53 protein-coding genes (1 of these 53 only partly in view) are annotated in these 56,907 nt (G+C 68.4%); 25 read left to right on the forward strand and 28 right to left on the reverse strand.

All coding sequences use genetic code 11. The annotated features are described in order from the left end of the window. The first annotated feature begins 376 nt into the window (after positions 1 to 376). Positions 377 to 1,894, forward strand: coding sequence for an ATP-dependent DNA ligase (locus ACZ7KI_RS21945; RefSeq protein ID WP_470274966.1), 1,518 nt, complete (start codon positions 377 to 379; stop codon positions 1,892 to 1,894). A 60-nt stretch (positions 1,895 to 1,954) separates the two neighbouring features. Here ACZ7KI_RS21945 and ACZ7KI_RS21950 read toward each other — a convergent pair whose 3' ends face one another. From ACZ7KI_RS21950 to ACZ7KI_RS21960, 3 genes are all read right to left on the reverse strand, one after another. After that, positions 1,955 to 2,332: a hypothetical protein gene (locus ACZ7KI_RS21950; protein WP_470274967.1), complete on the reverse strand. Its 378-nt coding sequence runs from the start codon at positions 2,330 to 2,332 to the stop codon at positions 1,955 to 1,957. Further along, positions 2,329 to 2,670: a hypothetical protein gene (locus ACZ7KI_RS21955; protein ID WP_470274968.1), complete on the reverse strand. Its 342-nt coding sequence runs from the start codon at positions 2,668 to 2,670 to the stop codon at positions 2,329 to 2,331. The genes ACZ7KI_RS21950 and ACZ7KI_RS21955 overlap by 4 nt, the downstream gene beginning before the upstream one ends. Before the next feature lie 179 nt (positions 2,671 to 2,849). Beyond that, a complete protein-coding gene (locus ACZ7KI_RS21960) occupies positions 2,850 to 3,668 on the reverse strand; it encodes an NBR1-Ig-like domain-containing protein (protein ID WP_470274969.1) in 819 nt (272 codons plus the stop codon). Between the two features lie 116 nt (positions 3,669 to 3,784). Between ACZ7KI_RS21960 and ACZ7KI_RS21965 the strand changes: the two genes are divergently transcribed. Continuing rightward, positions 3,785 to 4,501, forward strand: coding sequence for a Pr6Pr family membrane protein (locus ACZ7KI_RS21965; RefSeq protein WP_470274970.1), 717 nt, complete (start codon positions 3,785 to 3,787; stop codon positions 4,499 to 4,501). On the opposite strand, the gene ACZ7KI_RS21970 is transcribed toward ACZ7KI_RS21965, so the two are convergent. Beyond that, on the reverse strand, positions 4,445 to 5,674 hold the full coding sequence (locus ACZ7KI_RS21970; RefSeq protein WP_470274971.1) for an NADH:flavin oxidoreductase/NADH oxidase family protein: 1,230 nt from the start codon (positions 5,672 to 5,674) through the stop codon (positions 4,445 to 4,447). The two genes, ACZ7KI_RS21965 and ACZ7KI_RS21970, sit on opposite strands and share 57 nt — an antisense overlap. Before the next feature lie 74 nt (positions 5,675 to 5,748). Further along, positions 5,749 to 6,222, reverse strand: a complete 474-nt coding sequence (locus tag ACZ7KI_RS21975; RefSeq protein WP_470274972.1) for a DUF309 domain-containing protein — start codon at positions 6,220 to 6,222, stop codon at positions 5,749 to 5,751. A 35-nt stretch (positions 6,223 to 6,257) separates the two neighbouring features. Between ACZ7KI_RS21975 and guaB1 the strand changes: the two genes are divergently transcribed. The 3 genes from guaB1 to ACZ7KI_RS21990 are packed head-to-tail and all read left to right on the forward strand — an operon-like array spanning position 6,258 to position 10,365. Next, positions 6,258 to 7,697 carry a GMP reductase gene (guaB1, locus tag ACZ7KI_RS21980; protein WP_470274973.1) on the forward strand — a complete coding sequence of 480 codons (1,440 nt, stop codon included), beginning with the start codon at positions 6,258 to 6,260 and terminating at the stop codon, positions 7,695 to 7,697. Between the two features lie 32 nt (positions 7,698 to 7,729). Continuing rightward, positions 7,730 to 8,770: a glycosyltransferase family 2 protein gene (locus tag ACZ7KI_RS21985; RefSeq protein WP_470274974.1), complete on the forward strand. Its 1,041-nt coding sequence runs from the start codon at positions 7,730 to 7,732 to the stop codon at positions 8,768 to 8,770. Continuing rightward, entirely contained in the window at positions 8,767 to 10,365 is a 1,599-nt protein-coding gene (locus ACZ7KI_RS21990; RefSeq protein WP_470274975.1) for an alkaline phosphatase family protein, read from the forward strand. The genes ACZ7KI_RS21985 and ACZ7KI_RS21990 overlap by 4 nt, the downstream gene beginning before the upstream one ends. Before the next feature lie 61 nt (positions 10,366 to 10,426). Here the strand turns inward: ACZ7KI_RS21990 and ACZ7KI_RS21995 are convergent, their stop codons facing one another. After that, positions 10,427 to 11,719, reverse strand: coding sequence for a PhoH family protein (locus ACZ7KI_RS21995; RefSeq protein WP_470275122.1), 1,293 nt, complete (start codon positions 11,717 to 11,719; stop codon positions 10,427 to 10,429). A gap of 731 nt (positions 11,720 to 12,450) precedes the next feature. Between ACZ7KI_RS21995 and ACZ7KI_RS22000 the strand changes: the two genes are divergently transcribed. After that, complete coding sequence (locus ACZ7KI_RS22000; RefSeq protein WP_410580447.1) at positions 12,451 to 12,699, forward strand: hypothetical protein; 249 nt, start codon at positions 12,451 to 12,453, stop codon at positions 12,697 to 12,699. A gap of 60 nt (positions 12,700 to 12,759) precedes the next feature. Here the strand turns inward: ACZ7KI_RS22000 and ACZ7KI_RS22005 are convergent, their stop codons facing one another. Next, positions 12,760 to 13,536, reverse strand: a complete 777-nt coding sequence (locus ACZ7KI_RS22005; protein ID WP_470274976.1) for an isoprenyl transferase — start codon at positions 13,534 to 13,536, stop codon at positions 12,760 to 12,762. A gap of 132 nt (positions 13,537 to 13,668) precedes the next feature. Here ACZ7KI_RS22005 and trhA point away from each other — a divergent pair, with 132 nt between their 5' ends. After that, positions 13,669 to 14,310, forward strand: coding sequence for a PAQR family membrane homeostasis protein TrhA (gene trhA / locus ACZ7KI_RS22010; protein WP_470275123.1), 642 nt, complete (start codon positions 13,669 to 13,671; stop codon positions 14,308 to 14,310). Positions 14,311 to 14,318: 8 nt separating this feature from the next. Here trhA and ACZ7KI_RS22015 read toward each other — a convergent pair whose 3' ends face one another. Both ACZ7KI_RS22015 and ACZ7KI_RS22020 read right to left on the reverse strand, forming a co-directional pair. After that, positions 14,319 to 14,744 carry a cytotoxic translational repressor of toxin-antitoxin stability system gene (locus ACZ7KI_RS22015; protein WP_470274977.1) on the reverse strand — a complete coding sequence of 142 codons (426 nt, stop codon included), beginning with the start codon at positions 14,742 to 14,744 and terminating at the stop codon, positions 14,319 to 14,321. Then, complete coding sequence (locus ACZ7KI_RS22020; RefSeq protein ID WP_470274978.1) at positions 14,741 to 15,157, reverse strand: prevent-host-death protein; 417 nt, start codon at positions 15,155 to 15,157, stop codon at positions 14,741 to 14,743. The genes ACZ7KI_RS22015 and ACZ7KI_RS22020 overlap by 4 nt, the downstream gene beginning before the upstream one ends. A 219-nt stretch (positions 15,158 to 15,376) precedes the next feature. Between ACZ7KI_RS22020 and ACZ7KI_RS22025 the strand changes: the two genes are divergently transcribed. Next, a complete protein-coding gene (locus ACZ7KI_RS22025; protein ID WP_470274979.1) occupies positions 15,377 to 15,748 on the forward strand; it encodes a pyridoxamine 5'-phosphate oxidase family protein in 372 nt (123 codons plus the stop codon). 36 nt (positions 15,749 to 15,784) lie between these two features. After that, positions 15,785 to 16,531 (forward strand): potassium channel family protein, encoded by a 747-nt coding sequence (locus ACZ7KI_RS22030; protein WP_470274980.1) that lies wholly within the window; start codon positions 15,785 to 15,787, stop codon positions 16,529 to 16,531. Here ACZ7KI_RS22030 and ACZ7KI_RS22035 read toward each other — a convergent pair. The 3 genes from ACZ7KI_RS22035 to ACZ7KI_RS22045 all read right to left on the reverse strand — a co-directional run bounded on the left by ACZ7KI_RS22035 (position 16,488) and on the right by ACZ7KI_RS22045 (position 20,444). Continuing rightward, complete coding sequence (locus ACZ7KI_RS22035) at positions 16,488 to 18,374, reverse strand: acyl-CoA dehydrogenase family protein (RefSeq protein ID WP_470274981.1); 1,887 nt, start codon at positions 18,372 to 18,374, stop codon at positions 16,488 to 16,490. The genes ACZ7KI_RS22030 and ACZ7KI_RS22035 overlap by 44 nt on opposite strands. A 65-nt stretch (positions 18,375 to 18,439) precedes the next feature. Further along, positions 18,440 to 19,813 carry a glycoside hydrolase family 28 protein gene (locus tag ACZ7KI_RS22040; protein ID WP_470274982.1) on the reverse strand — a complete coding sequence of 458 codons (1,374 nt, stop codon included), beginning with the start codon at positions 19,811 to 19,813 and terminating at the stop codon, positions 18,440 to 18,442. A 70-nt stretch (positions 19,814 to 19,883) separates the two neighbouring features. Next, positions 19,884 to 20,444: a hypothetical protein gene (locus tag ACZ7KI_RS22045; RefSeq protein WP_470275124.1), complete on the reverse strand. Its 561-nt coding sequence runs from the start codon at positions 20,442 to 20,444 to the stop codon at positions 19,884 to 19,886. A gap of 183 nt (positions 20,445 to 20,627) precedes the next feature. Between ACZ7KI_RS22045 and ACZ7KI_RS22050 the strand changes: the two genes are divergently transcribed. Continuing rightward, positions 20,628 to 21,143, forward strand: coding sequence for a hypothetical protein (locus ACZ7KI_RS22050; RefSeq protein ID WP_470274983.1), 516 nt, complete (start codon positions 20,628 to 20,630; stop codon positions 21,141 to 21,143). Here the strand turns inward: ACZ7KI_RS22050 and ACZ7KI_RS22055 are convergent. Continuing rightward, positions 21,124 to 23,142, reverse strand: coding sequence for a thioredoxin domain-containing protein (locus ACZ7KI_RS22055; RefSeq protein WP_470274984.1), 2,019 nt, complete (start codon positions 23,140 to 23,142; stop codon positions 21,124 to 21,126). The two genes, ACZ7KI_RS22050 and ACZ7KI_RS22055, sit on opposite strands and share 20 nt — an antisense overlap. 63 nt (positions 23,143 to 23,205) lie before the next feature. On the opposite strand from ACZ7KI_RS22055, the gene ACZ7KI_RS22060 reads away from it, so the two are divergent. Both ACZ7KI_RS22060 and ACZ7KI_RS22065 read left to right on the forward strand, forming a co-directional pair. Continuing rightward, complete coding sequence (locus tag ACZ7KI_RS22060) at positions 23,206 to 24,573, forward strand: 3' terminal RNA ribose 2'-O-methyltransferase Hen1 (protein WP_470274985.1); 1,368 nt, start codon at positions 23,206 to 23,208, stop codon at positions 24,571 to 24,573. Next, entirely contained in the window at positions 24,570 to 27,062 is a 2,493-nt protein-coding gene (locus tag ACZ7KI_RS22065) for a polynucleotide kinase-phosphatase (RefSeq protein ID WP_470274986.1), read from the forward strand. The genes ACZ7KI_RS22060 and ACZ7KI_RS22065 overlap by 4 nt, the downstream gene beginning before the upstream one ends. 72 nt (positions 27,063 to 27,134) lie before the next feature. On the opposite strand, the gene ACZ7KI_RS22070 is transcribed toward ACZ7KI_RS22065, so the two are convergent. Both ACZ7KI_RS22070 and mca read right to left on the reverse strand, forming a co-directional pair. Then, entirely contained in the window at positions 27,135 to 27,479 is a 345-nt protein-coding gene (locus ACZ7KI_RS22070) for a hypothetical protein (RefSeq protein WP_470275125.1), read from the reverse strand. 38 nt (positions 27,480 to 27,517) lie between these two features. Further along, positions 27,518 to 28,417, reverse strand: coding sequence for a mycothiol conjugate amidase Mca (gene mca, locus ACZ7KI_RS22075; protein ID WP_470274987.1), 900 nt, complete (start codon positions 28,415 to 28,417; stop codon positions 27,518 to 27,520). Between the two features lie 145 nt (positions 28,418 to 28,562). On the opposite strand from mca, the gene ACZ7KI_RS22080 reads away from it, so the two are divergent. From ACZ7KI_RS22080 to ACZ7KI_RS22090, 3 genes are all read left to right on the forward strand, one after another. Next, positions 28,563 to 29,018, forward strand: a complete 456-nt coding sequence (locus ACZ7KI_RS22080) for a DUF4307 domain-containing protein (protein WP_470274988.1) — start codon at positions 28,563 to 28,565, stop codon at positions 29,016 to 29,018. 199 nt (positions 29,019 to 29,217) lie between these two features. Continuing rightward, a complete protein-coding gene (greA, locus tag ACZ7KI_RS22085; protein WP_470274989.1) occupies positions 29,218 to 29,718 on the forward strand; it encodes a transcription elongation factor GreA in 501 nt (166 codons plus the stop codon). An 82-nt stretch (positions 29,719 to 29,800) separates the two neighbouring features. Then, the gene (locus ACZ7KI_RS22090; protein ID WP_470274990.1) at positions 29,801 to 30,604 is read left to right on the forward strand and encodes an MBL fold metallo-hydrolase; all 804 of its coding nucleotides are present in this window, start codon (positions 29,801 to 29,803) and stop codon (positions 30,602 to 30,604) included. 726 nt (positions 30,605 to 31,330) lie between these two features. Here the strand turns inward: ACZ7KI_RS22090 and ACZ7KI_RS22095 are convergent. Continuing rightward, positions 31,331 to 31,804, reverse strand: coding sequence for an Lrp/AsnC family transcriptional regulator (locus ACZ7KI_RS22095; protein ID WP_470274991.1), 474 nt, complete (start codon positions 31,802 to 31,804; stop codon positions 31,331 to 31,333). Between the two features lie 122 nt (positions 31,805 to 31,926). On the opposite strand from ACZ7KI_RS22095, the gene hppD reads away from it, so the two are divergent. From hppD to ACZ7KI_RS22125, 6 genes are all read left to right on the forward strand, one after another. Beyond that, the gene (hppD, locus tag ACZ7KI_RS22100) at positions 31,927 to 33,126 is read left to right on the forward strand and encodes a 4-hydroxyphenylpyruvate dioxygenase (protein ID WP_470274992.1); all 1,200 of its coding nucleotides are present in this window, start codon (positions 31,927 to 31,929) and stop codon (positions 33,124 to 33,126) included. Between the two features lie 202 nt (positions 33,127 to 33,328). After that, positions 33,329 to 33,871 (forward strand): YbaB/EbfC family nucleoid-associated protein, encoded by a 543-nt coding sequence (locus tag ACZ7KI_RS22105; RefSeq protein ID WP_470274993.1) that lies wholly within the window; start codon positions 33,329 to 33,331, stop codon positions 33,869 to 33,871. A gap of 33 nt (positions 33,872 to 33,904) precedes the next feature. Beyond that, positions 33,905 to 34,219: a type VII secretion target gene (locus tag ACZ7KI_RS22110; RefSeq protein ID WP_470274994.1), complete on the forward strand. Its 315-nt coding sequence runs from the start codon at positions 33,905 to 33,907 to the stop codon at positions 34,217 to 34,219. After that, positions 34,219 to 38,355 carry a hypothetical protein gene (locus ACZ7KI_RS22115; RefSeq protein WP_470274995.1) on the forward strand — a complete coding sequence of 1,379 codons (4,137 nt, stop codon included), beginning with the start codon at positions 34,219 to 34,221 and terminating at the stop codon, positions 38,353 to 38,355. Before ACZ7KI_RS22110 ends, ACZ7KI_RS22115 begins: the two co-directional genes overlap by 1 nt. Before the next feature lie 5 nt (positions 38,356 to 38,360). Beyond that, positions 38,361 to 39,206, forward strand: coding sequence for an immunity 49 family protein (locus ACZ7KI_RS22120; protein WP_470274996.1), 846 nt, complete (start codon positions 38,361 to 38,363; stop codon positions 39,204 to 39,206). A 28-nt stretch (positions 39,207 to 39,234) separates the two neighbouring features. Next, on the forward strand, positions 39,235 to 40,101 hold the full coding sequence (locus ACZ7KI_RS22125; RefSeq protein WP_470274997.1) for a ferredoxin: 867 nt from the start codon (positions 39,235 to 39,237) through the stop codon (positions 40,099 to 40,101). A 92-nt stretch (positions 40,102 to 40,193) separates the two neighbouring features. Here ACZ7KI_RS22125 and ilvA read toward each other — a convergent pair whose 3' ends face one another. Further along, positions 40,194 to 41,396: a threonine ammonia-lyase gene (gene ilvA / locus ACZ7KI_RS22130; protein WP_470274998.1), complete on the reverse strand. Its 1,203-nt coding sequence runs from the start codon at positions 41,394 to 41,396 to the stop codon at positions 40,194 to 40,196. Between the two features lie 93 nt (positions 41,397 to 41,489). Between ilvA and ACZ7KI_RS22135 the strand changes: the two genes are divergently transcribed. Next, positions 41,490 to 41,771: a hypothetical protein gene (locus ACZ7KI_RS22135; RefSeq protein WP_470274999.1), complete on the forward strand. Its 282-nt coding sequence runs from the start codon at positions 41,490 to 41,492 to the stop codon at positions 41,769 to 41,771. 131 nt (positions 41,772 to 41,902) lie between these two features. Here the strand turns inward: ACZ7KI_RS22135 and ACZ7KI_RS22140 are convergent, their stop codons facing one another. The 6 genes from ACZ7KI_RS22140 to ACZ7KI_RS22165 all read right to left on the reverse strand — a co-directional run bounded on the left by ACZ7KI_RS22140 (position 41,903) and on the right by ACZ7KI_RS22165 (position 47,893). Further along, a complete protein-coding gene (locus ACZ7KI_RS22140) occupies positions 41,903 to 43,060 on the reverse strand; it encodes a cystathionine gamma-synthase (protein ID WP_470275000.1) in 1,158 nt (385 codons plus the stop codon). Positions 43,061 to 43,111: 51 nt separating this feature from the next. Continuing rightward, entirely contained in the window at positions 43,112 to 43,723 is a 612-nt protein-coding gene (locus ACZ7KI_RS22145; RefSeq protein ID WP_470275001.1) for a hypothetical protein, read from the reverse strand. 42 nt (positions 43,724 to 43,765) lie between these two features. Then, positions 43,766 to 44,086, reverse strand: a complete 321-nt coding sequence (locus ACZ7KI_RS22150; RefSeq protein WP_470275002.1) for a hypothetical protein — start codon at positions 44,084 to 44,086, stop codon at positions 43,766 to 43,768. Between the two features lie 37 nt (positions 44,087 to 44,123). Further along, positions 44,124 to 44,684 carry a hypothetical protein gene (locus ACZ7KI_RS22155; protein WP_470275003.1) on the reverse strand — a complete coding sequence of 187 codons (561 nt, stop codon included), beginning with the start codon at positions 44,682 to 44,684 and terminating at the stop codon, positions 44,124 to 44,126. A 153-nt stretch (positions 44,685 to 44,837) separates the two neighbouring features. Continuing rightward, positions 44,838 to 46,406 (reverse strand): hypothetical protein, encoded by a 1,569-nt coding sequence (locus ACZ7KI_RS22160; protein WP_470275004.1) that lies wholly within the window; start codon positions 46,404 to 46,406, stop codon positions 44,838 to 44,840. Positions 46,407 to 46,522: 116 nt separating this feature from the next. Beyond that, a complete protein-coding gene (locus ACZ7KI_RS22165) occupies positions 46,523 to 47,893 on the reverse strand; it encodes a cystathionine beta-synthase (protein ID WP_465503708.1) in 1,371 nt (456 codons plus the stop codon). 192 nt (positions 47,894 to 48,085) lie between these two features. Here ACZ7KI_RS22165 and ACZ7KI_RS22170 point away from each other — a divergent pair, with 192 nt between their 5' ends. Further along, on the forward strand, positions 48,086 to 49,306 hold the full coding sequence (locus ACZ7KI_RS22170) for an acetyl-CoA C-acetyltransferase (RefSeq protein ID WP_470275005.1): 1,221 nt from the start codon (positions 48,086 to 48,088) through the stop codon (positions 49,304 to 49,306). A 94-nt stretch (positions 49,307 to 49,400) separates the two neighbouring features. On the opposite strand, the gene ACZ7KI_RS22175 is transcribed toward ACZ7KI_RS22170, so the two are convergent. From ACZ7KI_RS22175 to ACZ7KI_RS22195, 5 genes are all read right to left on the reverse strand, one after another. Next, entirely contained in the window at positions 49,401 to 50,936 is a 1,536-nt protein-coding gene (locus ACZ7KI_RS22175; protein WP_470275006.1) for a DHA2 family efflux MFS transporter permease subunit, read from the reverse strand. 225 nt (positions 50,937 to 51,161) lie between these two features. After that, positions 51,162 to 52,430 (reverse strand): YeeE/YedE family protein, encoded by a 1,269-nt coding sequence (locus ACZ7KI_RS22180; RefSeq protein WP_470275007.1) that lies wholly within the window; start codon positions 52,428 to 52,430, stop codon positions 51,162 to 51,164. Between the two features lie 220 nt (positions 52,431 to 52,650). Beyond that, on the reverse strand, positions 52,651 to 53,163 hold the full coding sequence (locus ACZ7KI_RS22185; protein ID WP_470275008.1) for an LppU/SCO3897 family protein: 513 nt from the start codon (positions 53,161 to 53,163) through the stop codon (positions 52,651 to 52,653). 194 nt (positions 53,164 to 53,357) lie between these two features. After that, positions 53,358 to 53,891: an LppU/SCO3897 family protein gene (locus tag ACZ7KI_RS22190; RefSeq protein ID WP_470275009.1), complete on the reverse strand. Its 534-nt coding sequence runs from the start codon at positions 53,889 to 53,891 to the stop codon at positions 53,358 to 53,360. Between the two features lie 74 nt (positions 53,892 to 53,965). After that, positions 53,966 to 54,802 carry a Bax inhibitor-1/YccA family protein gene (locus tag ACZ7KI_RS22195; RefSeq protein ID WP_465503702.1) on the reverse strand — a complete coding sequence of 279 codons (837 nt, stop codon included), beginning with the start codon at positions 54,800 to 54,802 and terminating at the stop codon, positions 53,966 to 53,968. A gap of 314 nt (positions 54,803 to 55,116) precedes the next feature. Here ACZ7KI_RS22195 and ACZ7KI_RS22200 point away from each other — a divergent pair, with 314 nt between their 5' ends. After that, positions 55,117 to 56,586, forward strand: a complete 1,470-nt coding sequence (locus tag ACZ7KI_RS22200) for a SpaA isopeptide-forming pilin-related protein (RefSeq protein WP_470275010.1) — start codon at positions 55,117 to 55,119, stop codon at positions 56,584 to 56,586. 13 nt (positions 56,587 to 56,599) lie between these two features. Then, positions 56,600 to 56,907: the start of a class F sortase gene (locus tag ACZ7KI_RS22205; RefSeq protein WP_470275011.1), read on the forward strand. It continues 382 nt past the right edge of the window; the window shows 308 of its 690 coding nt (coding positions 1–308); its start codon is at positions 56,600 to 56,602; its stop codon lies off the right edge, out of view.

Here is a 56,907-nt window from a genome sequence, read left to right on the forward strand (position 1 = left end):
AAACCTGCCGCTCCCGCGTGTCATCCATCCAGTCACACGTGTCCTCCGTCTGATCACACGCGCCATCCATCCAGCCACGCGAAACCGTGCAAGATGCCCAAATCGGGCACATTTGTCTCAAAAAGTGTCCCTTATGGACAGTCCGGACCCGGGGGAGGCCCCTTGTGTGAGCCCGCTCCCGCCGTGTCCACCACGACGCGTTCGTCTTGTCCCGCTATAGAGGTGCAGCCGACCAGCACTTATGCGACTCTGCCGGACCCCTGCGCTAGGCGCCAAGGAAGGGGACCTTCACCACCCCTCAGGGCACACTTGCGGCCTTCGAAGCCCGATCAGGCTTCAGCGCGAAACTGTCGGTGTCCGGGGTCATGATGGACCCATGTTGCTCACCGCGGTGGTGACCGCGTCGGCCGAACTGGCCGCCACGAGGTCCAGGAAGGCGAAGATCGCCACCCTGGCCGCGCTGTTGCGCGCCGCCGGCGAGCTGGAACTGCCCGCCGTGGTCGCGTTCCTCACGGGGCAGCCGACGCAGGGCCGGATAGGCACCGGCTGGCGGACGCTGACCGAGCTGAACGCGGCTCCCGCCGCCGAACCGTCGTTGACCGTGGCGGAGGTCGACACGGCGCTCGGCACGGTCGGGGCGGCGTCCGGATCGGGCTCGGTCAAACTGCGCGCGGAGACGTTGCGGACTCTGTTCACCAAGATGACCAAGGCCGAGCAGGAGTTCCTCTTCCGGCTGCTCACCGGCGAGCTGCGTCAAGGCGCGCTCGAAGGGATCATGGTGGACGCCATCGCGGCGGCGTCCGAGATCCCGGTCGAGGATGTCCGGCGGGCGTTCATGCTGTCCGGGCAGCTCCCGGTGACGGCGCTCGCGGCGATGACAGGCGGGCGAGAACGGCTCGCGGAGTTCAAGCTGGCCTTGGGCAGGCCCATCCGGCCGATGCTGGCGTCCCCGGCGGAGTCGCTGGACGAGGCGATCACCGAACACGCCGAGGCCCTGGTCGAATACAAGATGGACGGCGCGCGGATCCAGGTCCACCGCGACGGCGACGAGGTGCACGTCTACACCCGGACGCTGCGGGAGATCACCGGCAGCGTCGCCGAACTGGTGGAGCTCGTGCGCTCGCTGCCGTGTTCGTCGGTGGTCCTCGACGGCGAGACGCTGGCGCTCACCGACGACGGCAGGCCGAGGCCGTTCCAGGAGACGATGAGCCGGTTCGGCAGCACCCGCGAGGAGCAGGTCAAGGCGTTGCTGTTGCGGCCGTACTTCTTCGACTGCCTGCATCTCGACGGCGTCGACCTGCTGGACGCGCCGCTGTCCGGACGGAACGCCGCCCTGCGGAAGGTCGCCGGAGAGCACGTCATCCCCGGCGAGGTCGCGCCCGCGTCGGCCGAGGCGGTGCTGGAAGCGGCGATGGCCGCCGGGCACGAGGGCGTGATGGTCAAGGATCTCGCGTCGCCGTACGCGGCGGGGCGCCGTGGGCGCGCGTGGCTCAAGGTGAAACCGGTGCACACGATCGACCTGGTCGTCCTCGCCGCGGAATGGGGACACGGCAGGCGCACCGGCACGCTCTCGAATCTGCATCTCGGCGCGCGAGACCCCGACGGCGGGCCACCGATCATGGTCGGCAAGACGTTCAAGGGCATGACCGACGAGCTGCTGGCCTGGCAGACGAAGACGTTCCAGGAGATCGAGACCCACCGCACGGACTGGGTGGTGCACGTCCGGCCGGAGATCGTCGTCGAGATCGAACTCGACGGCGCCCAGGTGAGCACGCGGTATCCGGGCGGGCTGGCGCTGCGGTTCGCGCGGGTCGTGCGGTACCGGCCCGACAAGGAGGCCGCCGACGCCGACACCATCGACACCGTGCGGGGCCTCCTCAAACCCGGCAATTAGTCCTCTACATGCGGTCCTTGCACGTGCAACTACCGCATGTAGAGGACTAAACGCGTCAGGTCAGTAGCAGCGGTCCGAGGAGATCCGGTAGGTGTAGTTGTTCGAGAGGTTGGAGGTCACCTCGAACCGGATCTTGTGATAGACCGGCGGCTCGCCGAGGACGCCGTGCTTCACCGTGCGCTCCTTGCCGGGCGCGATCGCCCCGCTCCAGATGCCCTTGTCGAAGACGTCGTCGATGATCTGGACGAGCATTCCCCGGTAGTCGTGGTTGTGCACGGTGATGTCGATGTTCTGTCCCGCGCTCACCTCGACGACCTTGGTCGACGCGCCCATCAGCGGCCCGCCGGAGCAGACCTTCGACGCCGCCGAAGCGGAGGGTGCCATCAGCAGGGTGCCCACCAAGGCGACCGGGACGACGGCGAACAGCTTCTTCTTCATCGGTTCCCCACAACGGTCTTGACGACATTGGACTGGACGGCCAGGTCGAGGCCGATCTTCAGGTTTCCGCCGCAGTAGGCCTTCTGGCCGTTCTTGAAGTGGACGGTCAGGTCACCGGCGCATTCGAAGACCTTGATGTCCCAGGTACGCGTGCCCGGCTTCAGGCAGATCGCGTCCTTCCCCGCCCGCCGCATCCAGCCGTGATAGCCGGATTCGCAGGTAATGATCGGATCACTGCCCGAGGCGGGCGACGGTGCCGCCTGCGCGGCGGTCACCGGCAGGAGCGCCACGGTGAGCGCTGCCCCGGCCAACGCGGCAACCTTGACGTACGGACGCATGGATTCCCTTTCCGCAATGAATGTGAGAGTGTTTCGGAAAATCCCCATCCGGAATTCCGGACGCCGATGACGTTAAGGGCGCCCGCGCTCACTCGGGAAGCGATTCACGGCCAGGGAATGGCCATGGCCGAATAAAGGATGTCCACGCAGGTCAACGCTTTGACCATCGGGCCGGATGGTCAAATGACGCGGACCGAGAAGTACACCGCGCGGGTATGCGGCAACAGGATGTGCCCCTGCTCGTCCGCCATCTTCCAATAGACCTGGCAATGCCCCGGATTCTCCGGTGCCCGGACCTCGACCGAGACGCGCACATGCTCGCCGGGCGCGGTCTGCGGAACGGGCACCCGCGCGGGCGTGACGCATTCGCCCGGATTGCCGAACGAACCGGCACGGACGAGATAACGACCGACCCATCCGACCGTTCCGGCGTTGCGTAGTTCCCACGTCTTCACGAAGGTCGATCCGGCCCGCACCTCGCTGCCGTCGGGCACGGTCACGTCGGCGACGAACTCGGACGCGTCACCGACGGGAACCGAAGGCGACGCGGGCCCGAAGGGATTGACGAAGACCAGCACCAGCGCCGCCACCAGCACCAGTGCCACGGCCCCGGCGAGGACGAACGCCGTCCGCCGGGTCCGGCCGGGAGCGGGTTCGGACGCGGGACCGGCGGTCAGCGCGTCCCGCGCGCGTTCCCATTCGCCGCGCCATTCGTGGCGGACCTCGTCCTCGTCGCCGCCCAGCACCCCGACGGCGAGGACGCGGACGAACTCCCAGGACGTCTCCCAGCTGGGCAGATGCCTGCCGCGGGCGGCGGCCGAAAGCGCCGATTTCGAAGCGAGCGCGCCGTACTCGTCGCGCATCCGGTCGTAAGAGGGGTCACCGGCGGCCCGTTTGAGCTCCCAGAGCCGCCGCGCGAATGCGGCGACGGGCCCGCTGTCCTCCGCCGGGCCCTGGGCGACCCGCCCGCGGCGCCCCGGCTCCCGCTCGACGTCCATCACGTCCACGATATGACCCACCGAGTGGGATTCCCCGGTGGCGGTCCGCCCCGATCGGGTGGCGACTTGCGCTGGTGACGGGACGTCCCCGCCCGGTCACCCATAAAGTAGGTGGAATGCAGGCTTCCAAGATCGCGCGCGCCTGGTTCGGCGCGACGGCGCTCGTGGTGATCGCCGGTCTCGCCGCGCAGATCCCGGTCACGGCGGGCACCACGGGCGGCACGTTCCAGACCCCGGCCGGGCGGGTGGCCAATCTGCTGGCCTTCTTCACCATCGACTCGAACATCCTGGTCGGCGTCGGCAGCCTGCTGCTCGCGCTGGGTGTGGCGGGCAAGTCGACGCTGTCCGGGGTGCTGCGGCTCACCGGTCTCGTCGGCATCACCGTGACCGGCGTCGTCTTCCAGGTCGCGCTCGCCGACCTCTACGAACTGCACGGCTGGGCCGTGTTCGCCGACACCATGCTGCACAAGGTGTCGCCCCTGATGTGCGTGGCGGGCTGGCTGCTGTTCGGGCCGCGCGGCCAGTTGTCGTGGCGGGCACTGTGGTGGTCGTTGCTGTATCCGCTGGGCTGGCTCGCGGTGACGCTGGTGCGCGGCGCGATGATCGGGTTCTACCCGTACCCGTTCGTCGACCCGGGTATCAACGGCTACGGCGGGGTCGCGTTCAGCTGTGTGCTGATCGGCGTGCTGTTCACCGGGCTCGCGGCGGCGGCGGTCGGTTTCGACCGCACCTTCACCCGCCGGGAGGAACAGGACGACTACCTCGCCCCGGAGCCGCTAGCCGCGGACCCGGCGGAAGGCGTTGAGCGGATCCGCGACGCCGGCGCGCACTAGCGTCCGCACCGCGCCGAGCCGCCGGTCGACCGGTTTCCCGGCGGCGACGCGGTGCATCTGCTGGGTGTGCCATTGGATTTCGAGCAGGCTGTCGGCCAGGGAAAGGCCGGTCTTCGGGGCCTTGCGCTCGGCGCGGGCGTCCTCGCCGCGCAACAGACGGCCGGGCAGTGCCGGGTCGACGATCAGCGGCCTGCCGAGTCCGATGACGTCCAGCGCGCCGGAGCGCAGCGCGGCCGCCATCCCGTCCGGACTGGTGAAACCACCGGTGACCATCAACGCGACGTCGGTGATCTGCCGCGCTTTCGCGGCGTAATCGAGGAAGTAGGCCTCACGGCTGACCGTGCTCGCCCGGCCGGAGCCCATCATGGCGGTCTTCTCGTAGGTGCCGCCGGAGACCTCCAGCAGGTCGATGCCCGCTTCCCCGAGTTCGCGGACGACTTCGAGCGATTCCTCCTCGCTGAAGCCGCCACGCTGGAAGTCCGCGCTGTTGAGTTTGACCGCGATCGGTACGGCGTCGCCGACCTCGGCGCGCACCCGGGCGACCACTTCGAGCAGGAACCGGCGCCGTCGCGGGGCGTCGCCGCCCCAGCCGTCGATGCGCTGGTTGGTGAGCGGCGAGAGGAACTGCGAAACCAGGTAGCCGTGCGCACCGTGGATCTGGACACCGGCGAACCCGGCTTCGACGACGGTGCGCGCGGCCACGCCGAAGCGTTCGATGATCGCTTCGATCTCGTCGCCGGTGAGCGCCCGCGGCGTGGCGAACACCGAGCGGATGCCGCGGTCGCCGAAGGGCACCGCGGACGGCGCGACCGGCTGCCGGGACAGGAACCGGGGACTCTGGCGGCCGGGGTGGTTGAGCTGGACCCACAGCCCGGTCTCGGTCCCGTCTGACGACCGTGCCCACGACTTGAACTCCGTCGCGTCCGGCTCCCTCGGCACCGCGACGTTGCGCGGTTCGCCGAGCGCGGTGGGGTCGACCATGACGTTGCCGGTGATCAGTGTCCCGGCGCCGCCTCGCGACCACGTCCGGTACAGCTCGGCCAGTTCCGGGGTCGGCCGGTTGCGGCGGTCCCCGAGCTGCTCGCTCAGCGCGGCCTTGGCCAGCCGGTTCGGCAGGATCGCGCCGCACCGCAGGGTGAGCGGTTCCGCCAGCAGTTCCTTGGGCTCGCTCATCGCGCGTCCTCCCGGCAGTTACCTACTGAGCAGTATTCCTACTCGAAGTAACATACTCGCGGTATGCCGCGTACTCAAGGTCGGCCGAGCAGCCGGGGCGCGACCGGCTCCACCCGTGCCCGCGTCTTCACCTCATCGGCCATCGCCCGCGCCCACTCCTGAAGCCCGGGGACGTCGATCCCGTGCGGCCGGGCCTCGCGGAACGGCTCGATGTTGACCGCACCACGTTCCAGCAGCGAGACCGCGCCGTTCCCGTTTCCCCTGGCCACGTGGGTCAAACCGACCGCGAGCTGCGCGAGACCGCGCCACAGCTCACGGTCGGGCCCGTCGGTGGTCTTCCACGCGTCCTCGAACACCTCGTGCGCGTGAAACGGACGGCCCGCGTCGAGCAGGCGCTGAGCCTCCGCGATGGTGTCCTCGGGGGTCCGTTCGATGCCCTCTGGCTGCCGCTCGACCCCGTCCGCGCCGTACGGAAGCGGCCTGCCGAGGCCGTCCCTGGGGCGCGCGTTGCGGGCTCGTCCGGCTTCGTCGCGGTCCCGGTCGGTCATGCCACCAGTGTCCCACGCGGGTATCCTGGGGCCTCGTGCGCTTTCTCGACGGGCATCGGCCCGCTCACGACCTGACCTACGACGACGTGTTCCTCTTGCCGAACCGCTCGGACGTGGAGTCCCGCTTCGACGTCGACCTGTCCACTGTGGACGGCACCGGCGCAACGATCCCGATCGTGGTGGCGAACATGACCGCCGTCGCGGGCCGCCGCATGGCCGAGACGGTCGCCAGGCGCGGCGGGCTCGTCGTGCTTCCGCAGGACGTCGACACCGCCGCCGTCGCCGACATCGTCGGCTGGGTCAAGAGCCGTCACACCGTGTGGGACACCCCGCTCGTGCTGACCGGCGGGGACGCGGTGGCCGACGCGCTGAACCTGGTCGGCAAACGCGCCCACGGCGCCGTCGTCGTGGTGGACGACGACGGCAAGCCCGTCGGCGTCGTCGACGAAGCTGCCTGCGCCGGTGTCGACCGCTTCGCGCGGCTGGCCGACGTCGCGGAACCGGCACTCGTCACGGTCCCGCTGGACACCCCGCCGCGTGAGGTGTTCGAGCGGCTGCACGCCCACGGCGGCCGTCTCGCGCTCGGCATCGACGAAAACGGCAGGCTCGCGGGCGTCCTGACCGAAATCGCGGCGCTCCGCGCGGAGATCTACACCCCGGCCGTCGACGACGGCGGGAACCTGCGCGTCGCCGCCGCGATCGGCGTGAACGGCGACGTCGCGGCGAAGGCCGAGGCCGTCCTCGCGGCGGGTGTCGACGTGCTGGTCGTCGACACCGCGCACGGGCACCAGGAGAAGATGATCTCCGCGCTCAAGGCCGTCCGTTCGGTGAACCCGCGGGTCCCGGTGGTCGCCGGGAACGTGGTCACCGCGGAAGGCACCCGTGACCTGATCCACGCGGGCGCGGACGTCGTCAAGGTCGGCGTCGGCCCCGGCGCCATGTGCACGACGCGGATGATGACCGGCGTCGGCCGCCCGCAGTTCTCCGCCGTCGCCGAATGCGCGGCCGCGGCGCGTGAACTGGGCAAACACGTCTGGGCGGACGGCGGCGTGCGGCATCCGCGCGACGTCGCGCTCGCGCTGGCCGCCGGCGCGTCCGCGGCGATGGTCGGCTCCTGGTTCGCCGGTACCCACGAATCCCCCGGCGACCTGCGCTACGACGAGCAGGGCAAGCCGTACAAGGAGTCGTTCGGCATGGCGTCGAAGCGCGCCGTCGGCGCCCGCACGCGGACGGACAACGTCTTCGAGCGCGCGAAGAAGGGGCTGTTCGAGGAGGGCATCTCGGCGTCGCGGATGGCGCTGGACCCGGCTCGCCCCGGCGTCGAGGATCTGCTCGACTCCATCGGTTCCGGTGTCCGGTCGGCCTGCACGTACGCGGGCGCGCGGACGCTGGAGGAGTTCCACGAGCGCGCGCTGCTCGGCATCCAGTCGGCCGCCGGTTTCGCGGAGGGACGGCCGCTGCCCGCTGGCTGGTGATCCCGCGCCCGGATAGCACTATGGTGCACCGGGTGAGGCCCCTCAGACGGATCGTGGCGGCGGCGCTGGACCGCCGCCACGCGGACAATGACGAAATCGCCGGACTCAGGTCCCAGATCGCGGCGCAGGCCGAAGAACTGGAGCGCTTGCGCGGGGTGCTGGAGCACCACACCGCCTGGCTCGAAGACCACGGCGGGGCGTTGCGGGACGCCGATGCCCGCACCACCACGGTGGAAGCCCGGCAGCGCGCCCTCGACGAGCGACAGGAAGCCCTGGACGGCTGGCTCGACGGACACGACACCGCGTTCCACGGTCTCCACATCCGGACGGAGCAGCTCGAAGCGGCCCGCGACGTCCGCACCTTCACCCACTGGCTCGATCAGCACGAACTGACGGCCACACCGAAGATCTCGATCGTCCTGCCGACGCACAACCGCGCCGGGCTGCTGCCGCGCGCGATCGCTTCGGTCGAGGCACAGCGTTATCTCAACTGGGAACTGGTGATCGTCGACGACGCCAGCGCGGATTCCACGCCCAAGGTGCTCGCCGCCCTCGAAGATCCGCGTATCCGGTCGATCCGCGTCGCGCACGGCGGTGTCTGCGCCGCCCGCAACGCCGGGCTGGCCGAGGTCACCGGCGACGTCGTCGCCTACCTCGACGACGACAACACCCTGCATCCGTTGTGGCTCAAGGCCTTGGCCTGGGCGTTCGGCGAGCATCCGGAGATCACCGCGGCCTATGGCGGTTTCGTGATCGACGACATCGGCGGTCTCCCGACCCTCTTCCTGCGGCGGTACGACCGGGAAACGCTGCTGGAGGAGAATCTCGCCGACATCGGCGCTGTCGCGCATCGAGCGGGGTTGCGGGAAGCCCGGTTCGACGAGTCCCTGGTCGAGATGGGCGACTGGGATCTGCTCCTGGCGTTGACCGCGGAGCGCGCTCCCCTGGTCGTCCCGGCGATCGCCTGCTACTACTCGACCGCGTCCGAGGACCGGCTTTCCCACGGGCCGACCTACGACGCCGACTTCGCGGCCATCCGCCGCAAGCATTCCGGAACCGAGGACAGCCCGTGACCGAACCCGCCAAGATCCTCGTCGTCGCACTCGACGCCTGCGACCCCGGCACGATCCGTGAACTCGCCGCGGCGGGCGAGGTGCCGACATTGGCACGCCTGCTCGAAAGCAGCGCGTCGGCGACGACCCACAACCCGTACGGCCTGTTCGTCGGCTCGCTGTGGAGCAGTTTCTTCACCGCGCGCACGGCCGCGCGTACCGGATTCCACTGCTGGGAAGAGGTCGACACCAAGACCTACGAACGACGCTTGACCAGCCCGCTCGAAATCCGGGGCACCCCGTTCTGGGAGACGCTTTCCGAGGCGGGCAAACGCGTCGCCGTCCTCGACGTCCCGCATTCCCGTGCGGACAAGCCGCTCAACGGGGTCATGGTGAGCGAATACGCCTGCCACGACCGGCATTTCGGCTTCCACACCTCGCCGCCGGAGCTGGCGAAGGAGATCGAGGCCGAGGTCGGGCTCACCCCCATCCTCACCGCCGAACCGGACCTGGTCCGGGACTGGGCGCCGGACGACTACCTGCACCGCGAAGGTCCACATCGGACACCCGACGAGGAGCGCGCGCTGACCCACGGTCTCGTCGCCGGGATCACGCAGAAGACCCAGGTGTCGACCAAGCTCCTCGCGGAGGGCGGCTGGGATCTCTTCCTGTCGGTGTACGGGGAATCCCACAGCATCGGCCATCAGCAGTGGCATCTGCACGATCCGGCGCACCGTGACCACGAAACCGCGCTCGCCGCCGAACTGGATCCGATCCGCTCGGTGTACCGGAGCCTGGACACCGCGATCGGCGAGCACCTCGCCCTGTCCGGACCGGACACCACGGTCTTCGTGCTGCTGAGCCACGGTATGGGCCCGAGGTACGAGGGAAGCCATCTGCTGCACGAAATCCTACGGCTGCTCGACGGGGTGGCGTCGGAAGGGCTGCGCGGCAGCTCCCCGATGACGCTGGCCAAACGCGGCTACACCGCACTACCCGGTCCATTGAGGACAGCTCTGGCGTCCGCCGCGATGCCCTTGCTGCGCAAGCGGCTGGCCGCGGCACCGCTGCCCGCGGTGCCGAACTGGGCGACCGCCGAGCAGCGGTCGAAGCAGCGTTTCTACCTGTCCCCCAACAACTTCGTCTTCGGCGGCGTGCGGATCAACCTCGTCGGCCGCGAACCGCACGGTGTCGTCCGGCCCGGCGCCGAGTACGAGGCCGTCTGCGCGCGGCTGACCGAGGACCTGCTCTCGCTGGTCAACGTCGCGACCGGAAAGCCTGTCGTGCGCGAGGTTTCGCGCACCAGCGACCACTACGACCGCGAGGCCGACGACACCCTGCCGGATCTGCTGATCGACTGGGCCCGTACCGGTCCGATCGAAACGGTGTGGTCGCCCAAAACCGGCGTCGTCTATGGCCCGGACGAGCATTGGCGCACCGGCGACCACCGCCCGGACGGGTTGCTGCTCGCCAGCGGCCCCGGTTTCGAGCCGGGCGCGAAGCTGCCGGACCTGGACGTCGTCGATCTGGGCGCGACTCTGTCGGCCATGCTCGGCGTCGAACTCACCGACGACGTGGACGGACGGCCGCTGCCCTGGGCGAAACCGGTCACCTGAGCGCCATGAAAGGACCTTTCCTTGCAAATTTCGCAAGGAAAGGACCTTTCATGGCAGTCGATCAGCCGTGGTCCTCCAGCATCTCGGTCACCAGTGCGGCGATCGGCGACCGCTCGGAACGGGTCAGCGTGACATGCGCGAACAGCGGGTGACCCTTGAGCTTCTCGATCACCGCCGAGACGCCGTCGTGCCGCCCGACGCGCAGGTTGTCACGCTGCGCGACGTCATGCGTGAGCACGACCCGCGAAGCCGTGCCGAGCCGCGAAAGCACGGTCAGGAGCACGTTGCGCTCCAAGGACTGTGCCTCGTCGACGATGACGAACGTGTCGTGCAGCGACCGGCCCCGGATGTGGGTCAGCGGCAGCACCTCGAGCATGCCGCGGTCGAAGATCTCGTCGAGGACGTCCTGGCTGACCAGCCCGCCGAGGGTGTCGAACACCGCCTGCGCCCACGGCTGCATCTTCTCGCTCTCGGAACCGGGCAGGTAGCCCAGCTCCTGGCCGCCGACCGCGTACACCGGCCGGAACACGACGACCTTGCGGTGCTGGCGGCGTTCCATCACCGATTCCAGCCCCGCACAGAGCGCGAGCGCCGACTTACCCGTACCGGCGCGTCCGCCCAGCGAGACGATGCCGACGTCGGAGTCCAGCAGGAGATCCAGCGCCACCCGCTGCTCGGCCGAGCGGCCGTGCAGGCCGAACGCCTCCTTGTCGCCCCGCACGAGCCGGATCCGCTTGTCCGCGGTGACCCGGCCCAGCGCGCTCGAACTGCCCGCCAGCAGCCTCAGCCCGGTGTGACAGGGCAGTTCACCGACCTCGGGCATCCCGAACTCAGCCGGATCCACCGATGACGAGGCCGCGCTGAACAGCGCGTCGACCAGGGTCTGCGGCACGTCCACGTCCGCCATCCCGGTCCAGCCCGACGGGGTCACCTCCTGCGCGCGGTACTCGTCGGCTTCGAGGCCGACGGCGCCCGCCTTGACGCGCAGGGGGATGTCCTTGGTCACCAGCGTGACCGACGCACGTTCCGCCGCCAGGTTGAGCGCGCAGGCGAGGATGCGGTGGTCGTTGGAGTCGGTGCGGAAGCCGACCGGGAGCACCGTGGGGTCCGAGTGGTTCAACTCCACCTGCAAGGTGCCGCCGTGCTCGCCGATCGGGATCGGCGCGTCGAGCCTGCCGTGCTGACGACGCAGGTCGTCGAGCATGCGAAGCGCTTCGCGCGCGAACCAGCCCAGTTCGGGGTGGTGACGTTTCGCCTCCAGTTCACTGATGACGACCAGCGGGAGCACGACCGCGTGTTCGGCGAAACGAGTCACCGACCAGGGGTCAGAGAGCAGGACCGACGTGTCGAGCACGTAGGTGGCGCGCTGGGATTCGGGCGAGATCGAGGCTTTCTCCGGGCCAGAGGCACCGGTCGAAGAACGGCCAGAGGCCTTGCGGGGTGAACGCTGCGCAGTCACGACGGCATCTCCCTCGTGGGCGTGGCACCACACGCCCGCACTCGCTGGGCCGGGCACCTCCCTGGCTAACCGCTCCTTCTGACGCTCGACGCGTCAGTCGGCACGGCCGCGAGGACCGGGTGCCGGCCCCCTCGTGCATCCACTGGGCGGCTGAGCCGCCCTGTCGACAACCGCCACGACCAGGGCCTCCCGTGAGAGTCCGCATGGGACGCGAACCCTCACTTCCGGAAGGTACCTGCGTCCGGGCGATCGCGCAGGCAGCCACCACGGTGATTCGCCAAACCGTCATCTCACTGTCGGTCGCCTGACACCGACAACCAGTCACCATTACGGTGAGTAGTGATGATCTCCATTCAGGGACGCTCGTTGACGCGACCCGGTCGGATTAACGCGACAGAGGGCGTTCACTCGACGAGATTCAGGCTTTTACCACGCGCAGTAGCGGAGCGCATTTTGTGACCGAGACAGAGAACCGGACCGAGTGAAATGGCCCATTTCCGCCTCACACAATGGGCTTACGAGACGGTCACCAGACCTGAATAGCGAGTAATTTTCTCACTGCGGGACACCCCCACCGGATTTCGGTGCCCCCGATCCCTGAATATCTCTATCAAGGAGTGTGCGAAGTGCTGAAGAAGGCTGGTTTCGTTTCCGCCGTCGCCGCGGGCATCATGATGGTCGGCGGAACCGCGTTCGCCGCGACCGGTGACACCACCGGCACCCCGGACCCGACGTTCGGCGACGCCTACAACACCTTCATCGAGGGCGGTGGCGCACTGGGCTACGGCGCTGCCTCGCTGGTCGCCGGCGCCTACACGGGCATCGCCACCACGCCGGCGCTGATCCTCCACTCGCTGGAGCACCACCACCACTGATCTTCAGCGTGGACGTCGAAGGCCCCGGAGTGCACGCCGGGGCCTTCGTCATGTCCCGGGTCAGGAACCGAAGCGCCGGTGCCGCCACGCGTAATCACGCATCGCGCGGAGAAAATCGACCCGCCGGAATGCGGGCCAATACGCCTCGGTGAACCAGAATTCCGAATGCGCCGATTGCCAGAGCAGAAATCCGGAAAGCCGCTGCTCACCCGAGGTGCGGATAATCAAATCCGGATCCGGCTGGCCGGAGGTGTACATGTGTTCGGAAATATGATCGACGTCCAGTATCTTCGCGAGCTCGCGGATCGAGGTGCCCTCGTCGGCGTGCTGGAGCAGGAGTTTGCGGACCGCGTCGGCGATCTCCTGACGCCCTCCGTAACCGACCGCGACGTTGACCTCCATCCCAGCGCGCCCTTCGGTACGCTCCGCGGCCGCGCTGAGGGCCTTCGCGACCTCCGGGGGCAGCAGGTCAAGGGCTCCCACGATGCGAAGCCGCCACGGCGTGTGCGGCGCGGCGAGCTCGTCGGTGACGTCGGTGATGATCTTCAGCAACGGGCTCAGTTCCTCGGCCGCGCGGCCGAGGTTGTCGGTCGAGAGCAGCCACATGGTGACGACCTCGACGTCGGCCTCGTTGCACCAGCTCAGGAAGTCGGCGATCTTCTTGGCGCCGGCGCGATGGCCGTCCGCGACGTCGGTGAAGCCCGCTTCGCGCGCCCAGCGGCGGTTGCCGTCCAGCATGATGGCGATGTGACGCGGATGGCGCCCCTTCGCCTGCTGGATCAGGCGCCTGCCGTAGGCGCTGTACACGACGTCTGACAAGAAGGACCGAAGACTCACGCCACCGGAGGGTACGCACCCTTCGCGCCTCAGTGGGACGCGCCACGGACACTGGCGAAAAACCTACGGTGCCGTAATCTGGGAGGAGTGAGCGTAGAGTCCGAACAGCAGCCGTCCGGCCCCGCGCCCTTGGTGGACACCCGTCCTCGCCTGCGTGGGCACATCCACTTCTGGTCCTTCTTCGTGGCAGTCGTCGGAGCGGTGACTCTGATCAGTCTCGCGGCGACCACTGTGTCGCCTATAGCCGCTTTGTCCACTTCGGTCTATGGGCTGACCGTGCTCGGCCTCTTCGGCGTCAGCGCTCTCTACCACCGTCGCTTGTGGAGCCCACGAGCATACGAATGGATGAAGCGTGCCGACCATTCGATGATCTTCCTGTTCATCGCCGGTACCTACACGCCGTTCACCCTTCTGGCGATGTCCCAGCCGACCGGGTACATCGTGCTCGCCATCGTCTGGGGCGGCGCGGTCGGCGGCGTCACCCTGAAGATGCTGTGGCCGAACGCGCCACGGTGGCTCGGCGTGCCGATCTACATCGCGCTGGGCTGGGTCGCCGTCTTCGTCCTGCCCGAACTGGGCGCGCATGCCGGCGTCGCGGCACTGGTGCTGCTCTGCGTCGGCGGGCTCTTCTACACGCTGGGCGCGGTGTTCTACGCCGTCAAATGGCCGAACCACTTCCCGGAGACGTTCGGCTACCACGAGTACTTCCACGCTTGCACGGTGCTGGCGGCCGTTTCGCACTATGTCGCGATCTGGCTGGCGATGTACTCCTAGCCGGCGGCTCAGGCGTTCTCGGTCCAGAACCGCTGAAGCCGCGCGATCGCGTCCTCCTTGCTCATGGCGGCCACCTCCGCCTCCGCGAGACCCACGCGCGTGAGCAACATGTGCACCAGGTCAGCGGGAAGTGCTTCCGCCTGCGGCACCGGCAAACCGCGGTCAGGTTTGACACCATCCTTTACGCAAGCCCAAAAACACGGCTCGTCCACGTCGAGCTGATCGCGGAGAATGTGCTTCCAGATGCTCTTCCCATAGCCCGTTCGGTCGACGGGATGCGAAATTCGGGTGCGCAGAATCCGGCCGTCCACGAGGTCGAGTTCGTAGGTGACGTCATGAGTTCCGGTACGACCACGCGCATCACGGACCCTGCGCCACTCCTCAGCCTGACAGAACGACTCGTGATCCTTGCGCGTTGGCTGTGGCCAGGTCACCGCACCGCACCTGCCAGCCAATCGCGTAGCTGGTCGTCATCGCTCAAGCTGATCAACTGAACCAGGCCCCAGTTGTCACGGTGGTTCGGCGCGTCCAGCAATCGCACCTGCCAGTCCTCCGCGTACTCGCGCAGGGCATCGACCATCTCGGTCATCGCTTCGTCGAACGTGGCACCGTCCGCCGCCACCGGCAGACCCGGAATGAACACGGACCAGCCGCCCCCTTCCGCGACGACCTGGGCGGATGAAGGCAGTAGCGACGCGAGGAAATAGCGCAGACGCTCGACATCGACGACTGCGGCCCGAACCGAATCGCGCCGGACAGTGGCCACCCGACCCTTTTCAGCGGCATCCAGCAGATCCTTCAGATGCGCGCGAGCTTCGGTATAGCTGTCGTAGTGAAGAGCGGACACAGAGGCCTCCCGATCGAATCGGGACCAGTCTGCCTGACGTACGTCACGTACGTCAAGTACGTGACGTACGTAGGGCTAGCGCCGGAACGGGAGTCGCTCGCCGTTCGGTCACACCTGCGGCACCCGCCTTTCCGTGACCAGGACGGACACACGCGTGTTCCCTCTGGCACAGGAAAGTGCCTTCTTCCGCCGCACCGGAACGCCGGTCAAGATCGCCACATGACCAAGAACGTCCCGCCCCGCTCACTCGACGAAGCCGCCCTCAGCGAATTCCTCGCCGAGCACACCTTCGGCGCCCTCGCGACCCTCAAGCGCGACGGCCGCCCGCATCTCTCCACCGTCGTCTACGACTGGAACCCCGAAACCCGCGAGGTCCGGATCAGCACGACCGAAGATCGTCTCAAGGTCAAGCAGCTCCGCAACAATCCCACCGCCTCGCTTTACGTCTCCAGCGCCGATCACTGGAAATTCGCGGTCGTGGAAGGAAAAGCGGAACTCTCCGAGGTCACCCGGACACCCGAAGGCGAACGCAGGCTCTTCATCACCCTCAAAACCGACAAACTCTATGGAACGGCCCTCGACATCGCTTAACGTGCACCTGGAAAAGGCCAGGTGAGGAGACGCCCGATGTGGGAAAAGCGGATGGAGTGGCCGCTCAACGCCGCCGCCGTACTGTTCCTGGCCGCGTACGCGTGGCCGATCCTCCAACCTTCGGTCGGGGAAACCGGACGGCTCTGGTTCGAGGTCGTCACCTGGCTCGCCTGGGCGGTCTTCGCCCTGGACTACGGCGTCCGGCTGAAGCACGCGGGCGACAAGCGTGAGTTCCTGAAGAACAACATCTTCGACCTGTTGATCATCGTGCTCCCGCTGATCCGGCAGTTGCGGTTGCTCCGGCTGGTCACGGTGCTCAACATCCTCAACCGCAACGCCGGTCTGTCGTTGCGTGGCCGCGTCGTGGTCTACACGGTGGGCGCGACGGCGCTCATCGTGTTCTGTTCGGCGCTCGCCGTACTCGACGCCGAACGCGCCACGCCGGACGCGCCGATCACCGACTTCCCCGACGCGGTGTGGTGGTCGATCACGACCATCACCACGGTCGGCTACGGCGACCGCTACCCCATCAGCGGTACCGGCCGCGTCGTCGCGGTCGGGCTGATGCTGGCCGGGATCGCCCTGCTCGGTGTGGTCACCGCGACGCTGGCGTCGTGGCTGATCCGCCGGGTGACCGAGGCCGACGAGAACGCGCAGGCCGTCACCCGCGAGCATCTCGACGAGCTGACCCGCGAAGTCAAGGCGTTGCGGGCCGAGCTCGCCGAGCAGCGGGCCGAAGTCAATCCCGCAGCATCGGAGCCGCTAGGTACTGCTCGGGGATAGCGAAGGCGTCCACGAGCGTGCGCGCGTGCGGGCGCAGGTCGGCGCACAGCGCGTTCACCGCCGCTGTGACGGCCTTCGAGCGCCCGGAGGTCAGGCGGCCGTGTTCGAGGAACCAGCCACGGTCCGCCTCGATGTTCGCCAGCGCGTAGAGATCGCAGACCCGCTCCAGCAGCTCGCGGGCGTCCGCGTCGGCGCAGCGCTCGATGGCGTCGACGAACGCTTCCAGGACCACTCGATCGACGTGCACGCGCCCGGCGCGCAGGACGTGGTCTTGAGCGTCGTTGAAGACGCCGAAGGGGTCCGAAGCAGCCTTACGAAGCCTCTGGGCGACGCCGCCGAGCACGTGCTCTTCGCGGTCTTCGAACAGCTTCAGGTGCCACTCGCGCGAGTACAGCACGTCGCTGTCGTCGGCTTCGGTGAGCCGCTCGACGACCTTCCGCGCGGCCGTCCGTTCGATCACGGCCTCGACGAACTGCTCGGCCACGAATCGGGCGGTCGCGAGCGGGCTCAGGTCCTCGAAGTGGTCCTTGTAACTGGTCAGAAGGCCTTTCGCGACCAGCTGCAGCAGCACGGTGTTGTCACCCTCGAAGGTGGTGAAGACGTCCGTGTCGGCCTTCAGCCCGGCGAGCAGGTTCTCCGACAGGTACCCGGAGCCGCCGCACGCCTCACGGGCGGCTTGGATGGTGGCCGTCGCGTGCCAAGTCGAGACGGCCTTGATCCCGGCCGCGCGCGATTCCAGCTCCCGCTGTTCCTCCTCCGGCGCGTCTTCGGCGATGTCGTGCAGCTTCGAGACGAGCGCTTCCTGCGCGAAGTGCAGCGCGTACGACGTCGCCAGTGCGGGCAGCAGTTTCCGCTGGTGGGCCCGGTAATCGAGGATCACGGCCTCCTCGCCTTCCGGCCGCGCGAACTGCCGCCGCTGCTCGCCGTACCGGACGGCCAGCGTCAACGCGCGTTTCGTCGCGCTGCCGGCACTGCCCGCGACGCTGACCCTGCCGCGGATGAGCGTGCCGAGCATGGTGAAGAACCGGCGGCCGTCGCTTTCGATCGGGCTCGTGTACGTACCGTCCTCGGCGACGTCACCGAACCGGTTGAGCAGCGCCTCGCGCGGAACCCTCACCTGGTCGAAGGCGAGCCGTCCGTTGTCGACGCCGTTGAGCCCGGCCTTGCGCCCGCAGTCCTCGATCTCGACACCCCGCGCCTTGTCGCCGCGGATCGGCACCACGAACGCGTGCACGCCGCGCGATTCACCGCCGGTGATCAGCTGCGCGAACACCACCGCGAGTTCGCCGTCGCGGGCGGCGTTGCCGATGTACTCCTTCATCGCACCGCGATCCGGCGTGTGCACGACGAATTCGCGGGTGGCCGGGTCGTAGGTCGCCGTGGTGCGCAGGTGCTGGACGTCCGAGCCGTGCCCGTGCTCGGTCATCGCGAAGCAGCCGAGCAGCTCCAGATCCTTGATCTTGCGCAGGTAACGCTCGTGGTGACGTTCGGTGCCGAGCAGCTGCACCGCGCCGCCGAACAGACCCCATTGGACTCCGGCCTTGACCATCAGCGAAAGGTCGCCGAAGCCCAGCATCTCGAACGACATCACCGAGCCGCCGACGTCGCCGCCACCGCCGTACGCGGGGTCGAAACCGAGTCCCGGCCGGTCGGTGCGGGCGAGCAGACGCAGCCATTCGAGGACCTGGGCGCGGTGCGCTTCGACGTCGAGGTCGACGGGGTCCTTGAAGTACTCCGCCGCCATCTGTGCCCGCACCGCGCGGCGGAGTTCCGCCCACCGTCCATCGAGGACGGTGGTCAGCGCGTCCGGGTCGATCTTCGCGGGAAGTCCTGGTGTGTCCACGATTCCTCCGATGCGGTGCGGTCTTCGTTCAGCCTGCCGCACCGCATCGGGGAGCGCAGGACGAATCAGAGCGGTCTCCCGTTGACGGTGGTGTTCTCGAACCGCAGGTCGTCGACGTGTTCCAGGGTGTTCTCCGTGTTCGCGACGCCGTCGAAGCGGCAGTCGTTCACCCTCAGGCCCCGGACATGTGAGTTGGGCAACCCTCTGACGTCGAAGGCCGCTCGCCCGCACTTCGTACTGGACGAGTCGCTGATCGTGAAGGGCCCGAACCGGGGGACGTAGGAGCCGGTCTGCCCGTTGTAATCCGGAAGGACGTACACGATCGAGCGCGCGAACGTGCCCGAAACCCTGGCGAGGTTGATGTTCTCGGTGAACCCGCCGCGCAGGGTGTTCGACTTGACGTACAGCGCGTACTTCGTTTCACCCGTGACGGTGATCTTGTCCGCGTAGACGTGGCGGATGCCGCCGGTCTGCTCGCTGCCACAGGTGATCGCGCCCCAGTTGCCGTTCATCACGCAGTTCGCGACGACGATGTTCTGACACGGCACGTCGATCCTGCGCCCGTCGGCGTCGCGACCGGATTTGAGCGCGATGTTGTCGTCGTGCGCGCCCAGTGCGCTGTTCACGATCACCACGTGGTCACAGGATTCGGGATCGCACGCGTCGGTGTTGGAGTGGGCGGTGTTCGGATCCGTCCGTACCCCGTCGATCGTGACGTTCCGGCACAGCGTGGGATGCAGCTGCCAGAACACCGGGTTCTTCAGCGTGACACCCTGGATGAGCACCGTGTCGCACGCGTACGGCTCGACGAACGCCGACCGCATGGCGTGCCCGGAACCGGGAACGATCCGCTTCTCCGGCGGGATTTCCTTGGCCACCAGCGATTCCAGGTACTCGCGGTCCTTGCCCTTGTTCCACGACGCCGTGTCGATCGCGTCGAGTGTGCCGGGCCCGGTCAACGCGATGTTCGACTCCCGGTACGCGTAGATCATGGGCGACCGGTTGACACATTCGATGCCCTCGTAGCGGGTGAGCACGTTCGGGAACTTCGAAGCGTCGGAACCGAACCTCAGCACCGCGCCCGCGTCGAGGTGGAGGTCCACGTTGCTTTTGAGGTACACGGCACCGGTGACGAAGGTGCCCTTCGGCACGACGACGTGTCCGCCGCCGTGCGCGTTGGCCGCGTGGATCGCCTTCTTGATCGCGGCGGTGTTGTCGGTCTTCCCGTCACCCTTCGCGCCGAAATCGACTACGGAGTACGTCCGGTCCGGGAAGACCGGCAGTTTCGTCCGCGCGACGATGTCGTTGGCCGCGGGCCAGGGAAGCACGGGGACCGAGACCGCGTACGGGGCCGCCGAGGCGGTGGGCGCGAGCAAGGGGCTCGCCGCCACCGCCAGACCGCCCGCGATCAACCGCCGCCGGGTGATTCTGCCGTCCATGACGCCTTCTTTCGCGAGAGGACTTCGGTCAAGACGGCGGAATCTGTGACTGTAGGGGCGAACCCCCGCCTCAGGAAAGGTCCGGTCCCTGTGAGCGGAGATCGTCGACCTTCGTCATCGCTTCCCGGAGTTCGGCGAGCCAGGCGTCCGCGTGCTCCCCGACCAGCCGGACCGCCCAGGCCAGTGCCTCCGATCGCGAGCGCGCGACGCCCGCGTCGACGAGGGTGTCGAGTACCAGGCGTTCGGGCTGCCGCAGCCTGGTCATCACCGGTGCCGAATGCGTGGTGAACAGGTGCCTCGTGCCGCCGAGGCTCGCGCCCCAGGCGACCTTGCGCTGATACCGGTGCTCCGCCTGGCGCGCGATCTCGATGCGTTCGTCGCGGGTCTCCTCACGGAACCGGCTGATCCGCCCGTCCTCGGCCGCCGCACGGGCGGCGTCGTCGGCGTATTCGCCGGTGAGGGGCTGGAGTTCGCCGACGATGACGATCTCCTCGCGATCCACCGTGACCTCGGGGTCACCGACGAACCAACGATCGGGAAGCCGTCCGCCGAACCACGCCGCCGCGTCGTCCGCCGACGGGATCTCCGCCTGCTGCCAGCCGCCCCGGCCTTTCCAACCACCGCGTCCCATATGACTCGCCGTCCTGAGGTAGGTGTACATGCTCGCCTCCGCGATTACATGATTACAACGCTACCGACGCTACGCCTGCAATCGTCGAGGCACACTAGTGTTCTCCCCCGGCGAAAAACCAAGGCAACCTGATGACCTGCGCGGACGTATCCCCACCAGCAGTTGACGGAAAAGGGGAACCTCATGCTGAAGAAGGTCATGATCGGCGCGCTCATCGTCGGAGCGGCCCAGCTCGCCGTGATCGCGCCGGCGGCGGCGACGGAGACCAAGGACGTGTCCTGGGGCTTGGGTCCGACCGAAATCGAACCCGGCGGGCAGATCTACGCCGAGACGAGGGCCGCGATGGGCGGTTGCTCGCCGGCGACCCCGGTGACCTCACCGGGGTTCGCGGCGCCGCTTCAGTGGACGATGGGCGGCAACTGGGGGAAGGTCGCCGGCTACGGCAAGGTCGGCAAGACGCCGGGCAAGTACATGGCGACGTTCACCTGCTCGGATGGCAGGAAGGCCTACAGCACTTTCACCATCATCGGAACGCCGCCGACCACCACGCCGAAGCCGCCGACGTCCACGAAGACGCCGAAGCCCTCGAAGCCGTCGAAGACCACGACGGCCAAGCCGAAGCCGCAGGTCGCGGTGAAACCGGTCGGGGCTCCGCAGACCGGCGGCGGCGCCTTCGGTCCTATGGGGTGGGAGTGGTGAGCTGAGACCGCAGTTCCTCGGCCGTGGTGACCGGGCGCTCGCACACGTACCCACGGCACACGTACGCGGCAGACGAACCGTCCACCAGCGGGCGGTCGGCGAGCAGCGGCACCCCGTCGGCGTCCGGCACCCCGCTCACCACGACGGCCCCGTCCGGCAGGGACGAGACGGCCGCGGCCAGCAGGTCCGCGCGTGAAGCGGCATCCGGTCCGGCCACGGCCACCTGGACCGGCCCGGCTGCCGCGGCTTCGGCGACGGACAGCCAGTGCCCGGCGAACCGCGGCGCGTGCGCGGCGAGCCGTCCCGCACGGGCCAGTGCCCGTTCGGCCGCCTCGCGATACCGGCCGACCCGGTCGTGACCGGCCAGCACGGAAGCGGTCAGCAGCGCGCTCGCCAGTGCCGAAGCCCCCGATGGACTCGCGTTGTCGGCTGGGTCGGAAGGCCGCTGCACGAGGACTTCCGCGTCGTCGGCCGTGTCGTAGTAGGCCCCTGGCGAGTCCGGGATGCCGAAATGCGCCAGGGCGATGTCCAGCAACGTGATCGCGTCGGCCAGCCAGCGCGGCTCTCCGGTCGCCTGGTGGAGTTCGAGCAATCCTTCGGCGAGGCAGGAGTAGTCCTCCAGCACCCCGGCGGTCGTGCCGACGACGCCGTCGCGCGAAGTCCGGCGCAGCCGTCCGGCCACGAAATGGGTGTCCATCAGGAAAGCCGCCGCGCGGGCGGCCGCGTCGATCCATTGTGGACGATCAAGCCGGGCACCGGCCTTGGCGAGCGCACCGATCGCGAGCCCGTTCCAGGCGGCGATGACCTTGTCGTCACGGGCGGGCTGAGGACGTCCGTCGCGGGCGGCCAGCAACGCCCGGCGGACCCGCTCGTAGCGTTCGGAGTCTTCGGGATGCGGCTCACGCAGCCGCAGCGTCGACGCGCCGTGCTCGAAGTTGCCCTGCTCGGTCACCTGGAACAGCTCGGCCGCCCAAACACCGTCTTCCTCGCCGAGCACCTCGGCGAGCTGCGCGGGAGTCCAGACGTAAGTGAGCCCCTCGACGCCGTTCGTGTCGGCGTCGAGCGACGCGGCGAATCCGCCTTCGGCCGTCCCGAGGTCTCGCAGCAGGAATTCCGCGGTCTCCTCGACCGTCCGCCGCGCGTACTCGAGTCCGGTCACGCCGTGGAACCGATCATAGAAGCGCAGGAGCAACCCGTTGTCGTACAACATTTTCTCGAAATGCGGCACTTCCCAGCGCGCATCGACCGAATAGCGGGCGAACCCGCCGGCGAGCTGGTCGTTGAGCCCACCCAGCGCCATCGCTCCGGCCGTGTGCCCGACCATGGAGAGATCGGAGCCGGTGCGTTCATGGTGGCGGAGCAGGAAGGTCAGCGTCATCGTCGGCGGGAACTTCGGCGCGCCGCCGAAACCACCGTTCTCGGCGTCGTAGTCCCCGCTCAGCGAGGAGACCGCGGCGTCCAGTGCCGCATCGTCCACAACGGACTCCGGCAGCGGACCGGTCTTCTCGGTGAGGTGGGCGATGATCTGCCGGGCACCGGAACGCAGCTCCTCCGGGCGCTCGGCCCAAGCTTCGGAGACCGCGACGAGCAACTGCGAGAACGACGGCATTCCCGGCCGCGGCGACGGCGGGTAGTAAGTGCCGCAGTGGAAAGGCTCGCCCTCGGGGGTCAGGAAACACGTCATCGGCCAACCGCCCTGGCCGGTCATCGCCTGGGTGGCGGTCATGTACACCGCGTCGATGTCCGGGCGTTCTTCCCGGTCCACCTTGATGTTGACGAAGTTCGCGTTCATCAGCGTCGCGGTGGCCTCGTCCTCGAAGGACTCGTGCGCCATGACATGGCACCAGTGGCAGGCCGCGTAACCGACCGAAAGCAGGATCGGGACGTTCCGCCGTTTCGCCTCGGCCAGCGCCTCTTCTCCCCACGGCCACCAGTCCACCGGGTTCTCGGCGTGCTGCAGCAGGTACGGGCTGGTCGCGGCCTTCAGGCGATTCGACATGGCTCCAGGGTCGCACGCCGAAAAGCAGGAGCGCACGACGGCCGACTGCGCGACACTCACCCGGTGCTGCTGACCATGACGACCACCCGCGCGCCCGCCACCGACCTGGGCTTTCTCCTGCACAAACATCCGGAGAAGGCACAGTCGTTCACGCTCTCGGCCGGGATGGCGCACGTCTTCTACCCGGAGGCGTCGGGTGACCGCTGCACGGTCGCGCTGCTGGTCGAGATCGACCCGATCGACCTCGTGCGCGGCGGTGGGACGTCGTTGACCCAGTACGTCAACGACCGGCCGTACGCGGGCGGCTCGTACCTGGCGGTGGCGCTGCGGGCGGTCTTCACCACGGCGCTCGCCGGCCGGTGCGCGAACCGGCCGGAGCTGGTCGACGAGGCATTTCCACTGGAGATCCGGGTGCCTTCGCTGACCGCGCGTGGCGGCACCGAGGTCGTGCACAAGCTGTTCGAACCACTCGGCTGGCAGGTCGAGACGAAGACCATCCCGCTCGATCCCGAATTCCCGCAGTGGGGCGATTCCCGTTACGTCGACCTCCGGCTGACCGGGACCCTGCGAGTCGTCGACGCGTTGCGGCATTTGTACGTCCTGCTGCCCGCACTCGACGGTGACAAGCACTACTGGGTCGGCCATGACGAGGCCGACAAATTGCTGCGCGCCGGTGAAGGGTGGCTCGCGGGACATCCGGAACGGGACCTGATCACCAACCGCTATCTCGAACGGCGGCGCCCGATCGTCTCGTACGCGCTCGATCGCCTCACCGAGGACGACGACGTGCCTGCCGAGGCCGAAGCGCTGGTCACCGAACTGCCGGACCGGCCCGAACCGCTGGCCGTCCAGCGGCACGGGAGCGTACTCGCGGCGCTGAGGGCAGCGGGCGCGCGACGGGTGCTCGACCTCGGCTGCGGGAGTGGCGCCCTGCTGCGCGTACTCCAGAAGGATCCGTCGTTCACGGAGATCGTCGGCGTCGATGTGTCGGCGAGCGCGCTCGACATCGCGGAGAAGCGACTCAAAGACAAGTCGCGGATCACGTTGCGGCAGTCCGCGCTGACGTACGCCGATCCAGCACTGGCCGGATACGACGCGGCGGTGCTGATGGAGGTGATCGAGCACGTCGACGAGGAACGCCTGCCCGCGCTGGAGCACGCCGTGTTCGGCGTCGCCGCACCGCGGACAGTGCTCGTCACCACGCCGAACGCCGAGTACAACCGGCACTTCGAATTCCTCGAAGAGGGCCGGTTCCGGCATGCCGACCACCGTTTCGAATGGACCCGCGAGCAGTTCCGCTCGTGGGCCGGAAGTGTCGCGGCGCGGTACGGCTACGAGGTCCGCCACCTTCCGGTAGGACCCGAGTCCCAAGAATCAGGACCACCGACCCAACTGGCGGTCTTCACGTCTCAGAAGGAGGCCGTGGCATGAAGCTGACCATTCCCGACATGTCCCTCGTCGTGCTCGTCGGGGCCTCCGGCTCCGGCAAATCGACCTTCGCCCGGACGCATTTCGCGCCGACGCAAGTGCTTTCCAGCGACTACTTCCGCGGCTTGGTGGCCGACGACGAGAACGACCAAAGCGCGTCGGCCGCCGCTTTCGACGTGCTCCACTACGTCGCGGCGAAGCGGCTCGAAGCGGGCCGGGTCACCGTGATCGACGCGACGAACGTCCAGCGCGCGTCGCGGGCGAGCCTGCTGAAGCTGGCGAAGGAGTACGACGTCCTGCCGACGGCGATCGTGCTGGACTTGCCGTCGAAGGTCTGCCAGGAACGCAACGAGTCCCGGCCGGACCGCGACTTCGGCGAGCACGTCATCCGCCGTCAGCGCGGCGAACTGCATCGGTCGCTGAAGTCGTTGGAACGTGAGGGTTTCCGCCGTGTCCACGTGTTGCGGAGCGAAGCCGAGATCGCCGAGGCGGAGATCGTCGTCGAGCCGCTGCGCAACGACCGCCGCGAGCTGACCGGGCCGTTCGACGTCATCGGCGACGTCCACGGCTGCCGCGAGGAACTGGAGGAACTGCTCACCGAGCTGGGTTACGTCGACGGCGTGCATCCCGGCGGTCGCACCGCGGTCTTCGTCGGCGACCTCGTCGACCGCGGCCCCGATACGCCGGGCGTGCTGCGCCGCGTGATGGCGATGGCCGAGGCGGGCAGCGCGCTGGTCGTCTGCGGGAACCACGAACAGAAACTGGTCCGCGCGCTGAACGGGCGCAAGGTGCAGGTGACGCACGGGCTCGCGGAGTCACTGGAGCAGCTTTCCGCGCAGGACGAGGATTTCCGCGCGAAGGCGCAGGCCTTCTGCGAAGGGCTCATCGCGCACTACGTCCTCGACGGCGGCAAGCTCGTCGTCGCGCACGCCGGCCTGCCCGAGAAGTACCACGGGCGCGCGTCCGGCCGGGTGCGGAGCACCGCGCTCTACGGCGACACCACCGGCGAGACCGACGAATACGGCTTGCCGGTGCGGCTGCCCTGGGCTCGCGACTACCGCGGCAGCGCGATGGTCCTCTATGGACACACGCCGACGTTGGAACCGGAGTGGGTCAACGGGACCATGTGCCTCGACACCGGTGCCGTCTTCGGTGGGAAGCTGACCGCTTTGCGTTACCCGGAGCGGGAAGTCGTCTCCGTCAAGGCGAAGAAGGTCTGGTACGAACCGGCGCGTCCGCTTCAACCGGAGCGGCCGCTGGGCGGACGTGAACCCGCGGTGCTGGAATTGGGCGACGTCACCGGAAAGCGGATCATCCAAACCGTGCATCACGGTCGCGTCGGGGTTTCGGCCGAGCAGTCGGCGGCGGCACTCGAGGTGATGAGCCGCTTCGCCGTCGACCCGCGCTGGCTGCCGTACCTGCCGCCGACGATGGCGCCGTGTTCGACGTCCACTTCGGACGCCTACCTCGAACATCCCGAGGAGGCTTTCGCGGAGTTCCGGGCGGCGGGTCTCCAATCCGTGGTCTGCGAAGAGAAGCACATGGGCTCACGCGCCGTCGTGCTCGTCTGCCGTGACGAGGACGTGGCTCCCGCCCGGTTCGGGATCCAGGGTTCCGGCGCGGTGTACACGCGCACCGGGCGGCCGTTCTTCACGCCCGAGCAGAACGCGCGACTGCTCGACGGTGTGCGCGAAGCAGCGTCAGAACTGTTCGAGGAACTGGACACCGGCTGGTTGCTGCTCGACGCGGAGCTGCTGCCGTGGAGCGCGAAGGCGGGTTCACTTATCTCGAGCCAGTACGCGGCTGTCGGCGCGGCGGCCCAGGCCGTGCTGCCCGCCGCCGTCGCTTCACTGGACGCCGCCGCCGGTCGCGGGGTCGACGTGTCGGAGCTGCTGACGCGGACACGGCTTCGTGAGTCCACTGTGGACGCGTACCGGCAGGCGTACCGGCGTTACTGCTGGCCGACCGACGGCCTCGACGGCGTCCGGCTCGCGCCGTTCCAGCTGCTGGCGTCGGAGGGCCGGTCGTACCACGACCGCCCGCACGAGTGGCATCTCTCGCTGCTGGACCGGCTCACCGGCGACCTGTTCACGCGCACGCGGACCCTCTCCGTCGACACCACCGACCCGGCGTCGGTGGCGCGCGGCGTCGCATGGTGGCTGGAGCTGACCGGCGCTGGCGGCGAAGGCATGGTCGTCAAACCGGCGGCGAACCTGACCCGCGGCACGCGCGGACTCGTGCAGCCGGGAGTGAAGGTGCGCGGACGCGAGTACCTGCGGATCATCTACGGGCCCGACTACACGCTGCCGGAAAACCTCGAACGGCTTCGCAAGCGCGGGCTGAACCGGAAGCGGGCGCTGGCGCTGCGTGAGTACGCGCTGGGGCTGGAGGCGCTGGAGCGGCTCGCGCGCGGGGAACCGCTGTGGCGGGTGCACGAGTGCGTGTTCGCCGTGCTGGCGTTGGAGTCGGATCCGGTCGATCCGCGCCTCTGACCCGCTTCGCGCGCGCTATGAAAGGTCCTTTCCTGGCAAATTTTGCGAGGAAAGGACCTTTCATAGCAGCGCTCAGTCGGACTTGGCGGCCGGTTTCTCCGCCTTCACGGCGGGCGCCTCGGCGGCCTTCGCCTCGGGCGCCTCGTCAGCAGACGTCTCTTCAGCAGAAGCGGGAGTCTCCGAAGAAGTGGCGGGTTCGTCGAAACTCTCCGGCAGCCGCTTCAGGTGCTTGGTCATCGACCGCACCAGCAGCGCGACGGCGATCAGGAACAGGATGAGGATCAGGAACCCCACCGGTGAGGACTTGCCGAAGTCCTCGCCCTGGCCGCCGTTGTCGCCGTTGCCGGGCTGTTGTGCCAGGAACTGCGACGCCGCCGTCACGGGAACGACGGCGAACGCCGGCACCGAGACTGTGATCATTACGCCTCCGCGGGAAAAATTACGTCGGCGTGCATTCAGCCCACCTTCTCCTTCAAACCGGCGAACAGATCGTCCTCCGGCAGGGTGCTGTCCACCAGTGAGCGGACCAGCTCGTACTCCTCGGTCGGCCAGACCTCGCGCTGCAGGTCGCGCGGGACGGCGAACCAGCGGCTGTTCGGGTCGATCTGGGTGGCGTGCGCCTTGAGGGCCTCGTCACGCTGCTCGAAGTAGTCGCCGCATTCGACGCGGGTGGTCACCCGTTCCATGACGTCGGCCTTCTCCGGATCCCACGACTTCAGCCACTCCTCGTACGGCGACTCCAGGCCGCGCGCGAGCAGCGCCTCGTGGAAGGTCGTCATCCTGGCGCGCGAGAAGCCGTGCACGTAGTACAGCTTCAACGGCTGCCACGGTTCGCCCGCGTCCGGGTAGCTCTCCGCCTCGCCGGCGGCGTCGAAGGCCGCGACCGAGATCTCGTGCGTGCGGATGTGGTCGGGGTGCGGGTAGCCGCCGTTCTCGTCGTAGGTGACGATCACATGCGGGCGGAAGTCGCGGATGACCTTCACCAGCGCACCGGTGGACTCCTCCAGCGGGATGACCGCGAATGAGCCCTCCGGGACCGGGGGCAGCGGGTCGCCTTCGGGCAGTCCCGAGTCGATGAAGCCGAGCCAGGCGTGACTCACGCCGAGGATCTTGGCCGCGCGGGCCATCTCCTCCCGGCGGATCTCGGTCATGTTGGCCACGACTTCGGGACGGTCCATGGCGGGGTTCAGCACACTGCCCGCTTCGCCACCGGTGCAGGTCACGACCATGACCTCGTGCCCTTCGGCGGCGTACCTGGCCAGTGTGGCGGCGCCCTTGCTCGACTCGTCGTCGGGGTGCGCGTGCACCGCCATCAGGCGGAGGCGTGACTTCGGCGGTTCCTCGGCTAGCACCATGCTCCGAACGTCCCCTTCTCGTTCCGTATTCCCCTGCGACCCTGCCTGACGGCCCGCGCGGCGGGACGCGGATACTCGAGGGGAACCACTCGCATACGGCTCCATTGTCCCTGCGAGCACGACGACACCAACCGGGAGGCCCGGGTTGAGCACGGGACAGGATGCTCCCAGCGCGGAAAGCACCCGGACGGACCTGCCGGAAGGCCGGTACGGCAAGACCCGCGACGCGCGGCCCGTCCGCTGGCGGCGCCTGGTGTTCGGCGCGATCGCGCTGCTGGTCAGCGGTGGTATCGCCTACGTCGCGTACGTGAACTTCGGCAGCGCGCCCATCGAGGGCGAACGCGTCGCGTTCAAAGAGGTGTCCGGCGACGCGATGGAGATCACCATCAACGTGACCAGGGACGATGTGAACCGTCCTGGAGTCTGCGTCGTCCGCGTCCGTGACAAGGCCGGGGCGGAAAGCGGCCGCAAAGAAGTACTGATTCAGCCTGGTTCGAAGAACAGCCGGGTGACGACCACCATCAAGAGCATCGGAAGGCCGGTCACGGCTGATATCTTCGGGTGCTCATACGATGTACCACGGTACCTGTCAAGGCCATAGCGGCCAACGGGGTGAAACGGGCGCCCAACGCCGAGGCGCGACCGAATTCGACCGGCGGCGATGCCTCGCGCCGTGTTACTCTGATCTACCGGCACGGCCCAAGACGGGCCGTGTTTTTCCTTTATCTCAGCCAGACCGGCGCGCCATGTCGGCCTGGTGGCCGGCTTGTACACCCAAGCCTGGCAGGCCCTACTAGGAGATGGTGACCGTGAGCGACACAAAGGTGACCTGGCTGACCCAGGATGCCTACGACAGGCTCAAGCAGGAACTCGACCACTACATCGAGCTCCGCCCGGTCATCGCCGCGAAGATCAACGATAGCCGGGAAGAGGGCGACCTCAAGGAGAACGGCGGCTACCACGCCGCCCGCGAAGAGCAGGGCCAGCACGAGGCCCGCATCCGCCATCTCCAGGAGCTCCTCCGCTCGGCCAAGGTGGGCGAGCCGCCCGCCAACGATGGCAGCGCGGGACCGGGCAAGGTCCTCACCGTGCGCTACGACGGTGACGACGAGGACGAGAACTTCCTCTTGGCGACCCGCGAAGAGGGCACCGAGGGTGGGCTGGACGTCTACTCGCCGGAGTCCCCGCTCGGCAAGGCGCTGCTCGGCGCCAAAGAGGGCGAGACCCGCGAGTACGAGCTGCCCAACGGCAGCATCCAGAAGGTGACGCTCGTCAAGGCCGTTCCTTACACCGGCAAGTGAGCACACCGCGCGCCCGGCCCGATATGGCCGGGCGTGCATATGGGCCGTTAGCGTGACCCCCGGATTATTCTGGAGGGAAACGATGAGCGAGCTACCGATCTGTGTCGCCTGTGGCATGCAGTACGCGGAACCCCGGTCCGACTGCCCGATCTGCGAGGACGAACGTCAGTACGTCCCGCAGGCGGGGCAGCGGTGGACCGACCTGAAGACCGTGCGCGAGAGCGGGACGTACACCGCGCGCGTCGAGGAGCAGGGCCCCGGTCTCATCGGGGTCGGGTCCACCCCTAACTTCGCCATCGGCGAGCGGGCGCTGCTGGTCAAGGCCGAATCCGGCAACTTCCTGTGGGACTGCGCCGGCTTCATCGACGACGACCTCGTCGCGCGGGTCCGCGAACTCGGCGGGATCACCGGGATCGCGATCAGCCACCCGCACTACTACACCACCATGGTCGAATGGGCCCACGCCTTCGACGTGCCCGTCTACCTGCACGAGAACGACCGGCAGTGGATCGGCAGGCAGGACCCGGCCATCAAACTGTGGAGCGGCGCGACCCTCGACGTCGCGCCCGACCTGCGGCTGCTCAACCTCGGCGTGCACTTCGACGGCGGGACGGTGCTGCACTGGCCCGGTGGCGAGAACGGCCGCGGCGCGGTGCTCGCGGGCGACATCCTGCAGGTCATCCCCGACCGCCGGTTCGTCGGCATGATGTACAGCTACCCGAACCTGATCCCGGAGCGCCCCGAGGTCGTCCGGCGCGCGGCCGAGATGCTCGAACCGTACGCGTTCGAGGCGATCTACGGCGCCTGGTGGGACGCGATCATCCGCACCGACGGGCACGCGGCGGTCCAGCGGTCGGCGAAGCGGTACCTGGGCCAGGTCGGCTAACACTCGTGAGTGGTAAGGACGGTTCTAACCGCCCCGTCTCTTAAGTACCTACTCGTGGCCTGGGGCCTTGTCCGAGTGAAGTCCGTGAAGGCCTCCTTCCCTACCTTGAGCGTCAGCGTTCCGGCAGAGTCGCATAAGTGCTGGTCGGCTGCACCTCTATAGCGGGACAAGACGAACGCGTCGTGGTGGACACGGCGGGAGCGGGCCCACGCAAGGGGCCTCACCCAGGTCCGGACTGTCCATAAGGGACACTTCTCGGGACAAATGTGCCCGATTTGGGCATCTTGCACTGTTTCGCGTGGCTGGATGGATGGCGCGTGTGATCAGACGGAGGACACGTGTGACTGGGTGGATGACACGCGGGAGCGGCAGGTTTCGTCGCGTGTCGTCCGGCTGGACACGCGTGTTCTCCGTTCACTCACGCGTACCCTCCGTCGGATCACGCGTGTCGCCCGATGGCAGGCACCTAAGACACAAGTGGCCCTCCACCCGAACCGCCACTCACGCCATTCCTCCGAAACCGCACCTGCAGCCCCGCGGCATCCAGAATCAGGCCTGCCCTACCTCGGCTCGATCAAGCTCTACCTCGACTTTGCCGGGACCCTGACCTGACGGTAGGGAAGGAGGCCTTCACGGACGGGGGCCCTCAAGGGGGCCTTCACGGCACAGCCGCTACCGAACTCGCCGTAGATACCTGAAACACTTTCGCCCCCTACCCACTCGCCTTCAGCTCCGGGCCAGCCGTTCCAGCAGCGGCCGTACGCGCGGCGGAACCGGCGTCGACAACGCGATCGACGTCGAGGTCCGCCGCACGTACGGCGCGCCGACCACCTCGTCGACCACCCGTTGCAGGTCGTCGTTGTCGCGCGCCACCATCCGCACGAAGAGGTCGCCCTGCCCGGTCGTCGCGTAGACCTCGCACACCTCGTCGATCGCGGACAACGCCGCCACGACCTCGGCCCGGCGCCCCTGCGCGATTTCGAGGACGGCGAACGCGGTGAGGCCGTAGCCCATCGCCGCGAGGTCGAGTTCCGGCGGGAAACCGCCGAGGATCCCGCGTTCGGTCAGCCGGTCCAGCCGTGCCTGCACGGTCCCCCGCGCGACGCCGAGACGACGGGCGCATTCGAGCACGCCGAGCCGTGGCGAGTCGGTGAGCAACAGCAGCAGCCGCGCGTCCAGCGCGTCGAGGTTTTCCGGCATCGCCCCTACCTCCTACACAGGTTGTCCACTATGACAGCGCCACCCCCGCCATCACTGGGCATAGTGTGCAGCAAAATCTTTGACCATTGCACATTTTGTCACGCGCTCGGATGCTTCTGGGCATGACGCACACAATGGAACCCCAGGGTGCTCTTGACGACGTGAGCTATGACCAGCTGCGTCAGCTCGTCGGCCTCGTCGACCACGATTCTTCGACCGACCCGTTCCCGGTGAAGTCGATGGACGCGGTGGTGTTCATCGCGGGCAACGCCACGCAGACCGCGTGGTTCTACCAGGTCGCGTTCGGTATGCGGCTCATCGCCTACTCCGGACCCGAGACCGGGAACTTCGAGCGCAAGTCGTTCGTGTTGAAGTCCGGCTCCGCCCGCTTCGTGATCACCGGTGGCGTCAAGCCCGACTCCCCGCTGCTCGACCACCACCGCCGCCACGGCGACGGCGTCATCGACCTCGCGCTCGAGGTCGCCGACGTCGACAAGTGCATCGAGCACGCCCGCGCGCAGGGCGCCACCGTCCTGGAGGAGCCGCACGACGTCTCCGACGACCACGGCACGGTGCGGATCGCCGCGATCGCGACCTACGGCGAGACCCGCCACACGCTGATCGACCGGTCGAAGTACACGGGCGTCTACCTGCCCGGCTACGAGCCGCGCGAGAGCAAGATCGTCCGTCCCGAGGGAGCGCCGAAGCGGCTGTTCCAGGCCGTCGACCACTGTGTCGGCAACGTCGAGCTCGGCAAGATGGACTACTGGGTCGACTGGTACCACCGTGTCATGGGCTTCGTGAACATGGCGGAGTTCGTCGGCGACGACATCGCGACCGAGTACTCGGCGCTGATGAGCAAGGTGGTCTCCAACGGCAACCACCGCGTCAAGTTCCCGCTCAACGAGCCCGCGATCGCGAAGAAGAAGTCGCAGATCGACGAGTACCTCGAGTTCTACGGCGGCGCGGGCTGCCAGCACATCGCGCTGGCCACCAACGACATCGTCACGACGGTGAAGGCGATGCGCGCGGCGGGCGTCGAGTTCCTCGACACCCCGGACTCCTACTACGACGACCCGGAGCTGCGCGCGCGGATCGGCGAGGTCCGGGTGCCGATCGAGAAGCTCAAGGAGCACCGCATCCTGGTCGACCGCGACGAGGACGGCTACCTGCTGCAGATCTTCACCAAGCCGATCGGCGACCGCCCGACGGTGTTCTACGAGCTCATCGAGCGGCACGGTTCGCTCGGTTTCGGCAAGGGCAACTTCAAGGCCCTCTTCGAGGCCATCGAGCGTGAGCAGGAACGCCGCGGCAACCTCTGACCCCGGCAGTTCGCAGGCGCGAAAGGGCTCTTCATCGCATTTGGTGCGGTGAGGGGCCCTTTCGCTGCGTGAGCGACCCGACTTTGTCGGCCCGGGGTGGTACACCGGACAAGCACTTAAAATCTCAGCGCTCCCCGGAACCGGTGGCGTCTTCGGACCGTCAGTGTGAAGACGTCAGCATGCAGCTTGTGGAAGGGTCCCGATGCCGGACAACGTCGACGCCAGCGAACAGATGGTGGACAACTGGACGAAGCAGATCCAGGAGACCGCCGCGCGCTATCAGGCGATGGCGGCGCGGATGCAGGGACAGACCGTGACGGAGCGGTCGAAGGACAACACCGTCGAAGTGACCATCGACGCCAAGGGCCTGCTCACCAATCTGGTCATCTCCGAAGCCGCGAGCGGCAAACGGATGGCCGAGGTCTCGGCGCAGGTCATGCGGCTCGTGCAGCTCGCGCAGTCCCGGATCCCCGAACTGCTGCAGCAGGCGATGGCCGAAACGGTCGGCACGACCGACGAGACGGCGAGCCGCGTGATCGCGGAAGCCCAGAGCACCTTCCCCGAAGCGCCGCCGGAGGAGGAACTCGCTCCGCCGGAGCCCGAGCGGCACCACCGCTTCGGCCCCGAAGAGGAGGAGCCCCCGCCGCCCGCCTCGTCCGCTCCGCCACAGCCGAAGCCGATCCCGCGCCGCCGCCGCACGCAGGACGACGATGACGACGAATTCGGCGGCAGCATCCTTTCGTAGACGTTCCATCCGGCCGGGTAGAGGGGAGACACCATGGCAGGCAAGGGTTACGAGCTCGGCTCCGACCTCGACGCGCACGCGAAGCAGATCGACGGCATCGCCGACGGACTGCGTACCGCGGTCGACGCCGCACAACAGGTGAGCATGCCGACCGACGCGTACGGCATCATCTGCCAGCCGTTCCGGATGATGCTCGACCCGGTCGAGGAATTCGGCATCAACGCGCTGACCAAGGCGGTCGAAGCCGCGACGGCGGTGGCGAACAACGTGCGGTCGGCGTCCAACGCCTATCACGCGCAGGACGAGAACTTCGCCGCGGAGCTGAAGAACGTGCAGGTGCCTGACTGATGCCCGAGGGAAATCCGCTCGTCGCGAAGGCGCCGACAGACGGTGACGGCCCCGGCCCCTTGACGGCCGGAAACAGCGAATACGGCTACGCGGCGGGTATCGGCGTCGCCGAGTCGGCCATGGACGCCTTCAACGGCATCTCGAACGGCGACTGGGTTGGCGGCGGGCTCGGCGTGCTGAGCCTCGCCGGCGAGATCGCCAGCGCGGCGATCGACCCGTTCGGCTACCTGATGTCGTCGGTGGCGTCGTTCCTGATGGAACACATGCAGCCGTTGAAGGACATGCTGGACGCGGTGGCAGGCGATCCGCCGGTGATCCAGTCGTACTCCGAAACCTGGGGCAACGTCGCCAAGAAGCTGGAAGACACCCAGGTCGAGTTCTCGAACACGGTCAAGAACGGCACCTCCGGCTGGACCGGCGAAGCGGGCGACCAGTACCGCAAACAGGCCGCGGAGCAGGCGGAGGCGATCGGCGCGGCGGCGACCGTCGCGGGCGGCATCAGCACCGTCGTGATGATCTTCGGCGAGATCGTCGCGTTCGTCCGCGAATTCATCCGCCAGCTGATCGCGGACGCGGTCGGCAAGCTCATCGCGTGGGTCATGGAGACGGTGTTCTCCCTCGGCTTCGGCACACCCATCGTGGTGGCGCAGGCCGTCACCGCGATCGCGAAGTGGGCCGCGAAGATCGCCGACAAGCTCAAGGAACTGTGCGACGCGATGCGGCGCGTCTCGCCGCTGCTCGGCAAGCTGGTCGACGTCTTCGAGAAGATCATCAAGATCTTCGGCAAGATCGCGGGCAAGATCACCGGCCTCGACGCGCTCAACCCCAAGAACATCAAGCCGGGCGGCTTCGTCCAGCGCGGCGGCCGCGGCGGCGGATCCGGCGGACCCGACGGCGGTGGCACGGGATCCGGGAACGGTCCGGACGGCGACGGTTCCGGCAGCGGATCCGGCGACGGCTCGAACGGTTCGGGCGACGGTTCCCACGGCTCGAACGGATCCGATGGCGACTCGGGCGGTTCGGGCGACTCCGGCCGGTCCGGTGACGGCTCCGGCGATTCCGGCTCGAACGGATCGAACGGTTCCGACGGTTCCAGCGGCGACTCCCCGTCGAGCACCGGCACCCGCGGCGGCGAGGGTGGCGGCTCACCGTCCACAAGGGACAGTAGTGGCTCCCCGTCCCGTTCGGACGGTGGATCCCCCGGCCACGCGGGCGATGGCGACGCACCGTCCACATCGGACGGAAACCTCGGCAGGACGCCGGACGGCGGTGGCTCGTCGCCGCGCTCCGGCGGCGGCACTCCCGCTCACACCGGCGACGGCGGTTCCCCCAGTTCCGCCCGAGCCGACACCTCGGCTCCGCACACCGGGTCCGACGGCGGTTCTCCGGCCAACACCGGCGATTCCGGTACGCCGAACCGCGCGCCGGACGGCGGTTCGCCGAGCCCGGCCCGCGCGGACAGCGGGCCCGCGCCGCAGACACGAGCCGACACCGGTGGCTCCCCGAGTCACACCTCCGACGGCGGCTCACCCGCCTCCACACCGCACACCCGCACCGACACCGGCGGCTCACCGAATCACACCCCCGACGGCGGCTCACCCGCCTCCACACCGCACACCCGCACCGACACCGGCGGCTCCCCGAGTCACACCCCGGACGGCGGCTCACCGAGCCCCACGCGCGCGGACACCGGCGGTTCGCCCAGCCACACCGGCGACGGCGGCGGTTCGCCCCGGACACACGGCGGTGACGGCGGTGGTTCGCCCACCCCGCGTTCCGACCCGTCGCCCGGCCACCACGGCGGCAACGACGGCGGCAGCCCCACCCGGCCGACCGACAGCTCCACCACGACCAGCGGGACAGCGCCCACGGCGCCGCGGCTCGGCGACGCCGGCCCGTCACACGTGCCCTCGCAGCGCGGCGGCACCGGTGGCGACGGTTCGCCCAGCGTCCCGCCGCAGGGTCAGCCGGTGGCCGGCGGCATGCCGCCCCAGGGCGCGCCTGGCGGCGGTACTCCCGGCGGGACCCCGGGTTCGCCCGGTGGCAGGCCGCCGGGTGGCGGTTGGACCGGCACGCCCGGTTCGCCGCGCACCCCGGACACGCAAGCCCCGCGCACTCCCGACACCCACACCGGCCCCAGCCGGGGTCCCGGCCAGACCGGTCCCGGTGGGCGGCCGAACCAGCCCCATCAGCCGCAACCGGTGGCCCGTGGCAACGACTTCGGCCCCGGCGCGCAGCCGCACACCGGCACGCCGGGCACGCACGGCCCCGGCTCCCGGCCCGGCGGCACCGGTCCCGGCAACACCGGACCGGGCGGCCGCGGCCCCGGCGGCCACTCCGGGCCGCCGCATTCGCCGGACGGCCACGGTCCCGACGGGCACGGCCCGCGCCAGGACCCGAACGGTCATCCCGACGGCTCACCGCATGACCGCGGCCCCGACGGCGAACCGGACCGGCCGCTGACGCCGGACGAGGTGAACCAGCGGCATTCCGAAGGCACCCCCGCGGGTAGCTCGTATCACCGCGGAGACCCGGACATGGGCGACCTGCCGCACCGCGTCCAGCCGGACCCGGACGGCCGCTACACGGTCGACGTGCACGTCACCCCGGACGGGCACGCCCGGATCGGCAATCGCACCTACACCCCCGAGGAATTCGCGGACATCCTGCGCCGCAACGGCGATTACGACGGTCGCCCGATCAGGCTGATCGGCTGCGACGCCGGCTCGAACGACTTCGCGCGCCGTCTGTCCCGGGAACTCGACACCGAGGTCATGGCGCCGAGCAAGCCGGCGTGGACCGACTCGAACGGGCGTGTCTTCTCGTCCGACTACGAGATCGGGCCCGACGGCCGCCCCCGGCCCAAGATCCCGCCGAACGGCGAATGGGACGTCCACAGCCCCGACGGCACCGCCCGCCGGGCGAGCGACGACGGCTTCACGCCGGACACCTCGCACGCGGACAAGCAGGACGTGGACGCCGACAGCGCCCGCAGCCGCGGCGACGGCGACGACGAGGGCCAGCCAGGCTGGCAGGACAAGCCGGACGAGAACGGCCGGACACCGCGGCAGAAGATCGCCGACGAGAAGTACATCAAGGCGAACTACTACGAGTATCCCGGCAAGGACGGCCCTGAGCTGCGGATCAACCCGCGCCGTAGTGTCAACAACCCCGACTACGACGCGAATCCGCCGCAGGTCGACCTGGTCAACGGCCAGCCGAGGTTCAAGAGCGAACGTCCGCCCGCCGAATTCCAGGGCTTCGACAAGGACCGCTCGGACAGCTTCCCGCCGAAGCGCGAGGACAAGCCGGAGACGGGTTCGGATGGTCAAGACGGGGACTCGCGGAGTCCGTCCCAGCAGGACCCCTCTTCGGACGTTCCCGACCAGCGCGCACCGGGCGAAGACGTCGACACGCGGAACTGGCGGGAACGCGACTACGACCGGATCGACGAGAAGATCGAGGAACGGCGCCTCAAGCAGGACGACTTCGACAAGACGACCGAAGGGACCGACGAATGGTCCAAAGCCTTCGGCGAGAAGAACCACGCTTCGGAAGTACTGGGTGAGGAGGCTTCGAACCACGCCATCCGAGACCGCCTGCACCGTGACTTCAGCGCGTCCTTCCCCGACGAACAATTCGACGTGCGACCCCATCCGGACGCCCCGGAAGGAAGTCAGCGCTACCAGATCGTCGACTCGAACGGTGAGGTCCGCGCCGACATCACCCCCCGGCACCCGACCGACGGCAGCAAGCCGGGAGCGGGCAATTTCGACCACATCTGGGAGGTCAAGTACGCCGGCGTCAAGGACCCCCACTACGTCGTCCACGAGGCGAAAGGGCCGGGCGGCAAGCCCAGCACGCGTTACCTCAAGGCCGAAGACCGCGTTGTCCGGCAAGGACATCCGGACTACTACGACGACCTCGTGGCCAAGACCAGGAAAACGGATCCGGGCCTCGCCGACGACCTGGAGCGCGCGAAACTGGAGAAGCGGCTCGACTACATCGAGATCAGGGCGCAGGTCGACGAGTCGGTCACCCCGCATGTGAACCTCGGATACGATTTCAAGCCGTACGGCGGGTTCGGCTATAAATCGCCGCTGCCCGAGCCGCCGCCGACGCCGAACGAGGGATGAGACTCATGACAACCGTGCCGAGGCACTCGGTGGACCGGGACGCGGTCCAGAAGCTCCTCGACGTCCTCGCTCCGCAGATCAGCTTCTACATCGACTACGTCGAGCAGGATCCGGCCGCGTTGAAGAACGTCCTGGGCCGGGCACTGGCGCTCACCCAGTACGAGTCCGTTCTGGACCCGACGGCCGCGGAAGCGCAGACCTGGGAGGATCTCCGGACCTCGGCTCAGGCCGCGACGGCGATCTTCACCGCGGCCGCCGCCGGGGAAGGCGAGATCGAAGCCGTGGTCGCGAAACCCTCGCGGTTCAAGGCCACCGGCCCGGTGTCCTATGCGAACGCGGGTGCCTGGCTTTCCGCCGTCTGGCTCGCGATCGTCAGCAGGGAAGACGACCTCGTCCGGCAGCTGTGCGCCATTCCGGAGGAAGTACTGCGGGCCTCGGGTGTCGAGCACGACGCCTATGTCTATCCCTGGGTGCAGACCATCCGGAACTTCCTGACGAACCAGGAGATCACTCCCGAACTGTTCAACACCGTCATGGACGGCACCGACCCCGACGCCGGGGGAAGCACGCCGCCGCGCGTCATGGCACAGCTCGTCTATCCGCCGGTCGAAATGTTCTACTACCTGCTCCGCCGCGACTCGGACAAGTTCGTCGTCTCCCTGGTACGCGCGCTGGAACAGCACCGGAAGTACTGGACGAGCGACGAGGACCTGGCCGACGAGCCCGACGGCTTCATCGCGTTCGCCCCGCTCGCCATCGCGGTGCTGGCCAAGTCCGTCGGGATGTCCGTGGAAGTGGAGTCGGAGTACCTGCCGTCGAACTTCCTCCAGGGCACCCGCCCGTCCGCGTGACGTCGGCGCGGATGAAGAGGGAGGGCTCATGAGCCGACCACAGGTGCCGTTGAACCAGCAGCAGCAACAGCAGCTCGTCTGGCAGATCGGCCATGCCCTCGCGACCCCGCTGCCGCCGGGCTGGCAGCAGATGCGCGTCGAGTACCGGGCGGCGGGCAGGCATGTCGAGGTCGACCTGCTCGTCACCGGTCAGGACGGGCTGCCTCGCCCGGTGCAGCCGAGCCCGGAAGCCGTGCAGCTGCTCGGAAATCTTCGTGCGGGGATGTACCAGCCCGGCCGGGGGACCTGGCTGAGCGCGATCCTGGTCTATGGCTCGGCGACGGTGCTCGGCACGGACTTCCTGCTGGACGTCGAGCCGCCGTGGCGGCAGGCGCCACCGCCGATCGGCTTCCAGGACGAGCTCCGGTTCTTCCCGCGCGCCGAGCAGAACATCCCGCCGTGGCTGCGGCAGCGGGCCGGCCTGGAACCCGCCCAGCCCGCCGAGCCGTTGGTGGCGACCCCGCCCGCGGAGACGCCGGAGGCCTTGAAGTCTCCGCGTGTCTACGACGGGCTCGACGAATCAGGCCGTCCGGTGGTGGACCGCGAGCCGCTGTCCCCCGCGGAGCGGGACCGCGTGCTGGAGTACCTCGACGGCGCCCCGGTCGTGCTGGCGTCACGGACCTATGACGCCGACGCGTTCGAACCCGACCGGGAACCGTTGGTGCCGTTGAACTTCCGCACGGACGGCCGGTGGTACTGGCCGGGCGCGGTCGCCTACTACCTGCGCGAGCACGACGTGGCGCCCGATCCCGAACTGCTCACCCACATCCGGGCGCTGCGGTTCACCCTGCCGGAGGTCGGCGAGCCCGAACGCGAACTCGCGGTCGCCGCCATCACCGGCCAACCGTCCACTTAGGACCAGCCACCCTACAGGCGACGAGGCCCCCTGTCGTGCGATGAAGGGGCCTTTCATGGCGAATTTTGCGATGAAAGGCCCCATCATCGCGCTCAAACGACCGTCCAACCCGCCTTCTGCAGCGCCTCCGCCACCTCGGCGCAATGCGAAGGACCGCGAGTCTCCAGCGCGAGGGAGATCTCGACCTCTCCGAGCGCGAGACTCCCCGAAACCCGCGAATGCTCGACGTCCAGGACGTTCGCGCCCAGTTCGCTGACGCGAGAAAGCACCGAAGCGAGCGAGCCCGGCCTGTCCGGCACCAGTAGCCGCAGCTTCAGGTAGCGGCCGCCCGCGGTCATCCCGTGCCGGACGATCTGGAGCAGCAGCACCGGGTCGACGTTGCCGCCCGAAAGAATCGCCACGATCGGCGGCTCGAAGGCGCCCGGATGCTGCATCAGTGCCGCCACCCCGGCCGCGCCCGCCGGTTCGACGACGAGTTTCCGCCTTTCCAGGCAAAGCAGCACCGCCCGCGAAAGCGACTCCTCGGTCACCGTCACGACGTCGTCGACCAGTTCGGCGACGTGCGCGTAGCTGATCGGCCCAGGCTGGCCGACGGCGATCCCGTCGGCCATCGTGTGCATCTCACGCAGCCGGACCGGCTCGCCCGCGGCCAGCGACGGCGGATACGCGGCGGCTTCCTCGGCCTGGACGCCGACGATCCGCACTTCCGGCCGGAGCGCCTTCACCGCCGAAGCGACCCCGCCGACCAGACCGCCGCCTCCGGTCGAGACCAACACTGTCCGGACACCCGGGACCTGGTCGAGGATCTCCAGCCCGACGGTGCCCTGCCCGGCGATGATGTCCGCGTGGTCGAACGGGTGGATGAACACCGCCCCGGTGCGCTCGCCGAACGCGATCGCCTCGGCAAGGGTCTCCTCCAGTACCTCGCCGTGCAGGTGGACGTCGGCGCCGTAGCCGCGGGTGGCGGCGAGTTTCGGCAGCGGCGCGCGTTGCGGCATGAAGACCGTCGCCTTCGTCCCAAGCAGCGCCGACGCGAGCGCGACCCCTTGCGCGTGATTGCCCGCGCTCGCCGCGACCACCCCGCGGGCGCGTTCCTCGGCGGACAGGCCGTGGATCCGGGTGTACGCCCCGCGGATCTTGAACGAACCCGTGCGCTGGAGGTTCTCGCATTTGAGGTGGACCGGGCCGCCATGGAGCTTCCGAAGATCTCTGGCGTGCTCCATGGGAGTCACGCGAGTCACGCCTTCCAGCAGCTTGCGGGCCGCCCGGACCCTCTCGACGCCGACCAGTTCCATGACCGGATGATGCCACCTGGCGGATACGTCACGTGACAAGTTCACTGTCCGGGTACCCTTGACGACGGCGGTGAAGGCGACCAGGGAGCGCGCATGGCACGGGGGAACATCGGCAGGGTCCGGGCGACCCGTTCCGCCGGATTACTGCCGGCCGTGCTGGCCCTGACCTCGGCCGCGCTGCTGACCGGCGCCGCGGTCTACACGGTCGATCGCGCCGGTTGCGTGGACCCGGGCCAGTACATCCGGCACGACAATCACATCGAACTCGTCGGCGGCTGCGTCGACGGCTCCGAACTGCCCGCCGCGCCGCAGGGGACCACGCACGAAGCCGACTCGGAAGTCGGCGGCGTCCAGCCCGGCAGCTTCCGCCCGTAACCGGGCGATTCCTCCCACCACACCGCGCTGACCAGCGCGAAAAGAGCAAGGGACCTTTGCTGTCACTTAGTTAGCATTCCTACGCTAACGATAGCAAAGGTCCCTTGCTCCCACTCTGGGCTCGGCGGCGGTCAGCCCAGGGCCTTGGCCAGGTCGTCGACCAGGTCGCTGCCGTCCTCGATGCCGACGGACAGGCGCAGCAGGTTGTCCGGCACCTGCAGGGTCGACCCCACGGTGCTCGCGTGCGTCATCCGGCCCGGGTGCTCGATGAGCGATTCGATACCGCCCAGCGACTCCGCGAGGATGAACAGCTTCGTCTTCGACGCGACGTCGAGCGCGGCCTGCTCGCCGTCGACGTGGGTGAACGAGATCATCCCGCCGAAGCGTCGCATCTGCTTCGAAGCGACCTCGTGGCCCGGGTGCTCCGGAAGGCCCGGGTAGTAGACGCGCTCGACCTTCGGGTGCTTCAGCAGCATCCGGGCGATCAGTTCGGCGTTGTCGCTGTGCCGCTCCATCCGCAGCGCCAGCGTCTTGATCCCGCGCAGCGTCAGCCACGCGTCGAACGGGCCGGGCACCGCACCGGCCGCGTTGCGCAGGTAGAACAGCTGCTCGCGCAGTTCGTCCTCGTTGGTCAGGATCGCGCCACCGACGACGTCGGAGTGCCCGCCGAGGTACTTGGTCGTCGAGTGCAGGACGACGTCCGCGCCCAGCGAAAGCGGGTTCTGCAGGTACGGGGTGGCGAAGGTGTTGTCGACGACCAGACGGGCGCCGGCGCCGTGCGCGACCTCGGCCAGCGCGGCGATGTCGGCGATCCCCAGCATCGGGTTCGTCGGCGACTCGCACCAGATCAGCTTCGTCTCCGGCCGGATCGCGGCGCGGACCTCGGCGATGTTCCCGAGATCGGCGACAGTGTGCTCGACTCCCCACAGGCTGAGCACCTTGTCGATCAGCCGGAACGTGCCGCCGTACGCGTCGTTGCCGAGCACGAGGTGGTCACCGGGACGCAGCGTCGCCCGCAACAGGACGTCACTGGCCGCCATCCCCGACGCGTAGGCCAGGCCGTGCCGGGCACCTTCCAGCGCCGCGAGCGCGACCTCCAGCGCGGTGCGGGTGGGGTTCGCGGTACGCGAGTATTCGTAGTCGCCCTCGCGCGTACCGCCGACGCCGTCCTGCGCGTAGGTCGACGTCTGGTAGATCGGCACGATGACCGCGCCGGTCCGGGGATCAGGGGTCTGCCCGGCATGGATCGCGCGTGTCTCGAAGCCCAGCAGAGAGTAGTCGTCGGCCATACCGTCAAGGGTACGACCACCACCCCGGGATCCCATCGTCTGGGATCGAACTCACCACTGGCCGGGTGGCGGACCCTGCTGCGGCGGCGGCGGATAACCGGCAGGCGGGTATCCGGGCGGCGCCTGGGGATACCCGAAGTTCTGCGGCGGCATGAACGCCGCGGGCTGCTTCCCGGCCGCGAGCCAGCGGCCGGTCGGCGGGAGCAACGCCAGCACGATGGTCGCGATCGCCGGGATCAGCAACTGGACGATCAGTCCGAGGAATCCGTAGGCGACCGAGACTCCTCCGTACACGTAGAAGAAGCCCACCCCGGTCGCGCGCAGAACGACAAGGACGATCCCGAAGAAGATTCCCGCGCCCGCGCCGATCACGACGAGCATGCGCCCGACGCTCTTGCGCCGGAGCAACAGGATTCCGCCGATCAGCAGGAGCACCGCGACGGCGAGGTCGAGGATCCCGCCGACGATGTAGTACGACCGCACCCGGTTGATCAGCAGGATGATCGCCCGGACGAGACCGGACAAGAACCACACGCCGCCGAGGATCGCGAGGATCCCGGCGATGACGCCGGTGGCACCGTTCGGCTTCCGCGCCATTCCGGGTGGCGGATAGGCGCCGGGTGGCGGATAGCCGCCTTGCGGCGGGTACTGCTGATACGTCATCGCTCCCCCTGTCGAGATCCTCGCCTCATCCTGTCAGCCCCGCTACCGGCCGGGAAGCCGATCCTGCTTCGACGGGCTCTTCGTCATCACGCCGCTTTCCCTCCAGCCAATCCGAAGAGCGGAGAGGGCCATGGCGAAGAGCATGAACGCGACCAAGTCGTTCGTGACCGTCGGCTGCCCGTCCACCTCGGCGAAGAAGTAGGCCCGGGCATCCCCGTCGACGAGCAGAGTGGCTACCAGCCCGAGCGCCGCCCCGGCGACCACGAGGGTGCGGCCGAGCGGCTTCCCCCCAGCCGAAGAGCGAGGACGGCCGCGCCGATCGCGGTCGCCGAAGACTGGTTCTGGCTCATGGAACTCCCCCAAGTCGAGCCGGCGGACGACCGCCGGACTCCTCAGGGTCTCACCGACCGCGTTGCTGCGGAAACTGGTTCTGCGGCCGGTAAGGCTGGACCGGGGCAGGCCGCCAGCGCAGATACTTCAGCGTCGGCGGGATGATCGCGAAGATCACCGTGAACGGCACGACCGCGAAGATGACCACGCGGACGATGGCGACGAAAGACTCGAACTCGAACTGCGTACGGAAGTACACGCCGTAGGTCCCGTTGAACGCCAACGGTTCCATCACTACGGCGGCGATCACCATCAGTGAGCCGAAGATCAACAGCGCTGCGCCGGCGACCGAGCGGAAGAACGCCGACAGTGCACCGACCAGGAGGAACAGCGCGGCCAGCAGGTACAGGCCCAACGCGGTCAGCACGAGACCGGGCAGATCGCCGATGCTGAACCCGGACGGCAGCTTCAGAAAGAAGTAGATCGGGAGGTACCCGGCGGCGACCGCGGCGACGAGCCCGAGCAGTGCGGCGATGATCGCCGTCGCTCCGGCCGGCCTCGCCTGCGGTGCGGGATATCCGAAACCGGCCGGTCCGGGCTGCTGCGCGGGATCTCCGTACGGGCCGGTCACGTCGCCCCCATCAGCCGGGTGTCGGTCAACGGCGCTCACCCTAGCCCGGTGGACCCGGTCGTGGAGGACGAATCGGAAGACATCGACGGAAACAGAACGCCCCCGGCCGACCGGCCGGGGGCGTTCTGCACGAAACCGTTCAGTGGCTGCTGATCACCACTGCTGCGGCGGCTGGCCGGGCTGCTGACCCGGCTGGCCGAAACCGCCACTGGGCGGCCCCTGCTGACCAGGCTGCTGCCCGAAACCACCCTGCTGCTGCGGTTGGCCGAAGCCGCCCTGCTGCTGCGGCTGCTGACCGAAACCGCCCTGCTGCTGACCCGGCTGACCGAAGCCACCGCCGGGCTGGCCGGGCTGCTGGTGCTGCTGGCCGAAACCGCCTTGCTGGCCCGGCTGCGGGAACCCGCCCGAAGACGGACCGGGCTGGCCGTAGGGATTCTGCTGCTGACCGTACGGTCCGGGCTGACCCGGCTGCCCCGGCTGACCGAAGCCGCCCTGCGGCGGACCGCCGAAACCTCCCGGCTGGCCGCTCTGCGTGGCGCCGAGCGCCGAGCCGCCGCCACCGAGACCGACGAACTTCGTGGTCGCCGGGATCAGGCCCAGCACACCGATGATCAGGATCAGGATGCCGAAGATCAGGTGCGGCAGGCCGATGCCGATGCCGACCTTGTCACCCAGCGGTCCGAGCTCACGCTTGAACTCCTCCGACGGCGTCGTGCCGAGCAGCAGGAGCAGACCGAAGAGGAACAACAGCGCACCGGACGCGGTGACCGCGATCGGCACGATCTTCTTGAGCGAGGCCGGAAGCTTGCCCACCAGTGCGAGACCGGCACCGGACGCCGTCGCGATGAGCGAGGCGACCAGCAGCAGGATCACGTACAGCCAGACGATGCCGGGACCGACCGTCCCGGCCTTGTCGAGGAACTGCTGCAGTGCCTCGTCGCTCGGCGCGTTGCCGAGGCCTTCGGAGTAGTCGCTCGCGTCGCCGAAGTACACGAAGCTGAAGATCAGCGCGAGAAGACCGAGAAGGCCGACCAGTCCACCGGCGATGAACCCGAACATCGGGTTCCCGCCGCCGCCACCGGCGGGAGCGGAGCTGTAGCCCTGCGGCGGTCCGCCGAAACCGGGCTGCTGGCCGAAACCGCCCTGCGGCTGCCCGCCGAACCCCTGCTGGGGCTGGCCGAAACCGGGCTGCTGCTGGCCCTGCGACGGGTCGAACCCGCCCGACTGGGGCCCACCGAAGCCCTGCTGCTGACCAAAGCCGCCACCCTGGGCGCCGTAGGCACCGGCGGCCGGGTTGTCGGCCGCGCTCGGCGGCGGGGCGTACGGGATGGCGGGCGGCTGCGAACCCGGCGGCACGAGCTGGGTGGAGTCGGCGCCGGGGGCTTCCCCGCCACCGCTCACCGGCTGGACGACCTGGGTGGCGTTCGCGTCGCCGGAACCCTGCTGCACCGGCTGGACGACCTGTGTCGCGTCACCGCCGGGACGGGCGGGCTGCACGACCTGCGTGGGCTCCGGCGTGTCGCCGAACCCGCCACCCTGGGGCTGCTCATACGAAGGCTGCCCGTACTGCGGTTGCCCGTAGTCGGGCTGCGCGGGCTGCACCACCTGGGTCGGTTCCGGGGAACCGAACGGGTTGTCTTGCTGCGGCTGGGGGCCACTCGGGGGTCCCTGCGGTGGCTGGGCGCCACCCCAAGGCTGATTCGGTGGCTGCGGAGCACTCATTTGGGTCTTGAACCCCCTTGACGAGGACATAAAAGTTCAACTCACCCAATACGCTATCGGATAGCCGGGTGGGCCGCTCGTAACGCCCCGGCCCGGCCATCCGATGGAATGCCTCTTTAGCGTCCCGCGAGAAACGCGAGCAGGTCGTGACGGGTGACCACGCCCGCCGGCTTGCCGTCGACCAGCACCAACGCGCCGTCGGCGCCCGACAGCGCGTTCATCGCCGAACCCACCTGTTCACCGGCGCCGATGGTCGGCAGCGGCGGCGACATGTGCTGTTCGAGCCTGTCGGCCAGCTGCGCCTTGCCGGTGAAGAGCGCTTCGAGCAGGTCACGTTCGTTGACCGCGCCGACCACCTCGGCCGCCATGACCGGCGGTTCCGCGCTGACCACGGGCATCTGGCTGACGCCGAACTCCGAAAGGATCGCCACCGCTTCGGCGACCGTTTCGTTCGGGTGACTGTGCACCAGGCTGGGCAGCGAGCCGCTCTTCTTCATCAGGACGTCGCCGACGGTCGCGCCGCTGGAATCCGGCGGCAGGAAGCCGTAGGAGGACATCCAGTCGTCGTTGAACACCTTGGTGAGGTAGCCGCGGCCGCCGTCGGGCAGGAGCACGACGACGACGTCGTCCGGGCCGAGCCCTTCGGCGAGCTTGAGCGCGGCGGCGACGGCCATGCCGCACGAGCCGCCGACGAGCAGCCCCTCCTCGAGCGCGAGACGGCGGGTGATGTCGAAGGAATGCGCGTCCGACACCGGGATGATCTGGTCGGCGATGTTCCGGTCGTAGGTGTCCGGCCAGAAGTCCTCACCGACGCCCTCGACCAGGTACGGGCGCCCGGAGCCGCCGGAGTAGACCGAGCCTTCGGGGTCCGCGCCGATGACCCGGACCCGGCCGTCGCTGACCTCTTTGAGGTACTTGCCGGTGCCCGAGATCGTGCCACCCGTGCCGACGCCGGCGACGAAATGCGTGATCTTGCCCTCGGTCTGGCGCCAGAGTTCCGGGCCGGTCGAGTGGTAGTGGCTGGCGGGGTTCTCCGGGTTGGCGTACTGGTTCGGCTTCCAGGCGCCCTCGATCTCACGCACGAGGCGGTCGGAGACGTTGTAGTAGGAGTCAGGATGCTCCGGCGCGACCGCTGTCGGGCACACCACGACACGGGCGCCGTAGGCCTTGAGCACGTTGCGCTTGTCCTCGCTGACCTTGTCCGGGCAGACGAACACGCACTTGTACCCCTTGCGCTGCGCCACCATGGCCAGCCCGACGCCGGTGTTGCCGGACGTCGGCTCGACGATGGTGCCGCCGGGCTTCAGCTCGCCGGAGCGCTCCGCGGCCTCGATCATCCGCAGCGCGATACGGTCCTTGACGCTGCCGCCGGGGTTGACGTACTCGACTTTGGCGAGGATGAGCGGTTGCAGCCCCTCGGCCAGTGCGTTCAGCTTGACCAGCGGGGTGTTGCCCACGAGGTCCACGATGTGCTCGACGTAATCCACAGTGACAGCCTAAACGCCGCTGGTCGGGATGTGCCCACTCAACTCCGGCGGGCTCTGGCCGCCCGGAAGGTGTTGGCCGAAAGAGTGGCGTAGGTCGCGTTCGCCTTTGACCCGCACCTCCCTCCGGTGGAGGATGCCGGGTGAGCAACCGCTTAGCGCGTGTCTGGATCGAGAACAAGGGAGTGTCGTTCCATGCCCGAAGCCGTCATCGTCTCCACCGCCCGATCCCCGATCGGCCGCGCCGGCAAGGGATCGCTGGTGAGCATGCGCCCGGACGATCTCACCGTGCAGATGGTCCGCGCCGCGCTCGACAAGGTCCCCGAACTCGACCCGACGCAGATCGAAGACCTCATGCTGGGCTGTGGTCTCCCCGGCGGCGAGCAGGGCTTCAACATGGGCCGCGCGGTCGCCGTCGAACTCGGCTACGACCACCTGCCCGGTTGCACCATCACGCGTTACTGCTCGTCCAGCCTGCAGACCACCCGCATGGCGCTGCACGCGATCAAGGCGGGCGAAGGCGACGTGTTCATCTCCGCCGGCGTCGAGACCGTCTCGCGCTTCGCCAACGGCAGCTCGGACTCCTGGCCGAACACCCACAACCCGCTCTTCGCCGACGCCGAGGCCCGCACCGCCCAGGTGGCCGCCGAAGGCGCCGACAGCTGGACCGACCCTCGCGAGAACGGCGCCCTGCCGGACGTCTACATCGCGATGGGCCAGACCGCCGAGAACCTCGCGCGGCTGAAGAACGTGTCGCGTGAAGAGATGGACGAGTTCGGCGTCCGTTCGCAGAACCTCGCCGAGAAGGCCATCGCGGACGGCTTCTGGGCCAAGGACATCACGCCGGTGACCCTGCCGGACGGCACCGTGGTCTCGAAGGACGACGGCCCGCGCGCCGGAGTCACCCTCGAAGGCGTCTCCGGCCTCAAGCCGGTCTTCCGCCCCGACGGCCGCATCACCGCCGGAAACTGCTGCGCGCTCAACGACGGCGCCGCCGCGGTGATCATCATGTCCGACACCAAGGCGAAGGAACTCGGCCTCACGCCGCTCGCCCGCGTCGTCTCGACCGGCGTTTCGGGACTGTCGCCGGAGATCATGGGCTATGGCCCGGTCGAGGCGTCGAAGCGGGCGCTCGCGCGCGCCGGGATGGCGATCGGCGACATCGACCTCGTCGAGATCAACGAGGCGTTCGCGGCGCAGGTCATCCCGTCCTACAAGGACCTCGGGATCGACCTCGACAAGCTGAACGTCAACGGCGGCGCGATCGCCGTCGGCCACCCGTTCGGCATGACCGGCGCGCGGATCACCTCGACGCTGATCAACTCGCTGCAGCACCACGACAAGCAGTTCGGCCTCGAGACGATGTGCGTCGGCGGCGGCCAGGGCATGGCGATGGTGCTGGAGCGCCTCTCCTGACCCTTTGACCTGCGAAAAGAGAGCAAGGGACCTTTGCTAGCGTTAGTTAGTGCGCTAACGAACGCTAGCAAAGGTCCCTTGCTCTCTTCCGGGCCTAGTGGGTCATGATCGGCGGCGCCGCGGGGACCTCGCCGTCGGCCGCGCCCTCCGGCAACGCGGGCTTGGTCTTCGGCAGGAACGCCGCCGGGATCAGGCACAGCGCCAGCAGGATCATCGACCACAGGAACGTCGTCGAGAACGAGTCCGCGGCCAGTCCCGCGGCCGCCTCGTGCGTGGCCGGGTTCATGATCGCGCCCGTCGCGGCGAGCTGCCCCTGAGCGGTCGGCACGCCGAACTTCCCGGCCAGCTGTGCCGCGAGAATGATCGACAGCACGGCCGCGCCGATAGCTCCGGCGGTCTGCTGGAAGATGTTCGTCGCCGTCGACGCCCTCGCCATGTCCTTCGGCTCGAGCGTCTGCAGCGCGGCCGAGGTGATCGGCATCATCGTCGCGCCCATGCCGAGCCCGATGACGAACAGCGCCGAAAGCAGCAGCCAGTACGGCGTCGTCGCGGTGACCTGGGTGAACGAGATCAACCCGGCGAGCATCAGCACGAGTCCGGGCAGCACGATCTTCCTGGCGCCGATCTTGTCCGCCAGCCTGCCCGCCATCGGCATGGTCAGCATCGCGCCGAGACCCTGCGGTGCGAGCAACAGCCCCGCGTTCATCGCCGACTCACCGCGGGCGAGCACGAAGTACGTGGGCAGCAACAGCATCGCGCCGAAGAACGCGACGCAGAAGAACGTCATCGTCACCATCGCGACGGAGAACGACCGGTTCTTGAACAGCTTCAAGTCGACCAGCGGGTTCGAAACCCGGTTCGCCCGCAGCACGAACGCCACCAGCAACACGATCCCGGCCAGCGCGGGCAGCCACACGTCCACCGCGCCGACACCACCCGCCGACGGGATGTTCGAAACGCCGAAGATCAACGCCGCCAGCCCCGGCGACACCATCAGCATGCCGACGAAGTCGAACCGCTCGCCGGGCTCCGGCCGGTCCTTCGGCAGCAGGCGCCAGGCCAGCGCCAGCGTGATCAAGCCGATCGGCAGGTTGATGTAGAAGATCCAGCGCCAGCTCACCGCGTCGACCAGCCAGCCGCCGAGGATCGGGCCGCCGATCGGGCCGAGCAGCATCGGCACGCCGAGCACGCCCATCACGCGCCCGATCCGGTGCGGCCCCGCCGTCCTGGTCAGGATCGTCATACCGGCGGGCATCAGCATGCCGCCGCCGAAGCCCTGCAGGATCCGGAAGACGATCAGCGATTCGACGTCCCAGGCCATCCCGGCGAGCATCGATCCGATCAGGAACAGCCCGATCGCCACCATGTAGAGGCGCTTGGTGCCGAACCGGTCCGAGGCCCAGCCGGTGACCGGGATGACCGTGGCCAGCGCCAGCATGTACCCGGTCGCGATCCACTGGATGGTGTCGAAGGACGTCTGGAACTCGATGGTCAGCTTCTGGAGCGCGACGTTGACGACCGTCGTGTCGAGGATCGCCATGATCGCGCCGAGGATGACGACGGCGGCGACCTTGAGCACGCCGGCGTCGAGTTTGTCTCCGGCGGGCGCGGCCGGACCTTGCGTTGACATGAAAAACCCGTCCCTGGTGATCAGCGGACGCGACGACCCCCGCCGGTCGCGACTGCGAAATTGATGCCCGGCACCTGCGCCGGGCCTTCCCCATGACACTTGTGCACTAATGCACAAGCGAGAACATGTAGCCGAGGGTAGCCGAACACGGGTTTTACCTGCCAGCTTTTTCCCCGTATGCGGGCCGAAAGGGCAAGCCCGCATACGGTTTGTCACACTGGGTGATCAGCAGACGCTGTCTGTGGGAGCCGGGTTGCCGAGCCCGAAAAGCGGCCGAAGCTTGAGCCCGATCCAAGTGCCGCCGAGCGCGAACACACCCCACAGCCAGCCGTGCAGACTGCCGACGGAGATACCGCCGAGGTAGGCGCCGATGTTGCAGCCGCCCGCCATCCGCGCGCCGACACCCATCAGGATCCCGCCGAGCACCGCGGCGACGGCGGTGCGCCACGGGATCGAACTGTGGATCTTCCACGCGCCTGCCGCCGCGGCGGCGATCCCCGCGCCGACCATGATGCCGATGTCGGTGAGGCTGTTCTTGTCCTTCCAGATCGGCGCCGCCAGCGAAGCCGCGTTCGCCTTGAGACGCCAGAACTCCCACGTCTCCGGGTGCAGCCCGAACACCTGCAGGATCTTGGCGCCCCACAGGCTGAAGGCGCTCGTCACACCCCAGATCCCGCCGGAGACCAGGAAGACCGCGCCTGCCAGCACGCCGAGGACGACAGCTCCGACGAGGATCGGCCACGAGCCGCGGAAGATCCGGGCGAAGCCGTGCGCGGTCGGCACGACGCCGACCGGCGGCGGAGTGCGGCGCTTCTGCACGAACCGGGTGCCCAGCACGATCGCGGCGAGAACGGCGACGGTGATCGCCCACGAACCGAACCAGCCGACGTGGTCGGCGAGCAGGACGCCCTTGAACTCGGGCCAGCCCGAAAGCAGCGGATACGCCCACGTGTAGAGGACCGATCCGGTGATGAACCCGCCGAGGGTCAGCACGATCGTCGACTGCCCCGAGCCGACCGCGAACAGCGTTCCCGACGCGCAAGCACCGCCCAGCTGCATGCCGATGGCGAAGATCGTCGCGCCGACGAACAACGCGAGTCCCAATCCGCCCGCGGTCGGGTTCGGGGTACTGCCGAACAGGCCGGAGCCGGTGCCGACGATCAACGCGATCAGGGTCGCGGCGGTGCCGAGCAACAGCGTGTGCGCCCGCAGGCCCTGGCCGTTGCCGACCGCGATCAGCTGGCGCCAGGCCGAGGTGAAACCGAAGCGGGAGTGGAAGAGCGCGAGCCCGAGCAGGAGCCCGAGGATGAGCAGGACACCGAACTTCGCCCCGTGCGCCGCCCAGACGTACCAGGTCAGGCCGACGGCGAGCACACCCGCGACCGCCAGCGGCACGATCTTGACCGGCTCCTCCGGTTGCGGGACCGGGGCGGCGCAAGAGGTCGGGAAGTCGAGGAGTTTCTTCGCACCGGCTTGGGTTTCTGTCGTCGCCACCAGGACTCCAGGTCGATCGGCGGGGTTGGGGACGAGCAACGTTAGGTCGGGTGACCGCCCGGTCGCAGCCCGTCCCACAGTGTGCGACGAACGGACGCGCCCGCGGGACTGGATGGCGGCGGCGATACCAAAGGTCCCTTGCTCCCCCGAAGCGTGTGAAGGCCCCCTTCACTCTCGACTCAGCCGAGGGAAGGGGGCCTTCACGCGAGACTTCGGGCTACTACGCGGCCGTCTTGATGCAGATCGTGGTCGGCGGCGTCGAGTACACCGCCACTCGCGTGGCATCGGTGCCCTCACAGGACGCCTGGTCCGCGACGCCGGCGATCTTCACCAGTTCCGCGTCCTTGGCGGGATCGGTGCAGGACACCTTCTGGTAGCCGGCGGTCTTCGAGCTGAAGCCCTTGAGGCAGTCGCCCTGCTTCGCGTTGACGATCAGGCACAGCTTGTACGAGATCCGGCCGGACATCGAGATCGTGTCGTAGTCACCCTCAGGGCAGGACTCGTCGCCACCCACGCGCGCGGCGATCTTGACGTTCGCCTCCTGCGTGCCGCAATCGGCCTTCGTCGGCTCGTCGGCTTTCCGCGAGAACTCGGTCACGCTCAAGCAGTCGCCGGCCTGGGCACTGCCCGTACCGGTGAAGTAGTTGACAGCGAAGGCGCCGGCACTGAGCACCACGACGAGAATCGGAATCGCGATTCTCAGCCAGGCGAGCTTGGACCGCTTGGACGCCACCGGCTGAACGCCGGGAGGCGGACCGAAAGCGTCAGGCTGTCCCACCGGCATTTGGCCCCCAGGGGCCGGCTGGGAAGTGGTCACCGAGAAACCTCACAGGTGTGAAAGGAATGAGAACCTCGGTATCAAACACGTAGCGTGAGCAACGCCACCAAGCAGGTCCCCGAAAGAGTGAAGCGCCCTGGTCGAGATCGCTATTTGGTGCTCTTCACGCAGACCGTCGAAGGCGGGGTCGAGTAGCTCTTCAGATCGGTCGCTTCCGTGTCGTCACAGGTCGCGACACCGTCGACCACCTTCAGGACCTCCGCGTCCCTCGCGGGATCCGAGCACGGAACCTTCTGGTAGGCCACGCTGTCGGCGAGGAAGTTTTCGAGACAGTCGCCCTGTTTGGCGTTGATCATCATGCAGAGCTTGTACGAGGCGAAGGTCTTGTCGACGGTGAGCTGGTCGTACTCGCCCGCCGGGCACGCGCCGCCGGCGTCGGTCTTCGCCCCGGCCTTGGCGTTGGCCTCGACCGAGCCGCAGTCCGCCTTGACCGGGTCTTCGTCGACCTCGCCGAACGTGGTGATCGCGTAACAGTCGCCGACCCGGACGTAGTCCGTGTCGGCGAGGTAGCCGAAGATCCACGAAGACGCGCTCAGTACCACGATCGCGACCGGCACCAAAATGCCGACCCAGAACCATTTCGACCGCTTCGGCCTGGGCGGTTCACCACTGTGCTCGGTCATGCGGTCAGCGTATTCGCAGGCACGAAAAAGGGCGCCCCGATCGCTCGGAGCGCCCTTTCGCGGAGAAGATCCGGTCAGTCGTTTTGGAAGTACGACAGCAACCGCAGGATCTCGAGGTACAGCCAGACCAGGGTGGTCATCAGGCCGAAGGCGGCGAACCACGCCCACTTCGACGGCATGCCTTCGCGGATCATCCGGTCGGCCTGGTCGAAGTCGAGCAGGAAGCTGAACGCCGCGACGCCGATCACCACGAGGCTGAAGATGATCGCGATCGGCCCGCCGTCACGCAGCGGGTTGAAACCGAAGAAGCTCGTGATGAGGTTGATCAGCATCAGGATCGCGACACCGACGACGGCGCCGATGATCCACTTCGTCAGCTTCGGGGTGACCTTGACGGCACCCGTCTTGTAGACGACCAGCATCGCGATGAAGACACCAGCGGTACCGATGATCGCCTGGATCGCGATCCCGGGGTACATCGCCTCGAACAGACCGCTGATCGCGCCGAGGAAGACACCCTCGACGGCCGAGTACGCCAGCGTGAGCGGGCCGCTCGGCATCTTCTTGAAGATGATGACCAGCGAAATCACGAGGCCGACGATCATCGCGCCGACGAGTACGCCGATCACGCCCATCGGGATGCCCGTGATCTTGCCGGTCGCCGAAACCGGGATCTGGCCGATCGCCCAGATCGCGGTGAGCACACCGGTGATCAAGGCGACACCGAGGCTCAGCGCCGTCTTGATGACGACGTCGTCGACGGTCATCGGACGGTCGTCGGCGCCGGCGGAAGTCTGCGGAGGGCCGTAGCCGGGGACCCCGCCCTGGGGTTGGTTGAAGCCTACGTTGGGTCCGTACTCCGCCGCGCCACGCGGCAGGTTCCGGAACGCCGGGTTGCTACTGGATCGCACCTGATCCTCCTGGATCTACTGGCACCTGCATCGGGTTCAACGACCGCGCGGGCCGCCCGGTTCCCGTCGAAGTAAAGACGACTTTACTCACATTCGGGGCGAGGCCCATCCCCCACACCGTATGCGGCGGAGATCACCGACCGTTCACCGATACCCCACCTGATGACCTATTGCCAAAACCGCTGATCACAGGCCACCCTCCACGTTGCGTGTTCGGATAATCACCGAAGGCGTGTCGGGGAACCTATCGATCGTGTGACCTGCATCGACGTAAAGGCGCCGGGGCAGAGCACGGCCAAAGGAGTCAACACACCATGGGGTGGACCACACGCCCGAGCGTGCGTTCGCGCGCCTTGACCAGCCTGATCGCGACGTGCCTTCTCGGCGCCCTGTCCGCCACCGTCGCGGCGACACCGGCCTCTGCCGATCCGAAACAGGGGGTCGGCTACGAGGTCACACCCGGCCAGCCGTTCGGTGGCCACGATCAGAAGAGCGACTGGCTCGGTTCCTACGTCGTCAACGGCAAGCACGTGTTCTGTGTGAGCTTCCAGCAGAAGGCGCCGGACACGAACGAGGAGTACAAGCCCGGCGACGAACTGCTGGACAAATGGGGACAGAAGCTGCCCGAGGACATCGCGGCCAACATCTCCTACCTGCTCCTTCGCTACGGCGGAACGCAGGACAACGCCGAAGCCGCCGCGCTCGCGCACCTGCTCCATTCCTGGACGGCGAAACCGCGGTCCGACGCCGACACCGACCCGGGAAAGCCTTCGAAGGAGATCGGCTACAAGATCCAGGATCACCTCGACAAGCTGAAGGCGCAGCACCCCGACGCCGCCACAGCCGTCGAGAAGCTGACCAAGGACGCCGAGGCCAACCGAGGACCGTGGACCACCGCGATCACACCGCCGAAGGAAGACCAGCACATCGGCACCGCGGGCGAGTGGACGATCAGCGTCAAGAACGCCAAGGGCAAGGGCGTCTCCGGGGTGCCGGTGAAGCTCACTCCGTCGAACGCGACCGTCGACAGCGGCGAGAGCACCAAGCCCGCGTCGGCATCGAACGCGAAAGCCGACAAGGTCACCACCGTGAAAACCGGCGAAGACGGCACCGTAACGGTCAAGGTGACGCCGACCGGTGAGCAGCCGAAGCTGGCCAGCTCGCTGTCCGCGCCCGCGGACCGGCCGTATGTGCAGTTCCCGGTCGAGACCGGCGTGCAAAGGGTCGTTTCGACCGGCGGCGAGAAGGAACTGAAGGCGCAGGGCGTCGCTGTCGTCTCGAAGCCGGGCAAGGTGCAGGTGACCAAGGTCGACGCGAAGACCGACAAGGGCGTCGCGGGCGCCGCGCTGCGGATCACCGCCAAGGACAAGACGACCGCCGCCGTCGGCCAAGACGGCAAGCCCCTCAACGGCGCCGACGGCAAGCCCGCCGTCGTCACCACCGAAGGCGAGAACGGCACGGTCACCGTCGAGAACCTGCAGGCCCCGCAGGAGATCTGTGTGGTCGAGGTCAACGCCCCACCGGGTTACACCAACGCGTTCGATCCGAAGAATCCGCCGTCCGCCTGCGGCGAGATCAAGCCGGGTGAGACGCTGGCGCTCAAGGTCGCCAACACGCCCAACGAGGTACCGCGCGCCATCCCCGCCGGCGACCGGCCGGTGGCGATGATGCAGGGCACCGTCGAGAACTCGGCGTCGACCGCCGGGATCCTCGGCGTCGGCGCGCTCGCGCTGCTCGGTTCGGTGATGGTGGGCGTGGCCGCTCGGCGGTCTTCGCGACGCTGAAGAGGATTCGAGAATGTCAGTACGACGTGGGTTCGCGCTGGGAGCCGTCACGGTCCTGTGCGCGGACCTCGTCGCGGCCTTGATCATCTGGCCGCCGACGACCGTGGTGACGGGGACGGCTCAGGCCGTCTCCGTCACCGTCGCGGGCGGCGCACCGGCCGCGCCCGCGCAGCAGGAGGTCGCGCCTCCGCCGGAGATCGTCCCCACGACGCCGCCACCCACGCCGACGCCACAGCCTCAGCAGGCGCCCGCTCCCCCTCCGCCGCAGGGTCCCGGGACCATCCGGCTGCCTGCCGGCGGGGGCGCGAAGCTGATCCGCAA

Source organism: Amycolatopsis sp. NPDC039088 (assembly GCF_055598845.1).

Coding starts and splice junctions, on each gene's coding strand:
- ACZ7KI_RS21945 (WP_470274966.1), top strand. CDS start 377: ATGTTGCTCACCGCGGTGGTGACCGCGTCGGCCGAACTGGCCGCCACG.
- ACZ7KI_RS21950 (WP_470274967.1), bottom strand. CDS start 2,332: ATGAAGAAGAAGCTGTTCGCCGTCGTCCCGGTCGCCTTGGTGGGCACC.
- ACZ7KI_RS21955 (WP_470274968.1), bottom strand. CDS start 2,670: ATGCGTCCGTACGTCAAGGTTGCCGCGTTGGCCGGGGCAGCGCTCACC.
- ACZ7KI_RS21960 (WP_470274969.1), bottom strand. CDS start 3,668: ATGGACGTCGAGCGGGAGCCGGGGCGCCGCGGGCGGGTCGCCCAGGGC.
- ACZ7KI_RS21965 (WP_470274970.1), top strand. CDS start 3,785: ATGCAGGCTTCCAAGATCGCGCGCGCCTGGTTCGGCGCGACGGCGCTC.
- ACZ7KI_RS21970 (WP_470274971.1), bottom strand. CDS start 5,674: ATGAGCGAGCCCAAGGAACTGCTGGCGGAACCGCTCACCCTGCGGTGC.
- ACZ7KI_RS21975 (WP_470274972.1), bottom strand. CDS start 6,222: ATGACCGACCGGGACCGCGACGAAGCCGGACGAGCCCGCAACGCGCGC.
- ACZ7KI_RS22025 (WP_470274979.1), top strand. CDS start 15,377: ATGACCAAGAACGTCCCGCCCCGCTCACTCGACGAAGCCGCCCTCAGC.
- ACZ7KI_RS22030 (WP_470274980.1), top strand. CDS start 15,785: ATGTGGGAAAAGCGGATGGAGTGGCCGCTCAACGCCGCCGCCGTACTG.
- ACZ7KI_RS22040 (WP_470274982.1), bottom strand. CDS start 19,813: ATGGACGGCAGAATCACCCGGCGGCGGTTGATCGCGGGCGGTCTGGCG.
- ACZ7KI_RS22045 (WP_470275124.1), bottom strand. CDS start 20,444: ATGGGACGCGGTGGTTGGAAAGGCCGGGGCGGCTGGCAGCAGGCGGAG.
- ACZ7KI_RS22050 (WP_470274983.1), top strand. CDS start 20,628: ATGCTGAAGAAGGTCATGATCGGCGCGCTCATCGTCGGAGCGGCCCAG.
- ACZ7KI_RS22055 (WP_470274984.1), bottom strand. CDS start 23,142: ATGTCGAATCGCCTGAAGGCCGCGACCAGCCCGTACCTGCTGCAGCAC.
- ACZ7KI_RS22065 (WP_470274986.1), top strand. CDS start 24,570: ATGAAGCTGACCATTCCCGACATGTCCCTCGTCGTGCTCGTCGGGGCC.
- mca (WP_470274987.1), bottom strand. CDS start 28,417: ATGGTGCTAGCCGAGGAACCGCCGAAGTCACGCCTCCGCCTGATGGCG.
- greA (WP_470274989.1), top strand. CDS start 29,218: ATGGTGACCGTGAGCGACACAAAGGTGACCTGGCTGACCCAGGATGCC.
- ACZ7KI_RS22090 (WP_470274990.1), top strand. CDS start 29,801: ATGAGCGAGCTACCGATCTGTGTCGCCTGTGGCATGCAGTACGCGGAA.
- ACZ7KI_RS22095 (WP_470274991.1), bottom strand. CDS start 31,804: ATGCCGGAAAACCTCGACGCGCTGGACGCGCGGCTGCTGCTGTTGCTC.
- hppD (WP_470274992.1), top strand. CDS start 31,927: ATGACGCACACAATGGAACCCCAGGGTGCTCTTGACGACGTGAGCTAT.
- ACZ7KI_RS22105 (WP_470274993.1), top strand. CDS start 33,329: ATGCCGGACAACGTCGACGCCAGCGAACAGATGGTGGACAACTGGACG.
- ACZ7KI_RS22110 (WP_470274994.1), top strand. CDS start 33,905: ATGGCAGGCAAGGGTTACGAGCTCGGCTCCGACCTCGACGCGCACGCG.
- ACZ7KI_RS22115 (WP_470274995.1), top strand. CDS start 34,219: ATGCCCGAGGGAAATCCGCTCGTCGCGAAGGCGCCGACAGACGGTGAC.
- ACZ7KI_RS22120 (WP_470274996.1), top strand. CDS start 38,361: ATGACAACCGTGCCGAGGCACTCGGTGGACCGGGACGCGGTCCAGAAG.
- ACZ7KI_RS22125 (WP_470274997.1), top strand. CDS start 39,235: ATGAGCCGACCACAGGTGCCGTTGAACCAGCAGCAGCAACAGCAGCTC.
- ilvA (WP_470274998.1), bottom strand. CDS start 41,396: ATGGAACTGGTCGGCGTCGAGAGGGTCCGGGCGGCCCGCAAGCTGCTG.
- ACZ7KI_RS22135 (WP_470274999.1), top strand. CDS start 41,490: ATGGCACGGGGGAACATCGGCAGGGTCCGGGCGACCCGTTCCGCCGGA.
- ACZ7KI_RS22140 (WP_470275000.1), bottom strand. CDS start 43,060: ATGGCCGACGACTACTCTCTGCTGGGCTTCGAGACACGCGCGATCCAT.
- ACZ7KI_RS22145 (WP_470275001.1), bottom strand. CDS start 43,723: ATGACGTATCAGCAGTACCCGCCGCAAGGCGGCTATCCGCCACCCGGC.
- ACZ7KI_RS22160 (WP_470275004.1), bottom strand. CDS start 46,406: ATGAGTGCTCCGCAGCCACCGAATCAGCCTTGGGGTGGCGCCCAGCCA.
- ACZ7KI_RS22170 (WP_470275005.1), top strand. CDS start 48,086: ATGCCCGAAGCCGTCATCGTCTCCACCGCCCGATCCCCGATCGGCCGC.
- ACZ7KI_RS22175 (WP_470275006.1), bottom strand. CDS start 50,936: ATGTCAACGCAAGGTCCGGCCGCGCCCGCCGGAGACAAACTCGACGCC.
- ACZ7KI_RS22190 (WP_470275009.1), bottom strand. CDS start 53,891: ATGACCGAGCACAGTGGTGAACCGCCCAGGCCGAAGCGGTCGAAATGG.
- ACZ7KI_RS22200 (WP_470275010.1), top strand. CDS start 55,117: ATGGGGTGGACCACACGCCCGAGCGTGCGTTCGCGCGCCTTGACCAGC.